The sequence below is a fragment of the Virgibacillus sp. MSJ-26 genome (genome assembly GCF_018918075.1).
Classification (GTDB): domain Bacteria; phylum Bacillota; class Bacilli; order Bacillales; family Amphibacillaceae; genus MSJ-26.
In genome coordinates this window covers 115,344-173,014 of record NZ_JAHLPW010000004.1, presented here as the reverse complement: position 1 = coordinate 173,014, position 57,671 = coordinate 115,344, and the positions used below count along the sequence as shown (strand labels likewise).

Here is a 57,671-nt window from a genome sequence, read left to right as displayed (position 1 = left end):
GCGGATTAGCCAGCTTTTTATCGATTGTGAATGATCCACTTCACTTTTATTCCATTATGCCGGATGAAATGTCTGCTGGCATTGATCCGGAGCGCCTCGGGGAAGGGCATGATGTGATTGATTCTTCGTTAATGTCAGCTGAAATAATGACCAATAATATTCAAGTGGCTATATTAGCATTTGCCAGTGGGATTACGTTTGGATTACTAACAGTTTATGTTCTTGTCTATAATGGATTAATAGTCGGCGGTATCGCTGCGGTTTATTGGCATGCTGGAATGAGTTATGAATTTTGGGCTTACATTGTGCCACACGGAATGATTGAGCTTACAGCCATTTTTATAGCAGGTGGTGCGGGACTTTTAATGGGCTACAAATTATTCGTTCCCGGTTCGTTCTCGCGGGGATTTCAATTAAAGGAAAATGCAAAACGCTCGGTACAACTTTTTCTCGGAACGATTCCCTTATTCATTGTGGCCGGTGTGATTGAAGGATTTATTACGCCATCTCAGCTTTCACTCGAAGTGAAGTATATAGTGGCGGGGGTAACAGTCCTCGCGCTGGTATTATATATGATAAGTGGAAAATTATTATTGGATAAAAGAGATACAGTTGAAAGTTAGGAGGGGAAAGATATGACACAAGATCAAATACAAATAAAAACACCTGAATTCGTTTCCCTTCAATTCAGACTTGCCGGTCTGGGATCAAGAGCCGCGGCCATGATTATTGATCAAATTCTTTTGACCATTGTAAATATGGGTTTAATTTTCGGATTAGTATTTATGATGGAATCGAATTTATTAATGGTGGGCGATAGTGCAGGATGGTTTGCTGCGATTTGGCTGTTAGCTCTATTTGCAATAAACTTTGGGTATTTTTTGGTCAGTGAGTACTTTTTCAATGGAAAAACGATTGGTAAGAACATTATCGGCATTCGTGTGATTCAAGAAAACGGTCACAGTATTACTATTCTGTCAGCAATCATTAGGAACTTGCTCCGGGTGATTGACATGTTACCCGCAAGTTATTTTCTTGGTATGTTGTTAGTGTTTTTAAATTCTAAACATAAGCGACTCGGAGATATGGCTGCAGGAACGATTGTTATCCATGAAGGGAAAGCGAAAAGGCAAAAGAAGTCGCCACTGGTAAAAGAAATTGAGCGACGTCAATTGGATATGGACAGCATTCATCTCGACGAATGGACTATGAACTCATTTGGTAAAAAAGAATACGATTTATTAAAGACTTATAGCTATAAACTTTTGGAAATGCCAGAAGACCGCCAGAGCCAGCTCACAAGAGAAATGGCTGCTATTTTATTTCCGAAAGTTGGCCTTAGCATAGGGACGAGATCAGAACGAGAATTAGAGAATATATTATTGATCCTATATTTAAAAATGAAAGACGAGTGGGAATTTGATCTGTAGAGTATGAAAAGTTATCACTTAAATCCAAACAATGGTTTACTTTTTAAACATTGTTTGGATTTTTGTTTTTTATACGCGTAATTCATACATAAATAAAGTATAAAGTATAAAGTAAAGTATTAAAATAAGAATTATAAAGAGTTCGCGATTCAACAACAATTAACTGATTAGCACAAATTTAACTGCTTATCGCTTCTTAAAAGATAGGCAGTTTTTCTGTTTATTATTTACAATTAAATGGGATTTTTCATTATTATTTTGCAATAAAAACTATTTTATAAACCCTTGAAATTTGGATTTTAGAGGCGCATACTAGAGTAATCCACTAAAAAATGGACATATATATACCTAAAGCCCTTAAACAACATGAAATTGACAGAAAAGAGGTAATTTAATGGAGACGGATAAAGAATCAATTATAAAAACGATTCCCCAGAAGGGATTTTTTGGCCATCCAAAAGGCCTTGCAACGTTATTCTCGATTGAGTTCTGGGAACGATTTTCCTATTATGGTATGCGTGCCGTGCTTTTATATTATATCTATTATGAGACGACAAAAGGTGGTTTAGGACTTGATAAAGCTACGGCCACGTCAATTATGTCAATCTACGGATCGCTTGTCTATATGTCTACGATTGCTGGAGGATGGCTTGCTGATAGAATTCTCGGAAGTCGTTCAACGATTATTATGGGCGGTGTGCTCATCGCACTTGGTCACGTAGCACTATCATTCCCTGGAAGTGTGCCAGCACTTTTCATATCCATGGCCTTGATTATTCTCGGCTCAGGTATATTAAAACCGAATTTATCAAGTATTGTTGGAGATTTATATACGAAAGAAGATTACCGGCGTGACGCTGGTTTTAGTATCTTTTATACTGGAGCAAACGCGGGAGCCTTGATTGCACCTTTAGTTGTCGGAACAATTGGACAAACTTATAATTTTCATTTGGGATTTTCCATTGCCGCCATTGGAATGTTTATCGGACTAATCTGGTATATCATTACTTCTAAAAAAACTTTGGGACAAGCTGGACGATACGTGCCGAATCCAATTGGTAAAGAAGAAAAGACTAAAATTATTAAAGGCTTTAGCATTGGCGCCATTATCCTAGCTGTTATATTAGTTTATTCTATTGCAACCGGACTCCTTACCATTAACAGGTTTACTTTTGTCGTTAGTATTCTAGGTATTGTCATCCCAACGATTTACTTCCTTGTTATGTATAACAGTAAGAAAACGACGAAAGTGGAAAAGTCACGACTTCTTGCATATATTCCTTTATTCATTACAGCAATTGCCTTTTGGTCTATTCAAGAGCAAGGATCAACCATTTTTGCTCGGATTGCTGATGAACAGACGCAATTGAGTATTGGATCTTTTGCTATTAAGTCAAGCTGGTTCCAGTCAATTAACCCATTTTATATTGTGTTTTTAGCGCCATTATTTGCTGTCATGTGGACGAAATGGGGAAAAAAACAGCCAAGCACACCGGTAAAGTTTTCAATCGGTGTTATCCTAGCAGGTGCATCCTTCTTACTAATGGTTATACCATTTAGTGCATCAGGTGGATCCGCAATCAGTCCAATATGGCTTGTATTTAGCTTCTTACTTGTAACATTAGGTGAATTATTCTTATCACCAGTTGGAGCATCAGCTACGACGAAATTAGCTCCAGCAGCTTTTGCATCACAGACGATGAGTGTTTGGTATCTATCAAACGCATCAGCACAAGCCATTAACGCACAACTTGTAAAGCTTTATAGTGTTGATACACAAATCATCTATTTTACGGTGATTGGGATTGTATCAATCGGCATTGGTATTTTACTTTTATTCTTATCTAAAAAAATCCATGGCTTGATGCGTGGAATAGATTAATCATATTTGCTGGTATTTTGAATGGCGTGTTGTTGTTCAAAATACCAGCTTTTTGCTATCTTAAGGTTAATCTTTTATACTGCAATTAGAATACTATCATCCTTGGAAGGGAAGAGGTTTTATGACATTTGAAGATGTGTTACCAAAGTTAAAAGCAGGAAAAAAAGTGATCCGTTCAGGTTGGGGTGGAGCAGAGTTGTATGTGAAACTTGTTGATGAAAGTACGCATGATGGTGAAACTCTGAATCCTTATTTTCTAATTAATGTTCGAGGTGAAGGATATACGATGTTCACGCCAACTGTATGTGATATTTTAGCTGAAGATTGGAAAGTTGTTGAGTAATAATCTTGGAGGATGACACGATGCTGTTTGAAGAATATAAAGGAAAAACTGTTTTCATTACAGGCGGAGCTTCAGGAATTGGACAGGCACAGGCCGAGGCTTTTTTGAAAAACGGTGCGAATGTTTTTGCACTGGATATAAACGAAGAGGGTTTGTGGACTTTGAAGAAGCGGTATGGCCCCCGTTTTACATACTTCATTGGTAGTGTATCGTCTGGCATCGAAATCGAAACAGCAGTTCAGAAGGCGCTGTCGCATTTTAACCAAATTGATATTTTGGTAAACACGGCAGGGGTTCTCGACGGTTATAAAAAAACTTTAGAAACCGATGAGAAACTTTGGGACCATATAATTAACACGAATTTAAAAGGTGTCTTTCTCGTTACGAACGCTGTACTCCCCCATATGTTAGCCCAAAGGTCAGGTGTCATTGTGAATATGGCATCGATTGCTGGGTTAGTTGCTGGAGGAGGCGGAGCGGCATATACGGCAGCTAAACATGGGATTATTGGTTATACAAAACAGCTTGATTTGGATTATTCGAGAGAAGGGATTCGTGCTAATGCTATTGCTCCAGGCGCTATAAAAACACCGATGAATAAAAAGGATTTTGTAGGTGACGGAGATATGGCGAAATGGGTGGCAAGTGAAACCCCGGCAGGTCGCTGGGCAGAACCGGCTGAAGTTGCTGATTTGACATGTTTCATTGCGAGTGAATCAGCGAGTTACATTCATGGTGCTGTCATTCCTATTGACGGTGGCTGGACAATCAAGTAATGGTGATTTTAAAGTAATTTTTATCAGCAGTCGTACGTCAATTTATGTTACAATTAGTGAGCTAGCAAACAAGCTTGCACTACGGAACTTAATCTTCTTTAGCCGTAGTTATTACTAAAATAGCTTTAATGCTATTTTACAAAGGAGAATCACTAATTGAATAACACAAATGTACACTCGCAATCGTCACGAGTGAATGCTTCCGAGCTGATGAAAACAGCACTTGTGGCTGCCTTATACGTTGTCGTCACAGTCGTATTAGCGGGTTTTGGAGCCATGCCGATCCGGCTGTCGGAAGTGTTTAATTACTTAGCTTTATATCATAAAAGATATGTTGCTGCTGTAACGCTTGGTGTTGTTTTCGCCAACTTTTTATCACCGACTTGGGTGCTTGATGTGCCTATTGGTGGAACAGCGACACTATTGGTATTACTACTTTGCCGCGCCGTCACAAAACATATAAAAAGCGATAAGTTAAAATTAGCAGTGACTGCAATTATTTTTTCGCTTTCTATGTTTACCGTAGCGGGTCAGTTTGCAATTCTTCTCAATATGCCATTCTTTGAAACATGGTTAGTTACGGGACTTGGTGAATTAGCATCTATGACAGTTGGTGGGATTATTATCTACTTCATTAGTAAGAGAATTGATTTAACGAAGTAAGAGACACATTATAAACATAGACTAGTCAAGGGTTTTATTTATACCAAGACTAGTCTGTTTTTTAAACAATCACATTACCAACCGATTCTCTATCTGGCGTTGCAGCATTCACCATTAAGAAAATAGCTGATAAAATATGCATAATCATTCCCACAAATGGAATCCATCCAATACAAGAAGTAACAATACCTAAAACGCTTCCTATGCTTGCGCCGTTATCTCTTTTTGTCAGAACTAAAGTAATGATATGTAATATTAACATTGCTAATAATGGCGTCCATGCAAAAGAAAGAATAATTGATGCTCCAATAATTGGGATACCTAAAATGGCTTCGAATGCCCCAGTAACCCATTTTAAAATTCGTGATACTGACATTCACTTCACCCCCGTTCAAAAAGTTAGAAAACTTAAATATATACTACCATTATATAAGGGCAAGGTCTATAATATTTTTAGAAAGCAGTTAACGTGAAAATACGAATGATACTAAATACAAAAACCAGACCTAAATTCATGGACTGGTTTTTGAGCTGCTCCATTTGGTTAAGTTCCTAAAAGTTTAGTTGTCTGTATCCTCTTCCTCAACAGCATCTCGCTTGAACTTCTTACTGAAAACTATCGATAAAATGATAATCAAAGCAGCTGCACCGGCGGTTGTAAAGTATATTGGTTCATAAGCGTTGTGTGCCGCTTCGTTAAATGCTTCTTTTAATGCATTTTGTACATCTTCGGAAGGAATTTGGGCTATACTTGCTTGAATATCACTATAGCTTCCACCGCTAACTTTCTCCATTTCTCCTTGAGGGATGTTACTTGGATCAACCCCATGTGCTTGCAATTTTTCAGGTATGATTTCTCCTAGATTACTAAAGCCGCGCTGAATAAAAGTTCCATATACTGTTGGTGCAATTGTCAGTCCTATTTGACGTGCAACTGATAAGGTACCGAGTGCTGAACCTTTTTGCGTGCCAGCTGCATTAGACGTCAGCACAGTTAATGGCGCACCCAACACAAATCCAAAACCAATCCCTGCGATAACTGAGAAAATGAGAAACAATGATTTTGAATCAACGAAAAGCCCGAGTCCACCAAAACCAATAATCGCAATGATACCTGATGCAATTAATGTTTTAACAGGGCCTTGCTTATCGACAAAATAACCGCCTCCCCCTGCGCCAATGCCAGAAGCAAGAGCGAGTGGTGTCATCCAATAACCCGATTTAGCAGCGGGAATTCCAAGAATTTGTTCTGCAAAGGAAGGGATGAAAATGACGGCACCAATAAATGTCCCAGATAAAAAGGCCATAATCATGGTGACTGAATAGGTTGGTTTGCTAAGCAAGCTGTATGGAAGAATCGTGTCTACTTGACCTGCCTCGTTTCTTTTTTCCACAAAAATTAAACCTGCGAAAATGATGATGCCAAGAATAAGTAAACCCAGGACACTAAAGTTAAATAGACTATCAAGTAAATTACCTGAACCTAAGTTGTTGACAGCAAACATAACACTTAAAATAGAAAAAGATAAGAGTGATATACCAAGAAAGTCTATTTTTTCCATAACGGCATCTTTTGTTTCTTGTAAGTAGAAGAAACCTCCAATGACAAGTAAGATACCGATAGGGACGTTAATTAAAAAGAGCCAATGCCAAGTCCCTGTTACGTCCATTAAGAAACTTCCGATGTTTGGCCCGATAACAGAAGCAATACCGTTCATCCCACCAAGCAAACCGAGCATGCTTCCTTGTTTATCTTTAGTAAATGTACTGATGACGTGAGAACTTGCAATTATAAAAATACCCCCGCCACCAAAGGATTGAATTAGTCTAGATGCTAGAAAAAACGTGAAATTGGGACTTAGAGCGACACCAAGTGACCCAATCGTAAATATAGCAATTTCAATTAAGAATAATTTTTTTCGCCCATAGCGATCGGATAGTTTTCCGACAATAGGTGTTGTAATTGCTAAGCCGAGTGTGTATAAAGTAATTCCCCATGTTCCAGCTGTTGCTGATACATCGAATGAGGAGTTAATAGTCGTTAATGCGGCACTGATAATTCCATTATCCAAGGCTGCCATAAATACACCAATTAATAAAATGATAAAACCAGTATTTACTTTAGAAGCCTTTTTGTTTTTTTCCATTATAAGCATCTCCTAGCGTGATCATGAACAAAAACCTCTCTGATTATTCTCATCATACTTGAAAAATAACCGATGAGCGAAAAATACACCTTAAAAATGAACAGAGTATGAATATAAAATAACAGTTTTCCATAGAAGGATTCAGGATCGATATCTGGAGATAAACAGTAACCGCAATAAAAATAATAATTTCATTCTTTAACTTTATATAAAACACTAGATGCATTTGGTGTTTTTTGTTTCTTGCTTAAGCTGTGCCTGATGCTAGACGGTGCCCCGCGCTTTTGTTCATTGGTAGAAATTTTGTCATAGATTCCCATTTTGATGTCATTCGGGTTATACTATAACTAGAATCCGTATTTGTATGCCACCCCCTTTTTCAACACAGCAAGGGCTTAAGGAGATAGGGATTTGGCAACCCTGTCATTATAGATGATTAACTGGATCATCGTTGTTACTCACCACTATGGATTTAAAAATATGGTGAGAAAGGTGTGAGTCAATACTTTGGAATCAGTAACTGTGAAACATTTAGTCAATCAATTCTCCCTAGAAGTACTCGCAGGGGAAAGTCAGCTTCATCGTCCCATTACAAAAGCGCGAACACATCGACCGGGACTGGAGTTTATCGGTTTTTTTGATTTCTTTCCGATGGAACATGTTCAAGTTCTAGGAAAAAAAGAAATCACGTACCTTCATCAATTAAGTCATGATGAGCGAAACGTTCGAATCGGTAATGTTGTCAAATATCATCCACCGTGTTTCATTGTGACTTCCGATCAAGAAGGGCTTATGTATTTAAAGAGATATTGCTTACAAGAAGGTATCCCACTCTTACGTACGCCTGAACCAACTGCTCAATTTATTGAAAAGTATGATGCTTATATGGCAAAAGTACTTGCACCTGAAATTGCTATTCATGGCGTTTGTGTAAATGTTTTTGGAATGGGAATTCTCATACGCGGTAAATCAGGCGTTGGAAAAAGCGAAATTGCTCATACTCTAATTGGTCGGGGACATCGTTTAGTTGCCGATGATATTGTTGTTTTAAAGAAGTTAGGTCCTGATACGATACTCGGCACCCATAATGGAAAGAACAAAGAATTTCTTGCCCTACGCAGTATAGGACTATTAAATGTAGTGCGGCTTTATGGAAGAAAAGCTTTTCAAGAAGAAACCCGAATAGGGCTTGATATTGAACTTACCAAGTGGGATAAAGATGCCTTATATAATGAGCTAGAAGTCGAATCGCTCTATAAAGAATATATGAATGTATCTGTTCCACATATTGAAATTCAACTAAAACCAAGTCGTGACGTCGTGGGGCTCATTGAAGCAGCGGCCAATAACTGGTACTTAAGAGAACAAGGATATAGCGCAGCAGAGGAATTTATGAAACGAATCGAAAATGATAATGAGTAAAATACTATAATTTAGTTGAGGACTAATTCATAAGTTGAGGTAAAGAAAGTTATAGTACATGATTCATTTGCTATATAAAAAAAGGAATGTCATTTGTGTTATGTCATTCGTATATTCGGCTGTATTTAATGAAAAAGGCTATCTAAATGCACCATGACTAAATTTAAAAACTTTAACCTAGGAGGATAAAAATGAATGCTCAAAACATCATGAAAACACCCGTCATCAAAGTTGAAGAAAACGAGACTGTTCGGGCTGTCGTGAAAAAATTTATCGAAAACGGAATTAGTGGCTTACCTATCGTTAATGAAACAAATCAAATTATCGCCTACATAAGTGACGGCGATATCATGCGTTACATCGGAAAGCATAAGGATTATGTATATGAATCGTTTTTCTTTATTGGTCTTATTAAAGGTGATCACGATAAGTATGATGAGCGAGCTGAAAAGGTACTTGATTTAAACGTAATGGCCATCGCAAAAAGGAAAGTCGTTAAAACCGAATGGGATACAGAGATTGAAGACATTGCAGCAATTCTAGGGGAAAGACAAATCAAAAAGTTACCAGTTGAGAAGAATGGTGAACTTGTCGGGATTATCAGTCGTGGTGATGTCATTAGACATTCGTTTGAAATGCTATTGTAAAGAATGACTAAAAACTAATCAATCTAGGCAGCTTTTATATTATCCTTGTAGGAAAAGTAAAAGCTGCTTTTTTTCACAGTATGATAGGTATTCGTGTGATAACATCAGGAAATCGTTATTTTTTAATCCTTTTCAATAGACATCTTTAAACAAGTTGTAGGGAATATAATGATATTGGTCAAAGAAACGAACGCCCCGTGAATATTATTTTGTATTATCCATTGCCTGAATTTAAAAAAATACCTCAAAAAGAAAACTAACTCCGTTCAAATTAATCAATAAAATTAAAAACCCAGGCGACCATGGTAAATACGGAAAGTTCCTTTTGTTCCGTTGGAAATGAATGAACTAGATGAATGCCTATTTCAGCAACTGTTCTAGTGCAAAGTGTTCCTTTATCTAGTCAAACGCATAGAATAAGTATCATCATTTGATAAGGGGATGATTACCATGGCACTTTTTATTAACACTGGTGAGCATCCAGGTGTTTTTGAAAGTGAAATAGATATTGTTGGCAAAAATCAGAGTTTTTACCGAAAAGACCATGTATCAGAGCTGGTAAAGGAACAAAGGCAAGTCAATGAGACATTGCTTAAATCTTTGAGAAAACTCACCCTCCTACAAAGCCAGCAATCAACCGAACAGCAGCAACAACGAAAGGAAACAGAACAACAACTCGAAGAACTTAATAATCAAAATCGTAAGCAGAAACTATTTGAAAAAACTATTTTAGACAGCCTCAATGATTTAGTAGCTCGTCATGATGAGATTGAGACGACCTTCAAACAAGAGGGATTAGCTAAACAAGAGATTTTCGAGCAGTTATCTATCCTCAGTGAATCGAACCAAGATACAATTGATTATCTTGGGCAATACGAGTCGTTTAACGGTAAGTTATCAGACCAACTAAATTATATGTTACAGTTACAAACGAATGTCGAACGGCGAATAGGCGAGCAGGATGATGAGCAATATAGACTAAATGAACGATTAGAAAATCAAGAGGCACTAACTGAAAAAACAATCCGACAGCTCGATCACTTAAGAGCGAGTTTATTCGAAAGAACAAATTATCTTGTGGAAAAGGTTGAAGAAAGCTTTCAATTAACATCTTCATATATTTATGAGTTGTTAAAAGGGTCGAATCAACCATTTACTTTCTTCGTATCGGAAGAAAAAAGTGAAGACAAGAAAAAGTAAGGGCATAATGAAACCTTTCCTAAGTTTGAATCGTAATAGTTAAAAGAAGGAGAAAACACGCCCAGGGTTTTCTGAGCGTGTTTAGATTTTTGAAGGGATGTTCTAATGTTCTTGTAACTGACTTATTTCAACATCAAATTCTTCATCAGGTTCTTCTAGATGAAAAACACGAGCCGTTTCATTTTGCTCGTTGATACGTTGAATATAGATGGCTTTTCCATTGTAAGTGACACGTTCCGTTTGAGGAGATTGTGAAATCTCTTCAGCTCGCTGAATATTCAAGGGGCTCCCTCCATGTTAATTTAATGGACCTTCTTCATTTAGTCTGTTTAAATCAACTGATTGCTCGTGTTCCATGTTATCTAGTGGAAAAACAGTTGCTGTTTTTTCATGCGAATTAACATCTTGAAGATAGACAGGGATGCCGTGAAAGTGAATATTAACTAAATAAGGCAAGTCAATGATTTCTTTGGCTCGGTTAACTTCCATCTTCAATCCTCTCCCTTCATACTTTATTTTTTGCCGTATGAGTTTAAATATGTGGGGTATATTTTGCCTAAGAGGTGGAAGTGCTTCAAAAATATTAATTAATTAAAAATTCAGGTGGGAATGTTAAGATGAATTTAATTGATGTACAACCTTATTATAAGGTTCAACGGGAAGTGTCCAGTATTGACCAGAAAGATATTGAGTTAGAGCGCCATATGTATTTATATTCTGATAAAGTTGTGACTGAGCACCGTGAATTTTCGATAACTGAAATTATGGATATGTCTTATCGTCAATTTGGTAAGGCTGGTGGGCTTCTTTATTTGCATACTTTGCGAGGTGTCTTCTCGTATAATGTCAAAGTCTCTCCCCAGACTTTCATCGATTCATATAAAGAATACATTGGAAAATGGTGACTGTATGTTTCCTTATGAATACATTTGGGAATAACTATAAAGTATCATTGTTATCTTTTCTAAGCCGTCAGAGGAGGAACATTCAGTGATTATTGCAATCATCGCTTTATTAATCACATCCTTTTTCTTTTCAGGGAGCGAAACGGCTTTAACAGCTGTTAATAAAATGAGAGTCCAAACAAAAGCGGAGAACGAAGACGATAAAAAGTCCAAACAACTCTTAAATTTATTATCTGATCCAGAAGAGTTCATTACAACAATCTTAATTGGTAATAATATATCGAATATACTACTGCCGACGTTAGTTACGATTGTGGCCATGGACTATAATATTAACGTAGGAATAGCGTCAGCGATATTAACGCTAACTATTATTATCTTTGGAGAAGTTATTCCAAAGTCCATCGCAGCTGCATTTTCTGAGCGTATTGCTTATCTTGTTTCTCCTGTTATACGTTTTATTGTTTTTCTTTTGAAGCCGTTGACAAGTTTGCTCAATTTATTAACAGGCCTGATTATAAAAGTTCTTTCTAAAGGCCAAATGAAAAGCGTTACAGTTTCAAAAGAAGATTTTAAAACGATGGTTGATATAGCCGGTAAAGAAGGGACCTTTAAAAAAGAAGAGTCCCATCGAATTAAAGGGGTACTTGATTTTTACAATCTAAATGTCAATGATGCAATGAAGACACCTCGTGTTGATATTGTGGCATTACCCCGTACAGCTAATTATCAAGAAGTTAGAGAAATCATCACCCATAACCCTTTTACGCGTTACCCAATATATGAAGATGATTTAGATAATATTATCGGAGTGTTTCATTCAAAATTTTTTATTTCGTGGTCAACACAGCCTGAAAAGAAACTTGAAACCTTTAGTGACATGGATCCGTTATTAATATATGAGCTCCAATCCATCGAATCAGTTTTTCGTGAAATGATGTTAGCAAAAAAACATCTCGCCATTGTGTTGGACGAGTATGGTGGAACGGAAGGGATTTTAACTTTGGAAGATATCATTGAAGCGATGATAGGTCTTGAAATTGAAGATGAGAACGACCCGGTTGGGGATGCACTGGTTGAAAAGCTTACTCCAAATGAAATTATTTGTAATGGGAAAATACCTCTCCATCGATTGAACTCTATTTTTCAGACAAATATTTCTGAAGAAGAAGATATTTTGATTGGCTACTTGCTTAAGGAATTTGATTATTTCCCTCATGAAGGAGAAACGATTGAGCGGGGAAAATTACGATTCACGGTATTATCAACAGGAAATCGAACGATTAAGAGGGTTCAAATTCTTAAAGAGGAGCTGGAGGATTGAAATGTCACCAAATCTATTCTCGGTTTCGCAGCTTACATATATTTTTTTCGTTTGAATCCAACAATGGAAACAAAAATCAAGTGTCATGGCTAGCTAACGTTCCCAAATATATTTTTTGCTTTGACAACTTTGTGACAAAGTGAACTTTGAAGTTGACTTGTGACACGCTGTCATTTATTCTATAAATAGATGTTGTGACAAGGTGTCACTTTAGGGGGATAAAGCTATTGCCTAAACAGACATTTTTTAACTTACCCGAAGATAAAAAGGATAATTTGCTTTATGCCGTAGAGAAAGAATTCTCTCGAGTTCCATTTTATGAAGCATCCATTTCAAATATAGTAAAGACAGCTGCAATTCCAAGAGGAAGCTTTTATCAATATTTTGAGGATAAAGAAGATGCCTATTTCTACTTGTTAAATAAACAAGTTGAAATGAAGCAAAACCAGTTTTTAAAGTGTCTGAAGATGCATGATGGGAATTTATTTGAGGCTGTCATCCATATTTTCGAATTATCAATTGAGGGAAACCCTAATGATCAAGGACTTTTGTTTTTGAAGAATGCATTTTTGAATATGACTCATGAAATTGAAGAAAAACTTAATCGGATTTTCAACATTGAAGGAAGCAATGCTAAAATTGAAGAGATTGACACCTTGATTGATAAAGAATATTTAAACATCAGTAATAATGTTGAGTTACATCATTTGATGCAATTAATATCAATGGTCATTTTTCGGAATTTAATTGAAAAATATGCTCAAAACTTAACTTATGAGCAGGCTATTGAAAACTTCAAAATTCAAATTAACTTACTTAAAAATGGATTGGGGAAAGATACAAACGTGAAAGAATAAGTCCCTAACCTTGATATCTCATGAGGCAGTTTTTAACTGTTTATGTACAACAAAGACTTTCTTAAGCATTTTTTAATATGAATTTTACTAAGAAAGGGAGTTTGTTAAATGAACGTAACTATTTATGGTACACCTTGTAAATCGATGCAAAAGGCTAAAAAGTGGTTTGATAAACATGAAATTTCTTATACAGAAAGAAATATAAGAGATATCCCAATGACTGTAGAAGAACTTAGGGGTGTATTACGACTAACCTTAGATGGTACAGATGAGATTATTTCAACCAGATCAAATATATACAAACAACTCAATTTAGATTTTGACACACTACCTCTACAAGAACTTCTTACCTTAATTCAAAAGCACCCAGGGTTATTAAGAAATCCGATCATTATTGACGATCGTCGAATTCAAGTTGGTTATAATGAAGATGATATTCGTCAGTTCTTACCTAGAAAAGCTCGTGAACTCGAATGGTTAAAATTAAGAATGAAACAGCTCTATGTTGCTGAAGATTACCAATAAAAGTGGATGAAACCCATTCAATCTTTGAACTGGTATAAACATTTATTCATCACCAATCTATTTCCTGCATACGTTATATAAACCGCGATATGGATGGAGGGAATAGATTGGATATCATTAGTAAGGTCAAAAAACATCGTGAAGAAGAGGAGCAATTAAGGTGGGAAGGAACCTTCGCGGAATATTTGGAAATAGTCAAAGAAAGACCTGAAGTGGCGCAAACAGCCCACTCACGAATTTATAATATGATAAAAGCCTCTGGTTTCACAGAAAAAGATGGTCAAAAGATGTACCATTTTTTTGGTGAGGAAATCTTTGGTCTTGAGGATGCGATTGAAAAACTCGTTGAGGAATATTTTCACCCTGCAGCGAAGCGACTTGACGTCAGAAAACGCATCCTTTTATTAATGGGACCGGTAAGTGGTGGAAAGTCGACGATTGTTACCATGCTGAAGCGCGGCCTTGAACAATACAGCCGTACTGATGAAGGAGCGGTTTATGCGATTAAAGGATGCCCGATGCATGAGGATCCGCTCCATTTAATCCCACCTCATTTACGAGAAGAGTTTTTTGAAGAATATGGAATTCGAATTGAAGGAAACTTATCCCCTCTAAATGCTATGCGTCTTGAAAAAGAGTACGATGGAAAAATTGAAGACGTCAAAGTAGAACGTATTTTTCTTTCGGAGGATAAGCGAGTCGGTGTCGGTACATTTAGCCCGTCAGATCCTAAATCACAGGATATTGCGGACTTAACGGGCAGTATTGATTTTTCAACGATTGCTGAATACGGGTCAGAGTCTGATCCAAGGGCCTACCGATTTGATGGAGAATTGAATAAAGCTAATCGCGGAATCATGGAATTTCAGGAAATGTTAAAGTGTGATGAGAAGTTCCTCTGGTTACTCCTATCGTTGACGCAAGAAGGGAATTTTAAGGCGGGACGATTTGCCTTGATTTCTGCTGATGAACTCATTATTGCCCATTCCAACGAAGCAGAGTACCGCTCGTTTATTGCAGATCAAAAGAATGAAGCTCTTCACTCTCGAATTATCGTGATGCCTGTACCTTATAATTTAAAGGTGACTCAAGAAGAACGGATTTATGAAAAAATGATTCAAGAAAGTGATATGGCGCATGTTCATATTGCTCCGCATGCTTTAAAAGTAGCTGCCATTTTCACTATTTTGACTCGCCTGAAGGAATCTAAAAAGGTCGACCTTCTGAAAAAAATGCGACTTTATAATGATGAAAGCGTGGAAGGGTTTAGCCAAGTAGATGTCAATTCATTAAGAAATGAGTTCACGGATGAAGGCATGGGAGGAATTGATCCTCGTTATGTTATTAATCGGATTTCATCAGCAATTATTCGAAAAGAAGTTCCTTCGATTAATGCACTCGATGTCCTTCGTTCATTAAAAGATGGGCTTGATCAGCATCCGTCAATTTCAAAAGAAGATAAAGAAAAGTATCTGAATTATATTTCGGTGGCAAGAAAAGAGTACGATGACATTGCCAAAAAAGAAGTGCAGAAGGCTTTTGTTTATTCTTATGAAGAGTCAGCAAGAACTTTAATGGATAATTATTTAGATAATGTTGAAGCGTTTTGTAATAAGACGAAATTAAAAGATCCGCTCACAGACGAAGATGTCAATCCTGATGAACGGTTAATGCGTTCTATTGAAGAACAAATAGGCATTTCTGAAAATGCAAAAAAAGCCTTTCGAGAAGAGATTCTCATCCGTATATCTGCTTATGCCCGTAAAGGGAAACGATTTAATTACGAATCGCATGAACGTCTGCGCGAAGCAATTCAGAAAAAATTATTTGCGGATTTAAAGGATGTTGTCAAAATTACGACCACGTCCCAAACCCCAGATGAATCTCAACTTAAGAAAATAAATGAAGTCATTGCTAGATTAGTTGATGAGTATGGTTATAGTTCAGTATCAGCAAATGAACTTTTGCGTTATGTCGGAAGCCTGCTAAGTCGTTAAATAAAATAATGACAAGATCTTATCTTAATGAGATCTTGTCATTTTTGTAATCTTTTATTTATATACTTTTAGGAAAATACACACAATAAAGAGGTGAGTGTCGCATAGGATAAAGAAAGATTGTTCGAGGTTTTTACGAATTTGACTTGCCTAAATTGTAAAAACATCAGCAACTTTAATTATATTCACTATAATTCAGGAGGGATAGTATGAGTGATGTTGATCGTAACTTTGTTATTTCTCAGGAAAATTGGACCCTCCACCGGAAAGGTTACCAAGACCAACAACGTCATATGGATAAGATAACAGAGTCAATAAAAGATAATTTACCTGACATCATTAGTGAGGAAAATATTATCATGTCAAATGGAGAAGATGTTATTAAAATTCCCATTCGCTCCCTCGATGAATATAAAATTCGTTTTAATCATGAAGATAATCAATACGTTGGAAGCGGTGATGGAGACAGTCAAGTAGGTGATGTTGTCGCCAAAGATGGAAATAAAAAAGGGGAAAAGGGTGCAGGCTCTGGTGAAGGAGCGGGAGATGCCCCTGGAGAAGATTATTATGAAGCCGAGGTGTCTTTAGCGGAGTTAGAAGAAATACTTTTTGAAGAGCTCGAGTTACCAGACCTCACGCATAAGGAAACCCCCGACTTGGTAACGGAAGATATTGAATTTAATGATTTACGTAAAAAGGGATTAATGGGTAACATCGATAAAAAACGGACTATATTAACTGCTCTAAAAAGAAATGCACGCGTTGGAGAACCTAAAATTTCCCCTATTCATAACGATGATTTACGTTTTAAAGTATGGAATGAGGTAGAAAGGCATGAATCAAGTGCTGTTGTTTTAGCCATGATGGATACAAGCGGATCCATGGGCAGGATGCAAAAGTATTTGGCACGAAGTTTCTTTTTCTGGATGACGCGCTTTCTTAGATCAAAATATGAAAGAGTAGAGATTGAATTTATCGCTCATCATACCCAAGCAAAAGTAGTGTCAGAAGAAGATTTTTTTTATAAAGGTGAAAGTGGTGGGACAATTTGTTCTTCAGCCTATTTAAAAGCACTTGAATTAATTGATACAAAATATCCACCATCAAAATACAATATATATCCATTTCATTTATCAGATGGCGATAACTTTTCCACAGATAACGAACGTTCTCTTGAGTTAATTTACGAACTCTTGAAGGTCTCCAATATGTTTGGCTATGGAGAAGTAAATATTTTTAATCGCTTATCAACCCTGATGAGTGCCTTTAAGTCAATCAACCATCCCAGCTTTCATTCCTATATTATACGAGAAAACCGAGATATCTATAGTGCATTAAAAAGCTTTTTCAGTAAAGAAAGAGAAATGGTTTAAATTATATTGTTTGTCACAATCAGAAATAATATGTAATTGTATGAAACAATCGAGACAGCGTTTCTCTCGATTAAAGTTAGTCTAAGTTGACGAAAAATGACCGAGACAACTTTTCAAATCATTTCTGATACAATAAAAAACCATATCCCCATGGGGTATGGTTTTTTATTGTACAATCTCAAGCTTATATATTCCTCGCTTTGTACTAATAATAAATTCAGTGCCATCAAATTCATATAAAGCATCATTTTCTAATGGAATGTCGTATTGATCCTCAGGAAGAGGTCTTGCTTTATTTTGGGCTGTCATCACATGCCCTACTCCGTTTAAATGCATCGTATATTTAGATTGATAATCATCGATGGTGTCATGGTTTTTATTATAAGAAATACTGTCTAAGTCAATTACTGTTTTATCTAAATCATCGATTTCATGTTTTGTAACTTTAACATATTGGCCTGTCCATTGATTTAATAACTCATTCAATTCATCAATTGTTAAAAATAATTTATCCATTGCTCTCTCCTTGATTGCTGTTTTATTATCTGGAAGTAAAAATAAAAGGATAAAATTTCATTTAAAATAGGAAAAACAATGTTCATTTATACTTTTCTGGTCTATGATTGTAGTATGTGTAAATTTGCAGAGATTAAAGTAAAATGAAGCAAGTAAATATTGTTAATAAGGCAGAATAATCTAAAGGATGGTTTAGATGTCAGAGGAAACAATAACAAGACTCGAATTAAATGGTAAAGAAATTATATTAATAGGTACCGCCCATGTGTCAAAACATAGTGCCGAACAAGTGAAAGAAGTCATAGAAGCAGAGCAACCTGACTCAGTATGTATTGAGCTTGATGAACAACGGTTCAAGTCTATTCGTGAAGGCAATAAGTGGAAGGAAATGGATATATTTCAGGTTATTAAAGATAAAAAGGCAACCTTACTTCTTATGAATCTCGCTATTTCGTCATTCCAAAATCGAATGGCTAAGCAATTTGATATTAGTCCTGGTCAAGAGATGATTCAAGGAATTGAATCTGCAGAAGAAACGGGTGCTGAACTTGTACTAGCCGATCGTGATATTCAAATTACTTTTTCAAGGATTTGGGGTGGGATTGGTTTAAAAGGGAAGGCTCTCTTACTTACTCAAGTCATAGCTAGTATTTTTTCAAAGGAAACCATTTCAGAAGAAGACTTGGAAAAAATGAAAACACAAGACACCATCAATGCCATGTTGCATGAATTCACAGAGGAATTTCCACGTTTGAAAAAGCCGTTAATTGATGAGCGCGATCAGTATTTAGCCCAAAAAATAAAAAATGCCCCAGGTGAAAAAATTGTCGCTGTTCTAGGAGCTGCGCATGTCCCGGGAATTACTCAGGAAATTAAAAAAGAACATAATTTGAAAAAATTAGCACAAAGACCACCTAAATCTAAAGCTCCTAAAATTATTGGTTGGTCGATTCCGATTATTATCTTGGGAATTATCGCCTACACATTTTTAGCAAATCCTGCTGCTGGATGGCAACAAACGGTAAGTTGGATTTTATGGAATGGCTCATTTTCGGCCCTAGGCGCATTAGCTGCTTTTGCACATCCATTAGCAATTGTGACAGCTTTTGTTGCAGCGCCAATTACATCGCTTAATCCATTAATTGCTGCTGGTTGGTTTGCAGGTTTCGTTCAAGCTTATATTAAACGACCTCATGTAAGTGACTTTGAAAATTTAACCGAAGATGTATTTCATATAAAAGGATTTTGGAATAATAAAGTGACCCGTGTCCTCCTGGTTATTGTGCTCGCCAATATTGGTAGCTCGATCGGAACATTTGTTGGAGGAGCCGATGTTATTCGAGTATTTTTAGAGAATTTATAACAAGATTGGGATATATAAACCAAAATAAAAGCCGAACAATGGATTTATATCAAATATCCTTGTTCGGTAATTTTATGCTATCTATTAACATAATGAAGGAAAAACATGGAGACTCTTGAAAAAGAAAACCACTTTTTCTGCGTGTGATGTATTGCTGTCGAAGTATTTACCTGTCCAGCAGAAGGATTAGCAGCGCCTGCGGAAAGCGAAATGCTTTTCCAAAGCAACAGCGTAAAGATATTCGTATTTAAAATATACTTCTCATGCCATTTTCTAACCTATAATCCACATAGCAAAGACTAATAGCAGTCCGAAAACCCAATGATGCTTAGCCGCTCTGGCCATTCCTTTAATTTCTTCACTACGTTGCGCATTTTTTCGGTAGGACAAAATCAACCGACCAGCTAGCGGTGTTGCCAAAAATACTATTAATGCAGAATAAGGTAAAATATGATAAATAATTAATAAAAAGACAGTTATATATGCTAATGAAAGTAAGGTTGCTAGTAAATAAACCGCGCGGGTTCGACCTAATAAATTAGCAAGTGTCGTTCTAAAGCCGATATCTTTTTTTAAATCTCTTATATTATTCGTTAAAGTCATAGAAGCAATCAAAAGAGCAAAAGGAAGTGAGAGTATTAATATTTGCCAGTTGATGTTATTTCCTTGAACGATAAAGGCGAGTGTTGTAATGACTGGCCCTAAAAATAAAAATGCTGTCGTTTCACCTAATCCAATCGAAGAAAATGAATGTTCGCCTGCTGAATACTTTATCCCTGCTAATATACCGAGAATTCCTGTAGTGATCACCCATGCAGTACTTCCGCTATTCGCAAAAGCAAGCCAAAGACCAATGATGATTGATAGAGTAATCATCGTTCCGGCTAGTATAGGAAGTGTTTTGTGAGCAGGACCATGACCATTAGGAGCATCATGAGCGAGCACCCATTTATCGTTGTCTTGCCCATATTTAAAATCATAATAATCATTTAGCACGTTAGTTGATGATTGAATGAATAGTGCAGCCATCAATATAGCCAAAAAGATATCAAGTCGTATTGTCCCACTCTTAGCAGCAAATGCGGTACCGACAAGAACAGGGCTAAGTGTTCCCGTCAATGTCAAGGGACGAAACAGCTGAATCCAAGAGCCCTTATAAACATAGTGCTCAGAAACTAGGTCAATCTGTGAGTTGAGAATTTCTTTAGCCATTTAAAAAACCTCCTTTAAAAAGTTAACATTTTTAGCCAAGAAGCCTCCATCTTCAAGTGTGAGAAGGGCAATAGCTTAGGCGGTAAGGTGGAGATGAATTGGCTTTCGGTCAAGTACTTCTTTAGATGCGCTAATTGACTGAACGTATCTTACCATATATAAGCAATGTTCTCGGAAACGAGAAGCTCCTACTTCAAATTTCGTATGAAATTAAGTGGTGAGTGGTTCACAGCATAACCATTAAAGCAATAAGGATTATAAAACCAATTGCTTCAACACCTTCAATAACCACGATTTTTAGCATCGACTGATTTAAAGGATGTTTATCTCCATTTGCGGCCAATTTCCAAATCCAGCGTTCTTCTTCTGAGAAAACTTTCATTGATTGTTTGTAACCGAATGTGATGCCCCAAAGCAAAGTAAATGTTGCTACAATAAAGGCCGTTGCCCAAATATGACCATAAGTTGTCTGCCAAATATCATCCCATGTTTTAATTGGACCACCAACTGTGCCAAGTAGAGTTCCTGTCGCAATGACACCAGTCCCGGCGAGAGTGAAAAGCCAATGCGTCCATTTCATTAGAGCGTGAAAAAATTCCCGTTGAACTTTATACGTCAGTGTTCTAGCTGCAGGAAAGACGCCCCAGCCAACAAATAAAACACCCCCGACCCAGATAATGGCTAATAATATATGCACCATTAACAAAATTTGTCTTACTTCCCAGGGCATGTTTCTCAGTCCTTTCTATAGGTAATTAATTATTGTTTTTCTGATGGGAGTTTGATCAATTCATATCTTTTTTTATCGAATGATTTGTAAATACCGCTTCCACCTAGACCTTCGTTAATCATTCGATCAATCTCTAAGTATTCCTCGCGGGTTTTATCATAAGTCTCGCTCATCTTTACTCCCTCCCTTTAATTCCATTATCCTCTAATTATTATTATGATTCTTTGACGTACATCAAATTTTTTAAAAACAGGATGAGACCTCTGAACGACTTTAGCCAATCAATCATCATTTGGTGTGTCGCTTCATAAACTATATAAATTCAAACTGGAGGGATAGCTGTGTCTGAAATAAAAAAGCTACACCGAGCTATTGATGAAATCACAGAAATAGCGGATGGCTTTGGGCTTGATTATTATCCGATGCGTTATGAAATTTGCCCTGCTGAAATAATATATACTTTTGGAGCATACGGCATGCCGACACGATTTAGTCACTGGAGTTTTGGGAAACAGTTCCATAAGATGAAACTCCATTATGATCTTGGTTTAAGTCAAATTTATGAATTAGTTATTAATTCAAATCCCTGCTATGCCTTCTTACTTGATACAAATAGCTTGATTCAAAATAAACTTATTGTGGCTCATGTTTTGGCTCACTCAGATTTCTTTAAAAACAACGCTCATTTTTCACATACACGGCGTGATATGGTTGAAAGTATGACGGCTACAGCTGAACGGATTAGTAATTATGAAATGATTCATGGCAAAGAAAAGGTAGAAAAGTTTTTGGATGCGATATTGGCCATTCAAGAACATATTGATCCATCTATTATGCGAACAGAATTATCTTTTAATAAGGAAGAAGAGAATGAGGAGACAACTACAAAGCAATTAACAGCGTATGATGACTTATGGGCACTTGATAAAAAAGTAGTAAAGGATGAGGACAGGACAGTCGCTAAAGAAAAGTTTCCGATACATTCAGAAAAAGATCTTTTGCTGTTCATTGAAAACTATAGCCACGAACTTGAGGATTGGCAATGTGATATCTTAACCATGATGCGTGAGGAAATGCTTTATTTTTGGCCACAACTTGAAACGAAAATAATGAATGAAGGCTGGGCAAGTTATTGGCATCAACGCATTATACGGGAGATGAATCTCACCTCGGGGGAAACGATTGAATTTGCTAAATTAAATGCAAATGTGATTCAACCTTCAAAAACTCAAATTAACCCTTATTACTTGGGAGTGAAACTATTTGAATCGATTGAAAGACAGTACGATTATCCGTCAGACGAAATGAAGAAATTTGGTGTCAAGCCGAACTCTGGAAGGAAAAAGATATTTGAAGTTAGGGAAATGGATTCGGATCAATCGTTCATTAGAAATTACTTGACGAAAGACTTGGTTCAAGAGGAAGATTTATATCTATTCCAGAAACAAGGGGATGAGTATAAAATATCTTCTAAGGAGTTTGAGGAAGTAAGGGATCAGCTTATCTCTTCCAGAATTAACGGGGGCTTTCCTTATATTGCTGTAGAAAACGGAGATTACTTAAAAAATGGTGAATTATATTTAAAACATTATTACGAAGAAGTAGAACTAGATATTAAATATTTAGAAAAAGTTCTGCCTTATATTTATCAACTATGGGGTCGAGCAGTTCACATGGAAACTCAGATTGATAATAAACCTGTCTTGTATACATTTGATGGCTCAAAAGTCTATTATCGCATTTTATGATAAAAACTAATATACTATTGAAATTTCAACTTTCACATCAATAGAATAAGTTCAAATAGTGAACGAGACCTGAGCTTATAATTCGTCTAATCATCTTCATGCTAATCAGATGGGGCTTTTTATAAAAAATCGAACTATGGTTCTCCGCTGAACGAACAAGATAGCTGTTTATACACAAAATTCATAAACTGCGATTTAGTGAAGATTGTTTGTGTGGTTATTTTAATTCTAGCAAAATGAGTGCGTCCACCTCGTTCCGGAGCCGCATAGCCCGAGACGGAGCCGCATAGCTCGGGATGAAGCCGCATAGTCCGGGATGAAGACATCTATTCCGCAGTTTATGTCAAATGTGCAGTATTGAGAATTCAGTTTTCTCAAGGGTAGTTTATCAAAAGAACAACAGGTGTTGTGTATTTTTTTCCCTTCTCCATGGTCCCCAGGGTTGTATGTTAAATTAATTATGCAAAATTTATGTTTAAATGTTGAAAATATTATGGACATTATAGGTGTATATTTATAAAAAAAGTGTTAGAATTTAAGTATAGAAGACGAGGTAGGGGTGCTTGATATGAAACTCTGGTTTAGAAAAATAGCTGTTGTAGTAATTACAATTATGACGCTTGGAATTTATGTTCCACCCATTCATTTAAATACAGAACTAGACGAAAACAAAGGTGCTACCGAGTCTAGTTCCAATATTAATGAAGAGGTTCAACCTGTCGTTGATAGAGTTCATAAGACACCGGATACTAGTCTAACAACCACTCTTCCTAGGCTAACAGAACAGGAGGAAATGGTTCATTTACTTACTGAAAAAGCGAGGGAACAAACCATTAGTAAGCTCGGACCAAGAATTATTAAACAAGTGGATCACGAATTTAACGAAACCATCTTACCGAACATTGAGAGAGTCCTGCAGACAGTTTTAACTGAAAATGATCAAGATGAACTACCATATTACGGGATTACTGAACATCCTGCAGGTGGGATGGGCGAGAAAATTTTCCATGTTTATGATATGAGGACACATAAAGACTTAGCCAGATTTCATGTTCGAAGGGATAATCGTCCACAAGAGGGGTATTGGTTTAATTTTCATTATCATTTAAGCAAAGATAACTTTGAAGAACATCATGAGATTGGTGAAATTTATTGGGATAAAAACGTTCCCCCTAAATGGATGGCTTGACTCAGCATATAATCTAGACAGAAAGTGAGCTCGTTTAAGCTAACACTTTCTGTTTTTTTAATCGTTTAGCGTACTATAACATTAAAATTTCTGTGGATAATTTTATACTGAAATTGGCCACGTTCAGCGCAAGCGCCCAGCAACTACCAAGCTTCGAATACCTTCCTACGATAAGTCGAACTCGAATCGCTCCGCTCTTCGGTTCTCCTTTATCTCGTCAGGTCTTCTCCAGCTTGTACGTTCCTAACCGGTCGCTTGAGTTTTTGGATGTGTAACAAGTGGGGGTGCTTCTGAATATTGTAAGGGAGAATTGAATTTTATATTCGGAGGTGAGTCAATGGCGACAATAAAACCCCCAATGTTGCAACTTGGTGATACGATTGGTATCGTGACTCTTGGAAGTCCACTTGAAGCAAGTATTATTAATGAGCGGATTCAAACACTTAGGGATCACTTTGGCTTTCAAGTTGTCCTTGGTGAAAATGTGTATTCTCAAACAGGTTTTCTTGCAGGATCGGATGAGCAGCGTGCTGCTGATTTAATGCAAATGTTTGCAAGTGAAAACGTAAAAATGATTTTGCCAACAAGAGGCGGTGTTGGCGTTTCTGGAATTCTACCTTTTTTAGATTACTCATTTATAGAAGAACACCCTAAAATTATATCTGGATATAGTGATATAACGGTGTTATTGAATACACTTGCTCAGAAGGCTAATTTAATTACATTTCAGAGCTTATTATTGCTTAACTTTAGAAATAATACGCCTTCTTATAATTACAATCAATTTTTTGAGGCCACTTCTACAATTACTTCTCCACGGCAAATTGTTAATCCTTCTGGAATAGAGCAGATAAGTAAAGTGCGAGGTCATGCCGTTGGTCCCATTGTTGGAGGGAATATCACTTCACTCGTTGATACGTTGGGAACTCCTTATGAAATTGATACAACAGATAGAATTTTACTGTTGGAAGACACGAATGAACCCGCAAATACAATTTACAGGTATTTAAGTGCATTAAAACTAGCAGGTAAGTTTGACGATTGTGCAGGTGTCGTCATGGGTCAGTGTACGAACTGTCCAGTCGCATACGGTACATCATATGAAGATGTAATTGATGAATTAATTGTACCTTTAGGTAAGCCGTTGATGACAAATGTTACAACTGCTCATGGAACTTATAAAGCGGCCATACCCATTGGGGCTACCGTGTCTTTAGATACAACGAATGATACGTTAACTGTGCTTGAATCTACCGTTCGTCCCAGTTAATTATTATCACACATCGTTTCATGTTAAAATAGTTTATAGAGGTAGTACTGCACCAATTACTTTTAGGGGTGACTGGTATGAAAGTGAATGTAAATAATAATGACCTTGAGTTAATAACAGGGGATATTACTAAACAAACTACAGAGGCAATCGTTAACGCGGCTAATGGCTCTCTTCTTGGTGGTGGGGGAGTGGATGGAGCGATTCATCAAGCAGCTGGTGAAGAGCTCCTTGAAGAGTGCAAGCAAATTCGTTCAAGTGAACTGAATGATGATTATTTATCGGTAGGCCAAGCTGTTATCACAAAAGGGTATCAGCTACCTGTGAAGTATGTTATCCATACAGTTGGTCCTATATGGGGAAGTCATCATAATAAAGAAGGCCAGCTACTCGCTAATTGCTATAAAAACTCGTTGCAACTTGCACATCAATATGACTTACGAAGCATTTCATTCCCTTCTATTTCAACAGGTGTGTACCATTTTCCAGTTGATCAAGCAGCAAATATTGCTATGGAAACTATTATAAATTTCTTAGAAAACCAATCATTTGGAAAGGTAATTATGACACTCTTTTCCGAAGCAGATTATAACGCTTATAAACATGCATTAAATAATTTAAGAAAGGTTGAATAAAATGAAGTACATAGGCTTTGCAGGAACATATACAAGAGAGACAAGTAAAGGAATTTATCGTTTTACCTTAGATACTGAAAAACAGACTTTAAGTACTGTTGAAGTAGCTTCAAGAATCGGAAGTCCAACGTATTTAGCTTTGAGTGAAGATAAACGTCACTTATATTCTGTTGCACAGGATGGGAATCTAGGTGGGGTTGCTGCTTATGAAATTAACCCTGAAACAGGGGAACTACGCTATCTTAATCGTAAACTAAATGCAGGAGCGCCTCCATGCCATCTACACGCACAAGGGGATTCACTATTAACTGGAAATTATCATAAAGGAACAGTTGAATTGCTTGAGTTTAATGAAAATGGGGGCATTCAACCAGCCACATCAGCAATTGAGCACGAAGGAAGTGGGCCACACGAACGTCAAGAAAAGCCACATGTTCATTATACAGCTCATACACCTGATGGGAAGTATGTGATTGCTGCAGACTTAGGCATGGATGAACTAGTGACTTACCGTATCAAAAAAGGCCAATTAGAAAAAGTGACGACATTGGAAGTTGAGCCAGGAAGCGGTCCAAGACATATTGCCTTCCATCCTGATGGAAAAACTGCCTATCTAATGACGGAGCTTAGTTCTGAAGTGATTGTACTGGATTATCATGCCGATGAGGGCTCTTTTGCAGAGAAGCAAACAATAAAAGCTATTCCAGCAGATTTCACTGAAACAAATGATGCAAGTGCTATATATGTTTCCTCAGATGGTAGATTTCTTTACACAGGTAACCGCGGCCATAATAGTATTACTCTATTTAGTATAGATCAAAAAAGTAAGAAGCTAACACTCGTAGAACATACACCTACAGGTGGTGAGTGGCCACGTGACTTTGCACTTGATCCGAGTGAGAAATTTATTGTAGCATCCAATCAACATTCAGGTAATCTTGTCCTCTTTTCCCGAGACGAGAAAACAGGCAAGCTAACGAAGCTAGAGTCCGAAGTTGATGTACCTGAAGTTGTTTGTGTAACATTTCTACCCGGTAACTAATCGAATCTTCTGCTGAATATTTATAATCAAAGTCCATGATAGTTATTTTAGAAACCGTCATGGACTTTTTATAAATAAGTAAATCCTCCCGCAACTATATTTGACGATGACTCCAATTTTTTATTGTGGATTTTAATTGTTCATAATTCCGTTTAAACTGTTTTATTCGATGTCCATTTGCCCCTGAAGGATGGGGGAACCCTGATAAATGGGTGAAAGAGTACATATTTTCAACTTCTCTTATGACCTGTTCTGCTACTTTTCCTAAAGGTATTATGAGAATAGATTCCTTCATATAGGTTAGTTCTTTTAAAAAAATGTTATCAATATAATACTTTAGCATTTCAGATTGGTGGATAGCTGGTACATGGCCTGTATAGTTTTTACCCTTATAAAAAACAGGATATCTAATAATAGAAGTTGTATGTAATCTGAAACGGTGTGAGGTGAAAAGTCGGCCTGTAGTTGGAATGTCTAAAGCATCAGCAAGTCCACATTGATCTAACATGGATACTAAATTAGTGCGCATTTGTCCGGAAAAACTTGCTGCTAGTTTAGCTTGCTTTAGAATTTGTTCTTCAGTTTCATTTGAATAAAGAGAATCAATCACTTTGGTGTAAGCTGTCTTCATTTGTTTCCAACCCGGTGTAATGCCGACAATTAACACTTGGGCATCTGGATTAATATATTCATTATGAGGTGCATAATACATTGTTAGATTGTTTTCTTTTTCTAACAAAAATGAATGAGTCAAAAGGTCACTTTTTTCTAGTGAATCTTGCCAGGTTAATTGCTTTAAAGCAGGTAAAAACTCTAGAAACTTTGCTTGAAATAACACGTAGGTCTTCCCCCCCCCCAATTTTTTATAATCCAGTGAATACTTCCTACTCTTTTATACCCTCATTTCCTTTTCTGCTATCCAGAATATCTTTAATTATTTCTATGTGAAAAGCTGCCCAAGCTCTTTCTTTAAAATGAAAAACCGTACTGATCGTTAAAGCAATGAGATAAACAAGTATAAATATTGCCCAAATCATTCCGCCATTATCAAATAACACGTGTTGAATTTTCTCTGAAAATAAAAATAAAAGCCATGGAACTGCGGTAACAAAAATAGGTATGATTCCCATTCCGCTTTGTTCTTTAATCATACGATAGTAGACCAGTTGAAGGGTCTCACTAGCGAATGTTTCATAGAAGGCTTTTATTCTTGCAGTTTCTTGGAGATCTTTGTTTTGTTTAACATCAGTTTGATTGCGTAATTTCAGGTAAACTTTATGAGCATCTCCTCGAAAAGAAAACATGGGCATCCCTCGTTAGTAATTTTTATATATAGTATTTACTGTAGCCGCTTCATCTTATTCACAAAACGTCATAGTAGTTATACCAGAAAAGAATATTATTTAACCTTCATATGATTAATTAGTAGCTAACTTGACATTTACAGAATATTTATTATATAGTATATTCAACAATGTTGAATATAAATAAACTTAAGTGAATATGATGTATTAAATCTTTAAGTAATTATTAATAAAACTACCTATTGTTGAAAGCGCATACAATAGGGATAGATAACAATTATCATATCATGAAATTTAAAAATAACGAATGGAGGGTTATGATGAGTCGTTGGCCAGAATACGTTCAAATTAAGGAAGTAGGACCACGAGATGGTTTGCAAAATGAAAAGAAACGTGTCTCAACAGGAGATAAAGTAAATTGGATTAATATGTTATCAGCTTCAGGCGTAAAAGAAATTGAGTATTCATCTTTTGTTCATCCGAAGTGGGTACCGCAACTTTCAGATGCTCACGAGGTCGGACGCAAAATAAAACGAAAGTCTGATGTCACGTACTCTGCTCTTGTTCCGAATATGAAAGGTTTAGAGTTGGCATTTGAGGCAGGCATCGACGGAGCGTCCGTGTTTATGTCAGCGAGTGAAACCCATAATAAAAAGAACATTAATAAAACCATATCAGAGACTTATCCAGTTTTAAGTGAAGTGATTCAAGAAGCTAAGCAGGCTGGAAAGCATGTCACTGGCTATGTTTCAACGGTATTTGATTGTCCTTATGAAGGAATAGTAACACCCGAAGAAGTTTTAAAAGTATGTGATAAACTTCTTGAATATGGTGTTGACGATTTATCCCTTGGAGATACGATTGGAACTGCTGTACCTTCACAAGTTGGAGATTTACTTGAAGTTATTTTGAAACATATTCCACAAAATAAAATAATTATGCATTATCATGATACGAAAGGTATGGCTATTGCTAATATTATGGAATCTATGGAACATGGGATCACTCGATTTGATAGCTCAATTGGCGGGCTCGGTGGGTGTCCATACGCACCAGGTGCAGCAGGAAATGTAGCTACAAACGATGTTCTTTATCTTTTGCATGGCTTAGGAATAAAAACGGGTATTGATGAGAAAAAACTTCAAGAAGCAGCTTTTTACATCCAAAATAAATTGGGAAAGACACTGCCTAGCAAGTCACTTGCCTACGCTGCAGCACAAGACTAGATCGTGCAGTGGGTGAGATTAAAGAAACATGTCTCGGCTAGGAATAAAGATGTAAATAAGGCCACGATTCTTTTTAAAACGCAACCGATGTTGTTAAAAAGGATTGTGGCTTTTTCTCATAGGTAAGGTTACACCTATCAAATCAAGGGAATAGTTGCTATATAGAAGTAAAGGAGGAAGTAAATTGGATTACGTTATTATTGGGGGCGTTGCGGCCGGGATGAGTGCAGCCATGGAAATCGTTCGAACAGATCAACATGCCAATATTACGGTTCTCGAACGAGGGGAGCACTACTCATATGGGCAATGTGGCTTGCCCTATGTTATTAGTGGAACAGTTCCATCTCTCGATGATGTGATTGCCCGTAGCGTAAAAACTTTTCGGGAAAAGTACGGAATTGATGCTCGAATCAATACGAAGGTAACTGATATTAACACAGATGAGCAGTCAGTGAGTGGGATAGACACTGATAATAAACATAAATACCAAATTAATTATGATCGCTTACTGATTGCAAGTGGCTCGAGTCCTATTTTCCCTAATTGGGAAGGGAGTCATTTAAAAGGCATTCACACACTTAAAACATTGACAGATACGAAAGATATTTTAAATGATTTAGATGAAAATGTGCAAAAGGTGACTGTTGTAGGCGGAGGATATATTGGTTTAGAAGCAGCAGAAAATTTTGTTGCACTTGGAAAAGAAGTTACTCTTATCCAAAGAGGATCTCAGCTTGCTAATATATTTGACCGTGATATGGCGGAACTTATTCATGAAGAGGCAAAAAATAAAGGAATACATCTTGTTTTAAATGAAGCAGTCAAAGGATTTGACGGAAAAAATCGGGTTGAGTCTGTTGAGACAGATAATCAATCTTATAACACCGATTTTGTCTTGGTCGGTATAGGAATTCAACCAAATACTGAATTTCTTAATAGTAGCGGTATACATTTAAATGACAGAGGGGCAATCTACGTTAACCCATATCAAGAAACAAATATAAAAAACATTTATGCAGCGGGTGATTGTGCTACGAATTACCATCGTATTAAGCAAATAAATGATTATATACCACTTGGCACAACGGCAAATAAACAAGGGAGAATTGCGGGAGCTAATATGGCTGGACAAGCACTTACATTTAAAGGAATCGTTGGATCATCGATTATTAAGTTCTTCAATTTAACTCTTGGCCGAACAGGGGTGTCCGAATCAGAAGCAAAGTCATTAAATATACCCTATAAAGTTCAGACTTCAACCGCTGGCACAAACGCTAGCTATTATCCTGGTAGTGAAACGATAACCATTAAGTTGTTATATCACGAAAGGACGAGTCAGGTACTTGGTGGTCAAATCATTGGAAAAGCCGGAGTCGATAAACGAATCGATGTATTAGCGACCGCTTTATACAATAAAATGACCATCCATCAACTAGTCGATTTAGACTTAGCTTACTCTCCCCCCTATAATGGCGCCTGGGATCCACTTCAGCAAATGGCTCGAAAATCATATAACTAATAATTAAAAGCTGTCTATGAGTATTTCATAAACAGCTTTTTTCGTAAATGAGTAGCAGGTAAATACGTTTTAATATAGATGATATTAACATATTTCTTCTAAAGAAATCGTATAATTTAAAGGGTTAAAGTATTTTAGGAAGTGGTGATTGTGTGAGTGAATCAAGGGATGAAGAAGAACAGTATGACTCCATTGATTTAAGTCTTCAACTCGCTTTATTATCATCCGTCTTAAATGGTGTTGCAAGTGCTGTTGAAGTAATAGCTAGTCTTGAAGCTATTAATGAAAACCAACGAGCTCAAAATGAGAATGACCAAAATCAAACGGAATTAAATGAACGTTTAAAGGTAATGGAAGAAGCAAAAATAGAAAGTATTAATAAAAGAATAGAAGAGTTTTTGAATTAATCAACAAACACATGGTTTAGGTCTGGAATAAAACGTCTTAGTTAACCTTCAGAAAACAATTAAGGTTTAAAATCCCCTCGTATGTGGAAAGATGATGACCAATTAACATACAAATCTATTACAGCATAATTATAAATGTTGTAATGGTAACTATTGGAGGAAAACTAAATTGAAAAGAATGATGGTGTTTATAAGTACAGCTATTTTAACCCTAACTCTTGTGGCATGCGGAGGAAATGATGGAGGAAATACAACATCAGACGAGCCGAATGATGAAAATATGACAGAGAAGTCTAACCAAGAAAATGATGATACAAATGCAACAGATGATGAGAGTGAAAATAGCGAGACTGATTTAAACGACATGAAAGCAAAGATGGACGAACTCGATTATTCGGACTTTGAACTGGGAGTGGACTATGGCCCAGATCAAGAATACGAAGCAGAAATTGAACAAAAAGAAGGAAATGTCAAAGCTGATTTAGAAGATGAGATTAACGGTGAAGACTTAAATGGCCAAGAAGCCTTCGATAAGATCTATCCCTTAGTTGAGCAACTGACAATTTCTAAAGATACGGAAAAAGAAGACGCGATAGCAGAAGTATTAAAGGTCTTTGACTTGGACGATGATTATAGAAAAATAGAACTGGAAATTACCTTTTCTGATGGTGTGAAAATGGAGTTTGAGGATAGGAAATAATCGCATGTATTAAAGCCAGACTTTCATGGAGAGTTTGGCTTTTTACTGTCGAGCTTGGGGAGGAAGCATTAAATTGGAGAAATGTACTAATACAAGATTACATTGTAATACTACATACATCGTGATACTATGTATGTGAGGTGACAAAAATGGATCGTGAAATTAGAAAAGGTAGCATTGATATTCTATTGCTCAACCTATTAAGCCAACAGGATATGTATGGTTATGAGATGGCTAAGCTATTAAAAGAAAAGAGTAATCAACTCTATAGTATGGGGGAGGGTACACTATACCCTGCATTAAAAAGAATGGAAAAAAAAGGATGGATTTATTCATACTGGCAAGAAACAGATAGTGGAAGGAGGAAATATTATCAACTGCAAGAAGATGGAAAAATGATTCTCGAGAAAAAACTAAAGGAATGGAATCGGGTTAACGATCTTATTATTCAAACGACAGGTGACTTGAAATGAATAAAGTAAATAAATACGTTAACCAAGCCTTGGAACAAATTCAGAGCCCGACTGAGGAGCGAGAAGATATTCGTGAAGAACTTCTTAGCCATATTTACGAAGCCAAAAAACATTTTATGACGGAAGGGTTTTCAGAGAAAAAGGCCGAAGATAAGGCTTTAGAAGACTTTGGGAAAGCAAACAATATCGGAAAAGATCTACAAGAGGCCATGTATCCCTTTCAGCGAAGCTTTCTTTATATCATCGGTATTGCGATGATTGTGTATGGCGTTCTATTTTATCTTAATGCTACATTTAATCTTCAAGAAATTATTCCAAGTTGGCTGGCTATCCAGTTTGCGTTCGGTGGGGCTGTTACGTTATGTGCAATAAACATTTCCTTCGTGGGACGTCACTTTTATGTACTTCACTTGGTTATGTTTCTTACGCTAATGTGGAACGGTTTTAATTTTATGGTGGTTGAACCGTTACCGGCTTATGGGAACAACGTTTTTTTCTGGATTTATTTAGCAATCACCATTTTAATTGGTATCATATTTATATTTACAAACTCCTATTACTCTACGGATATTCCTAAGCATAAAGCAAAGAATGGTAAAACGGCTATTATTATTAGTTATTTTCTCAATTTAATACTTGGTATGATGCTGATTACCTTCAGTCTATTTCTAACCTGGGTCATACTGATATTTGGTGGATTTACTTGGCCACTGGTTATTCCATTAATTCCTGTTGTAGTTTGGTTAATTTTTTATAAATTACAGATGCGGTTAATTGCTAAAAAACCTATCATATCTATTTTCACTGGTTTACTTGTTGCCGTATTGCCACTCGGCGTTATCTACTTACTATTTTCTCTATGAATTGGGGTGATTTTATGACATTAAAATTTAAGAACATCATATTTATCAGTGGACTAACTTTATTATTTTTAATTTTATGGGGGATAAGTTTATTGGCTGATACACCACAGGGATATAGTGGCTTAGGAGCAACTACTGACCTCTCTCCAGATGACCAAGTGATAGCCTTCTCTTATTATCATGATGGAGATGCCTCGTTATACACGGTTCCAGTTACAGGAGGTAGGGCTGAGCTTTTGGCTGAACCTGAGGAGGGGACTTCATATATAAATCCTGTTTTCTCACCAGATGGCAAAAATATAGCGTTTATCAAACAGTGGGATGAGAATGAAGAACCGTTTGGAGAGTTGATGATGATCAATATAGAAAATGAGAGTATTGATGAGCTAACGAGTGAAGGAAATCATGTCACTGATGCAGCTTTCGCACCAAACGGAAAAGAGCTTTACTTGTTGCAATCCTCAGTGTATGAAAATTATTCACCTATTGCGTCAGAGCACCCACATGGGTTTGATATTTTTCACCTTGATTTAAAGACCAACCAAATAGAGCAACTAACAAATGAAGATGCTTATGAAATGTCTGACATTGCTGTTACACCGGACGGGGAGCAGATTATGTATCATAGTTATCGAGATGATGATATATTAGCCTTTTATTCATTAGAGAGTGAGATGGAAAATGCATTTGTACCAAAAGGTGCTGACTTAAAAGAGTCAATTATTTCATCGCCTGCTTTAGCGGATGACGGTGAACGAGTAGTTTTTTCAGGTGTTGCAGGTGAAGATGGCAATTACATTTATGAAGGCTTTATCGTTGATCTTAATACAAAGGAGGCAAAAAAAGTTACTTCTTTTAATGAACATGTGACAAGTCCGGTCTTCTTTAATCATCAAAACAAACTTCTTGTTACGGTTGATGAGAATTTTGCAGGTGCCGAGCCTGCTAATGGTTATTGGATTATTGATTTAGACAAGGAAGATAGCCGTCAGTGGGTAGAAATAAAAATGTCTGAAAAGGAATCGTAGGCAACTAGCTATCATGTCCTCGTTCCTCTTGACTAAAACTCTTGCGTTCCCCTATGATAAAAGCACTTGTGCTATATAGGGAGCGAATTAAATGGATTTACAACATATTGGAAAAAAGATTAAGCAAGTTCGATTAAGACAGCAAAAAACTCAGCAACAAATTGCCGATGAATGCGGCATTTCAAAAAGCTTATTATCAAAGATAGAGAATGGACAGACTTCCTCTGCAGTAGCCACATTATCTAGAATCAGCGATGCGCTCGGGATCCCATTATCATGGGTACTCGATGATCATCCGGAAACCGATATCGTGCTCTTACCTAAAGATAAACGCCAATATAAAATAGGTAATGAACATATGGGATATTCCTATGAGTTGCTTGCGAATCGGTCAAAGTTTTCTCATATTGAACCAACGATTGTGTATGTCACTCCCAAAGACGCCAATCTACGCCATGAGCCTTACACCCATAAACAAGAAGAGTTTATTTACATACTAGAGGGGAAAATTCATTTATTATACGACGGACAAAAAACATACATGGAAAAGGGAGACACAGCCTATTTTAGAGGGACAAAGCCACATTTATTCGTTCCGATAGATAACGAAGGAGCTAAAATTTTAACCGTTTTTATAGATAACGAGGAATAAATTATCTATTACACTAGTGCCAAAGGAGGGTGTTTCTTGATCGCCAAAAGACGTTGGCCATGGGTCGCTCAACAAAGTTGGCAAGATATCTTGTTTATTCATACACCGGTAACATATGAAAAGTTAAGAAAGCTTGTGCCCCGCCCTTTTGAACCAGATACCTATGACGGGAAGGGGTGGATTAGCCTTGTTCTATTTGAAGCAGCCGATAGTCGTCTAAGGTATATGCCTAAGTTTTTGTCGTATCCATCATTTAATCAAATGAACGTCAGATCTTATGTTAAATTTGGAGATGAGCCCGGCGTTTATTTCTTCTCCATTAATACCAATAGATTACTCGTAACCTTAGGTGGAGACTTAGCCTCATTGCCTTTTTCAAAAGCAAATATTGTAAGTTATCAAGAAAAAGATATGATTTACTTTTCAGCTAATCGATTGGCGGGACGTAAAGCAAACTCTTTTAAAGTGGCATATCGCCCGAGGCTACAACAATTCACACCAGAATCAAATTCGTTATCATATTTTTTAACTGAACGTTATTGTATCTGGACGATTAGAGGACAAACGATACTCAAAGCTCCAATTATTCATTCCCATTGGAATTTGCAGAAGGCTGATATTAAGATTATAGAAAATAAGAACACTCCTTTCCATTTTTCCGAAAACCCCCTTGCTCATTATGCTAGATTTAAACATACGCATATCCATCCTTTTGAAACGTTTGGAAAAGTGTCAAAGTAACGATCTCTTTTAATGTTAACTTCCTGTATAATTGAGTTATAGCTTGATTTAAGGAAGTGATTAAAATGAGATTACCTTACAAGATACTTTTTATAGGAATTATTGCGCTTTTGATGACAGCCTGTTCTGCAAATGATGATGAACCTACACAGAAGGGTGAGCCGCTTGAAAAAGGGAGTATCGCTGAAGAAGCCTATCAAGTAGTCGAAGAAAATAATGATGCTGCTAATAATAAAGATATAGATATGTTTGTGAATACATATGTTGAAAAGATGCAGGATACAGCACGCAAGCAAGTTGATAAAGCATTCGAGGAAACTAACTTCCAACATGAACTATCTTCGCCGAAAGTTATTGAAGAGTCAGAGGGTTATGTTGCCTTAAGTGTAATTCAAACCACAATCGATTTAACTGGAGAAAATGAAGAAATTGTCGATGTGGTTGAACATGAACTGATTAAAGAAAATGGCAAGTTTAAAATAGAATTATCCCGACCGGGAGAGTGAAGAAGGAGCAGCTTAGCATACGAGCCGCTCCTTCTTTTTAATAGTAAGGTGAAATCATTAAATAAACAATAACACCTGTTAAACTAACATAAAGCCAGATTGGCATTGTCCAGCGTGCTATTTTCCTGTGCTTATTCACCTGGTTAGTCAGTCCCCATACAAATGAAAACAACGCCAAAGCCACAACGATTGGCGCTAGAGAGATATGGGTGATTAATATAAAATAATAGATTGTCTTTATTATGCCCTCTCCGCCAAATGATGTGCTTGGCGCAAGTGCATGGTAAGTTAAATATGAAACAAGAAATAGGGCAGTCGAGGTAAAAGCTGCAAAGATAAAGTTACGATGCATTTTAATGTTTTTTCGTAATATGAAAAGGAGTACTGCGATTAAAAAGATGAATGTGAATGAATTAAGAATTGCATTTAGTCGTGGCAAGAGTGAAATATCAAATGGAATGTCACGATCTTGTTTAGGTATGAAAAATAATACAGCAATAATAACATTAACGACAACAGTTAACGTAATAATGATTGGGGTGTAATTGCGTTCGTTAGGAATATTTTCTTTTTGCATACTATATGTAACCTCACTTCTCAATTGTTTTATCTTACAATGGTAACATATTTTATTAAAACGACACGTTATGCAGTAGCGCTTTTATCCAACTGAATCAACAGCCTTGTTGAGGTCTATTAGAGCGAAGACAGATGAACGACAACTTTTAAGAAAATCACTGCATTTGTGGTCTTCATCGCCTTGATGAACGACAATTTTTGAGAAAACCACTGCATTTGTGGTCTTCACCGCCTTGATGAACGACAACTTTTAAGAAAATCACCGCATTTGTGGTCTTCATTAACTTTATGAAGGACAACTTTTGAGCAAATCACTGCATTTGTGGTCTTCATCACCTTCAAGATCGACAACTTTAGGGACTTACTCTGCTTTCACCTCTCTAAAATTCTTCAAATATATCCCCCCTTGTAAAAGCAAATTTTCAATCAATTTACATCAATTGTTACTCATGATATATTGTCATATGTACCAATCATCCTACAACTTTTCGGAGGGTTAAAATGCTCAGAAAAACGAGTCGTGTTAGCTTAGTTGAACAAGTATCGAGTCAAATTGAAAAGTTAATAGAAAGTGGACAATGGTGTGTGGGGGACCGCCTACCGCCAGAGATGGAACTAATGAAGGAATTTGATGTTAGTAGAAATACTTTAAGAGAAGCGATTCAAGCCTTAGTTCATGCTGGTTTACTAGAAACTAAACAAGGGAGTGGCACCATCGTTAAATCAAAGAGTTCCCTTGAAGCTGCTCTTCATCGACAAGTTGAGAAATCAAGTGTGATGGAAACTTTAGAAGTGAGACTTGCTCTGGAGAGAGAAGCGGCACAACTTGCTGCTGAAAGACGGACTGAAGAAGATTTAACACAATTAGAACAAGCGATTAAGGCTTGCAAATCAGCCGCTGCAACTAGTAATCTAGAAGACTTTCTAAAAGCCGATATACAGTTTCACCAAACACTTGTGAAGTCTGCCCATAATCAAATGCTATATGAGTTGTATGATTATATAACAGACCCACTTGTTTCCTCAATTAGAAATTTAATGATATCAGATGCTCATTTTGATTACGAAAAGGAAATACATAGTGAGCTATTTGAATCGATTAAACAACAAAATGTACAGCATGCAACTGAGCATGTGAACCACTATATAAAAGAATTTAGAGAAAAAATTACCCAGATTCAGGAGGATTAGTTTTGCAAAAGAATACATCAGTAGATCAGACAAAAATGAGTTCGTTAAATAAATGGCTGTTAATTTTAGGGGTTATATTAATCGCCGCTAATTTGAGAGCACCCTTGACATCGATTGGTTCGTTAATTTCATATATTCGAACAGATTTAGAACTCAGTCACGCGCTTGCAGGAACAATCACAACATTACCATTGATAGCTTTTGCAATTTTATCCCCGTTTGCGCCGAAAATAGCCCATAAAATAAGTATGGAAAAAACAATCTTCTTATCATTAAGTGTACTTGCTGTAGGTATCGTCTTAAGGTCTTTATTTGGAACGGCATCACTTTTCGTTGGTACGGCTCTGATCGGAGTGGGAATTGCATTTGGAAATGTGTTGTTGCCAGGATTTATTAAAATGAAATTTCCTTTAAAAGTCGGTATTATGACAGGGATTTATGGTGTATTTATGAATGTCTTTGCCGCGCTCGCTTCGGGGTTAAGTGTGCCGATTTCTTCGATTGGACAACTTGGCTGGAAAGGATCGCTTGCATTTTGGAGTCTCCCTGCTTTTATTGGTATCGCCGTCTGGTTGCCTCAACTTAGAAAAGGGAAAAAGCAAGATGAAATTGATTCAGAGGATCAAAATCCAGGGGAAAAAACAGCGCTTTGGCGTTCACCGCTTGCATGGGCCATTACGTTATTTATGGGATTACAGTCACTTATATTTTATACAGTTATTACTTGGTTACCAGAAATCCTACAAAGTATTGGTTACAGTTCAAGTGCATCGGGATGGCTGTTGTTTTTGATGCAGTTTGCTATTATTCCAGTGACATTTATTATCCCTGTTATCGCTGAACGCATGGATAACCAATCGTTATTAAGTGGGTTAACTGGAATACTTTTCATTCTAGGATTAGCTGGTGTTTTATATGGTAATCATACACTTATACCTATTTCAGTAATCTTAATTGGTGTTGCCGGTGGATGTGCATTTAGCTTGTCGATGATGTTTTTCAGTATGAGGACAACGAGTGCGATTCAAGCTTCAGAAATGTCAGGTATGGCACAGTCCTTTGGCTATTTACTTGCCGCGATTGGTCCAGTTTTATTTGGAGCATTACATGATCTTACAGAAAGCTGGGCAGCCCCACTTATCATGCTTATAGGTGTATCAGTCGTTATATTGCTTGCAGGATTTGAAGCGGGCAAGAAGAAAGTCATTAATGAAACTCTTGAGGAAGAGCCAGAAACTTTAAGTGTATAATCGAATGAAAAGTGCTTAATAGATGTATGTCTCTCACTTTGGAAGTTTTCCTATTGATGGCTGCTCTCACGATGTGAAATTATATTGTTGATTTTTCGCATCGTGACGAGTGCCCTTACGATGTGTAAATCATGTTATTAGATTTTTCATATCGTGACGAGTGCCCTTACGATGTGTAAACCATGTTATTGGACTTTTCGTATCGTGACGAGTGCTCTCACGATGTGTAAATCATATTGTTGACTTTTTCGTATCGTGATGAGCGCCCTTATGATGTGTAAATCTTGTTGTTGGACTTTTCGTATCGTGATAAAAACTCTGTCAAACAAAGGTAATTCCGCGAAACACCACTCTGTTATATAATCACCAATTGAAAATATTTCCCTTGCTTGCTAATTTTTATGTTAAAATAATGGATAATTATAATTTTTCTAACACAACACAGAGGGGGATTTCTAAAATGATGAAAGCAGTACAGTTCAAAAAGTATGGTGGTCCAGATGTTTTAGGACTGATTGATATGGATGTTCCTCAAGTTGGTGAAAAAGAAGTTTTGATAGATGTGAAAGCAATAGGGGTTAATTATGCAGATACAGCGCGACGAGAAGGGCAGTATGTCGTACCCACGCCATTACCTTTTGTGCCTGGTGCTGAAATAGCAGGTGTCGTCACGGAAGTTGGAAAAAACGTTCGCGGTGTAGAAAAAGGTAAACGGGTTGTAACACTAATTGAGCAAGGTGGTTATGCTGAATATGCTGTGGCGCCAGCTAAAGGTTTGATTCCTATTCCAGATGGCGTTGAATTTGAGGAGGCTGTTGCACTCCCTTTACAGGGGCTGACTGCCTATCATACGCTGAAAACGATGGGACGCCTTGCACAAGGAGATACTGTCTTAATTCATGCTGCAGCTGGTGGTGTAGGCTTGCTGGCTGTACAGCTTGCTAAGTTATTTGGGGCCGGAAAAGTGATTGCTACGGCAAGCAATGAAGAAAAGTTATTACTCGCTCAGGGTATGGGTGCAGATCACCTTATCAACTATACAGAAGAGGGCTGGGAAAAAAAGATCCTAGATATCACCGATGGCCAAGGTGTGGATGTTGCCCTGGAAATGGTTGGTGGTGAAGTTTTTCATAAGACGCTCGATTGCCTGGCGACATTTGGAAGACTTGTCATCTATGGTGCTGCAAGTGGCGAGCAAGCACAATTTTACCCATCAAGTTTGATGAAAAAGAATCAATCAGTTATCGGTTTTTTCTTACCACAAATCATGCAAAGACCTGAATTGTTGGAAAGTAGTTTGGAAGAATTATTGGGTTATGTGAGTTTTGGCGAGTTAGAGTTAAAAATTTGGGGCGCCTATCCACTAACAGACGCAACACTTGTTCATCAATTATTACAAGGGCGAGAGACGACCGGAAAGGTGATTTTAACCCCTTAATAGTAGCACCAAATATTCGCTGTTTAACCGTTAATTTGTGATAAAATATAATTATTAGGATTTAAATGAAATAAAAAGTGAGGAAATGCTCATGCAACCTAAAGTGATTGGTAAAACAAAAAACGTGTACGAATTGACTGACGGAAATTATTTGCTGAAATTTAAGGATGATGTCACTGGTGAAGATGGCCAGTTCGACCCTGGAGCTAATACGGTCGGTTTAACGGTAGAAGGTGCCGGCCTTGCAGGATTAAGACTATCAACATTCTTTTTTGAGCTATTACATAAACAAGGTATTCCAACACATTTCATCTCAAGTCAGTTGGATGAGGGGACGATGAAAGTTATCCCTGTTAAGCCATTTGGTGACGGGCTTGAAGTTATTTGCCGTTATCGTGCTGTTGGTAGCTTTTTAAAGAGATATGGTAAATATGCTGAAGAAGGTCAGCCTCTTGATGCATTTGTTGAAGTGACGTTGAAAGATGATAAGCGCAACGATCCTCCAATCAATCAGGATGCTCTCAGAATGCTTGGTATATTAACACGAGATGAATATAGAATTTTAAAGGAATTAACCATCAGGATTTCTAATCTAGTAAAGGATGAATTGGCTAAACGTGAGATTGAGCTCTATGATATAAAACTTGAATTTGGACGAAATAAAGAAGACCAGGTTCTCTTGATTGATGAGATTTCCGGCGGGAATATGCGCGCCTATAAAAATGGTGAGTATGTTAGTCCGATTGAATTGCAAAAGTTAGTAGCACCATAAGAGATTCACCTTATAAAAAAGTAACCCGAACAAATGGAATATTATTGTTCGGGTTTTGTGTATATAGCCCTCCCTTAGCTGTCTATCCTTGGATTATTTTCACGTAAAACGTTCTTTCTCTAGGACCGTCAAATTCACAAAAATACACGCTTTGCCATGTGCCAAGAATGAGTTTTCCATTTGAGATGATTAGTGTTTCGCTAGCTCCGACAACTGAGGATTTCATATGGCCATCTGAATTTCCTTCAAAATGCACATATTCTGCTTTATTAGGAAATGTTTGATTAAGGCCAAGTTTTAAATCAGTTTTAACATCGGGATCAGCATTTTCATTAATTGTAATCGCACCAGTTGTATGGGGACAATAAACAGTTAGAATACCCTCTTTCACACCACTTTCAAATAAAGCTTGCTCCAAGTAATTGTCTAAGTTCGTAAATGATTGCTTTTCATGGGTGGATAGATTGAATTGATATAATGTTTTTGTCAATGCTCTCACTACCTTCATGGATTGAATTTATTTATATGGTAACATATTTTGTAAAGGTGATTATTTTCCCCACTATGCTTTTCTCCCTTTTAACCATACATCTTTAATTAAGTGTGAAAATAACCGGATAAAGACAAACACCCAAGCAAAAATAGCGATAAAAACCATAAAGTTTGGAATCACTTTCAAAAATGGAAGTGATAAAGCTTCTGATAATTGATATGTACTCGTTGTATACATCGCAAGCGGAAACACCATTCCCCATAACTGCGGATCATAAGTTAAAGGATAATGATTATATAAATAACGCCAAATCATTAAAATAAATAATAGTGGTATCCACCATGTACCTGTAATCCAGAAAAATAATGTGAACCCTTTTAGGAAAGGGGTGATTTCATTTAGTAAAGAGAAACTTTCAGCGTGCATGATAAGAGTGGCACCGGCTAACGTTGTAATTGCGACTGCACCCATATTAATCCAGTAAGGTGGTGTTAATGTTTCGTATTTAAAGTCAAGAAAGGTAAAGCGATAAAAAATAAGAGTGATAATATTTAAATAAAGCATACAGCCTAAAAAATACATGCAAAGTGTAAAAAAAAGGACGACTTCTACCCCTAAATAAAGATAAGGTGATAATAACGTCCCTAATATAGAAACTGATTGGGTAGCGACAGCAGCAATAAGCCAAGCCCCATTTATCCCTTCAGCGAATGTAGGCTTATTTTTTCGAATCGTGACAGCAGTGAAAAATGTATACATAATGAGCACCCACAAAATAATAGCAAGAAACCAAAGATACCTCGCAACTTCATACTGTCCAGCGACAATAATCAATTGGCTACCAAACACACAAGTACCTGCCACAAGTGTGAAAAAGCCTGGTCCGTTAGCATGACTCGTTATATCTGCAAGGACCTCTGGAAAAAACTTAATCATTCTTAAAATGGTTAGAATCCATAATATAATATAAGCGAATATATTTATAAATAACAAAGTTTTAGATATAGCTTCCATTCCAATTAAATGGGTTCCAATCGATAGGGCGCCTGTGGCCATCACAAGAGCGAAATATCCTGAAAATAGACTTTTAATTTTTTCAATAATAATAGAACTCATCATAAAACTCCTAATTTGGACATTAAAAATATATGGTTTTTCAAATGCCTTTGGGAATTATTAGTATGCCAAAAAACCCTCATGTTATAAATTACACTTGTTTGATTTTTATATCAATGACAAATATCACATCCGGTATAAAATGTTTTTTTCCTGGTTGTGTGAGATGAAAACAGGAATTAGAACACTACGGATATTCAAATTTTTACGTGAGTCTCAACGCGTTAGAAGACAAGAAACGTTTTATGACTTTATAAACCTTTATAAACAGAAAAAAAGCGGAAGGCCCGCTTTTTAGTTTAGATATCATAATTCTTATCTTGATTAATCCTCACTTTTGTTATCTATGGTTCCTTTGTAATACTGTTTTTGCATTTGGTTATTGGTCTCAGAAAGAGCCTCTTCAGTTTCTGTTCTTTTTTGCTCTTTTGTTGGTTTATAATTGTGTTCCGCTATATTTTTACTGTCTTCTATATCAACTTTCTTTTCATCCTGTTTTTGATCACTCATAAAATTCCTCCTAAAAAATATAATATATTTTCACCTATAGAGATGATATACCCGGAAAATTGATGAATTAGTCTTCATAAATGCTAAAATGGATGTAATAAGTTTTAGTAAACTTTCAGGAGGTGGTAAGTCATGAAAGTATCACTGTTTATAACGTGTTTTTGTGATCTATTAGCAGCAGATGTCGGTAAAAATACAGTTGAGTTATTGGAACATGTGGGGTGTGAGGTTGACTTTCCAGAACAGCAAACATGTTGTGGACAACCAGCTTTTAATAGTGGCTATTTACAAGAATCAAAAAAAGCAATGAAACAAATGATGAAGGCATTTCAATATTCTAAATATGTGGTAGGACCATCTGGTTCTTGCGTGGGCATGTTGAAGGAATATCCTAAAATATTTAAAGACGATCCAGTTTGGCGAGATGCAGCACAAGACTTAGCTGATAAATCGTATGAAATCACTCAGTTTTTAGTTGATGTTCTCGGCATTACAGATGTAGGTTCAACTTTTAAAGGGAAAGTCACTTACCATCCATCATGTCATATGACAAGAATTCTAGGGGTCAGAGAAGCACCTATGAAACTATTAAGAAACGTAAAAGGAATCGAATTAATTGAACTTCCGGTTAAGGAAGATTGTTGTGGTTTTGGAGGAACATTTGCAGTCAAAGAGGAAGCTCTATCGACAGCGATGGTTGAAGAAAAATCTCGACATGTCACGGAAACAGGTGCCCAGTACTTAGTTGGTGGAGATATGGCGTGTCTTGCTAATATTGGCGGGAGAATGTCTCGAGAAGGTAAACATGTGAAAATCGCCCATATTACTGAAATTTTAAATCATCACTAAAAAGGAAAGGAGAGTTGTCAGTCAATGAGTATAAAATTAGGAGATACCCCTTATGTTGAGCGAGTTCAAGAAGGACTTCATAATGATTTTATGCGTCAAGCTGTTGCATCAGCCCAAGGGAGATTTCGAAGTGGAAAGCGGAAAAGGGCTGAGGAACTCGGGAACTGGGAAGAGTGGCGCTCATTAGGTGAAGAAATTCGAACACATACTTTAGAAAACATTGACTATTACTTGCAGCAGCTAAGCGATCAAGTTGCTGAGCGTGGCGGAAATGTTTATTTTGCCGAAATACCTGAAGAAGCAAATAACTATATTCGAAATGTAGTTAAAAAGAAAAATGGCAAAAAGGTAGCCAAAACAAAATCAATGGTGACTGAGGAACTTGGCCTTAATGAAGCTTTAAAAAAAGATGACATCGACATTGTTGAAACAGATCTTGGTGAGTGGATACTTCAGCTTGATGAAGACCCTCCTTCACATATAGTCACCCCAGCCATTCATAAGGACAAGGAAAGTATTAAAAGAACATTTACTGAAAAACGGGGATATCAAAAGTCTGATGACCCTGAAGAACTTGCTGCATTCGCAAGAGAACAATTGAGACAAGAATTTTTATCTGCAGATGTCGGTATTACTGGATGTAATTTTGCTGTCGCTGAATCGGGAGCCATCACACTTGTTACAAATGAAGGTAATGCTGAGATGGTGACTGCTCTTCCAGATACTCAAATAACTGTTATGGGAATGGAGCGGCTTGTTCCCACTTGGGAAGAAATGGAGGTCTTGGTCAGTTTACTTACAAGATCAGCTGTAGGCCAAAATCTTACAAGCTATATTACAGCAATCACTGGGCCAAGACTTGAAGATGAAATTGATGGACCGGATGACTATCATTTAGTCATTGTCGATAATGGCAGATCCAATATTTTGGGAACTGAATTCCAATCCGCACTTCATTGTATTCGTTGTGCTGCATGTATTAATGTATGCCCAGTGTATCGTCAGGTTGGCGGACATGCTTACGGTTCAATATATCCCGGTCCAATTGGCGCGGTAATCACTCCGCTACTTGATGGGTATGAAGACCATAAAGAACTTCCTTACGCTTCATCATTATGCGGAGCTTGTACTGAAGCATGCCCGGTGAAAATACCGTTACATGAACAACTCATCCGTCATCGTGAAATTATTGTAGAAAGAGAGGATTTAGGTTCGTCCTCTGAAAAGATTGCTATGCAAGGGTATGCACAGTGGGCTTCGAACCCTGCAGCATATAAATTAAGTTCTAAAATGGCGCGTACGGCACTGAAACCATGGACTAAAGGAGAAAAGGTCACCAATGGGCCAGGACCATTAAAAGGCTGGACAGATACGAGAGACTTTCCCGCTCCAAGCAAACAATCATTTCGTGCTTGGTTTAAAGATAGACAAAAGGGAGGCGAAGTATAATGGCCATAAAAAATCGTGAATCCTTTTTAAATAATCTAGCGGCAAATCTAGGACGCCCACGCCGTAAGCAAGGTGTAGAACGACCAACTTGGAGTTTTAACCCTCAGCAAGAAGTGTTGAAAGGATTCACTCAAGATGATTTGGTGGACGTTCTGGAAAAACAATGTGACGTTATTCATACAACTTTTAAAAAGACAGATTTAGCTGGTTTGAACGATACTTTGAAAGAAACAATTGAAAACTACGGAAATTCAATTATTGCTTCTAATGACTCACGAAACGAAGAGTATGGCATAGGCGATTTACTTAGCGTGATGAAACAAAACAATCCTGATATGGAAGTTCATTTTTGGGATTCTAGTAAAGATAAAGAGAATCAAACGTTTGCGGAACGAGCAGATATAGGGTTGACATTTAGCGATATTACTTTGGCTGAGTCTGCAACGGTGACGTTATTTAATGATAAAGACAATGGACGGTCTATCAGTTTATTACCAAAAACATATATTGCTATTATTCCTAAAAGCACTGTTGTTCCGAGAATAACGCAAGCAACGGAGAAAATCCATAAGGCAAATCAGCGTGGGGAAAAGACACCTTCATTTGTGAGCTTTATCTCAGGGCCAAGTAATAGTGCGGATATTGAGATGAATCTTATCGTCGGAGTTCATGGACCGACAATGGCAACATATATATTAGTAGATGATATGTAAGTTTAAACAGCAAAATATAAGCGATACTTTAATACGTTCGATTTTACATTAACTAAAATACTTATGTCCCAGTCTCGCGATGTATTTAATAAATTAAAGTATCGTATTAGTAGAAATACTTCCTAGATGTCCTAGACCTATACGAGTGGGAGCCTTTATAATAGAGTTACAATTTTCTTTAAATAACAAGTCCACTAGATAGGTTTTTCGAGTAGATAGACAAGGCTTCATGAGAGGAGAATTGAAATGCTTGATGAAGATATACAGAAAAGACTTGAAGCAATTGTAGGACGTGAGAATGTCGAGACGAGTAATGCTAGCTTACTAGCTTACTCTTATGATTCTACTCCACAATTTCAAGCCATGCCAGATGCAGCGGTAGCGCCGCGGAACACGAAGGAAGTTGCTGCCATTGTAAAGTTATGTAATGAATATAAAATTCCCATTGTCCCCCGTGGTTCAGGAACAAATTTATGTGCGGGAACCACTCCGCTTGAAGGAGGAATTGTACTTCTATTTCGTCATATGAATCAAATTCTGGAGATTGATGAAGAAAACTTAACGATGACCGTTCAACCTGGCGTTTACACACAAGATATTTTCAGAGCAGCTGAAGAGGTGGGACTGTTTTATCCACCTGATCCAGGATCCATGCACATTTCACAAATCGGTGGGAATATTAGTGAAAACTCAGGCGGCCTTCGTGGACTGAAATATGGGGTAACTAGAGATTATGTTTTAGGACTCGAGATTGTCCTGCCGAATGGAGAAGTCATTCGGACAGGAGGAAAGCTTGCTAAAGATGTGGCAGGGTATGACTTAACTAGGCTATATGTTGGAGCAGAAGGGACGCTTGGTGTCATTACTTCAGCTATTCTTAAGCTTATTCCTCAACCGGAAACAAAGAAAACAATGCTCGCTCTTTATCATGATCTCGAAGCGGCTGCTGAGACTGTTTCAGCTATTATTGCTAATCGAATCATTCCAGCTACCTTGGAATTTTTAGACCAAGCAACAGTTAAAGTAGTCGAGGATTTTGCACAAATTGGTTTACCTCTCGATGCTAAAGCCGTCTTACTTATCGAACAAGATGGGCCTGAAGAAGTTGTTGAAAGAGATATGGAAAAAATAGAGCAATTGTGCAGAGATAATCAAGCGTTTGATGTGTCTGTTGCCGAAACACTTGCCGAAGCCGAAGCCTTAACGGAAGCACGACGTTCAGCTCTCTCAGCTTTATCTCGCTTGAAACCGACAACAATTTTAGAAGATGCCACCGTCCCTCGTTCAGAAATTGCCAAAATGGTGAAAGCGATTAATGAAATTGCCAAAAAATATGACATTACCATTTGCACCTTTGGCCATGCAGGAGACGGGAATCTTCACCCCACATGTTTAACAGATGTACGAAATAAAGATGAGATCGCACGGATTGAAGACGCTCTAGAAGAAATCTTCATGAAAGCCGTTGAACTTGGCGGAACCATTACAGGTGAACATGGTGTGGGTGTGATGAAATTACCTTATCTTCATCTCAAAGTAGGTGAAGCAGGAATTGAAGCAATGCGAAATATTAAAAAAGCACTTGACCCTAACTACATTATGAATCCAGGTAAAATGTTCGCTAAATCAGAAAGGGAGAGGGTGGTGATTTCTAAATGATGGATATTAAAGAAAAGGAACGTATTCAACACGATTTTAAAGAAAAAATGGATTATGATGAATTGATGAATTGCACCAGGTGTGGCTTTTGCTTACCGAGTTGTCCAACTTACATTGAAACAGGCGATGAAGTACATTCCCCACGCGGTCGTATTGCAATAATGAAAGGTCTAGTTGATGGTTTGATTGAACCGACAGAAGAAGTTAAAAATTCAATTGATATGTGTCTCGGCTGCCGTGCTTGTGAACCTGTCTGTCCTTCAGGGGTACAGTTTGGCCATCTATTAGAACAGGCTCGTGATGCTATTTATCAAACCAATAAACAATCGCTTCCCGAAAAGGTAGCCAGAAAAGCTGCTTTTCAAGGGTTATTTCCACATCATAACCGAATGGTTAATTCCGTTGGTTTACTTGGATTCTACCAAAGGTCAGGATTGCAGAAAGTGGCACGTGCAACTGGATTAATGAAACTTTTCCCAGAAAATTTGCGAACAATGGAGAGAGTACTCCCAGATGTACCCAAACGTAAACAGATGAAAGACCGTCCAAGTCATTTTGAACCATTAGCAAGTAAGAAAAAGAACGTAGCCTTCTTTTCTGGTTGTTTAATGGATACGATGTTTATGTCAACAAATGATGCAACAACAAAACTTCTTCAATATGCAGGCTGTGAAATTGTCGTCCCAGAAACACAAGGGTGTTGTGGTGCTTTGCAAGGTCATAGTGGAGAGCTAAGCCAAGCTAAAGAAATGGCAAAGAAAAACATTAAAGCCTTTGAAGATGCAGGCGTTGACTATATTATCACGAATGCTGGTGGGTGTGGTGCTTTCTTAGTCGATTATGGTCATCTACTCAGAGATGAACCAGAATGGAAAGACCGCGCAGCAGCATTTGGTAACAAAATTAAAGATGTAACAAGTGTTTTAGTTGAGTTAGGTTTTCATAAACTTCCATTAAAATTAGATGATCAAATAGTCACATATCAGGATTCCTGCCACTTGAAAAACGGGCAAAAAACATTTATGGAACCACGTCAACTACTTGAATCCATTGACGGTGCGGAATATATTGAGATGAAAGATGCTACTCGTTGCTGTGGGTCAGCGGGAATCTATAATATTGTTGAATCAGAAATGTCCATGCAAATTCTTGATTATAAAATGGAACAAGCGATTAAAACAAAGGCTAAAACGATTGTTACCGCTAATCCAGGCTGTCTACTCCAAATGAAACTCGGCATTGAACGAGAAGGTTTATCCAATATGATGAATGCTGTTCATATTGTTGACTTACTGCTTGAAGCATATGAAAATGCAAATGAGAAGGCAGCTCAATCTATAGGTTAAGGGGTATATAAAATACTGATCAAAAACGTTTGTTAAATAGCAAACGTTTTTGATTTTTTTCATTAGAAAACTAGAGCATTAAAGCTTATAAATGATGATTAATGAAGTTGAAAGTATAGCTCAATTGGACATAGTTCTCGTAAAACTCTCCTTCCAGGTCCAATAGGAGTGCTCAATTGGACATCTTTCTCGAACCCTCCATCCATGTATCCAATAGACTATCTTGATTGCATGCACTTACTAACGATGTTGTATCGGCCATCCATTGCTTTAACGATTGGTTAAATATAACTTATTATAGTTGACGAAGTTGCTTTATTTCTTCCTAACGTACAAAATATAATATATGAACTTGTATTATGAAGTGGAAAGTGGGATGAGACGCATTGAATAAAAATGATATAAGAAATATGCACATACCTCCTTTAGATAAAAAAGTAGGAAAAGAGGTTTCTGATTATCTCGATACGTTAACAAAACCAAAGGGGAGTTTAGGAAGACTTGAAGAATTGGCAATCGAATTAGCTGAAATGACAGGTCAACGTTTTCCTGTCATTACGCCGCCTGGTGCGATTATATTTGCTGCAGATCATGGCATAACAACAGAAGGGATTTCAGCCTTTCCAAAAGAGGTGACAACACAGATGACCCTGAATTTTCTTGAGGGTGGTGCTGCGATGAATGTCTTTTGCCGACACATTAACGCTAAAATGGCTGTTGTCGATGTCGGTGTAGCTGAAGACATCTCACATGATCAACTCATTTCACGGAAAATTCGCCGTGGAACACATAATTTCCTTCATGAACACGCAATGACAGAAACAGAAGTTCATGAATGCTTATCCATTGGTTGTGAAGAAACTGACAAAATGATCGCAAGTGGAGCAAAGACATTAATTGTAGGTGAAGTGGGAATTGGGAATACAACATCAGCAAGCGCCCTACTAGCCTCCATGCTAGGCATTTCTGTTCAAGAAATTACTGGTCCTGGAACAGGATTAAACCCAGAGAGAGTCATACATAAACAACAAATTATTGAACAAGCAATTAAGGCTCGACAGCCAAATCGCGATGATGCAATTGATATACTTAAGAAGGTAGGTGGATTTGAAATTACCGCCATGGTAGGAGCCATGTCAACTGCTGCGAAAAAACGGATTCCGATTATTGTTGATGGATTTATTTGCACAGTTGCCGCGCTGCTTGCCACTAAGATCAGCAGCGGTGCATCTGACTATATGATTGCAGGTCACCACTCAAAGGAACCTGGCCATCAAAAGGCTCTGGAGCAGCTTGGGAAAAAGCCAATTTTAGATATGCAAATGAGACTAGGTGAAGGAACTGGTGCTGCTGTTGCATTTCCGGTTATTGAAGCCGCAACGAAAGTGCTTAAAGAAATGGCTACATTTTCTGAAGCTGGTGTGTCTGAAAAAGATAAAGGGCCACTGTAGTATTATGGATAGGAAAAATGTGAAAAAGGAAGGGCAATATTTGCGCTTCCTTTCCGTTTTTCATGGGAAGTTTTCATATTAGTCAAAGTAACGACATTGATAGGGTTCACTTTTTCGTAGGTCGCTCCTTTTTAAATTAGCTTAGGTGTAGTATAATTGCAACAATTGTTGGAATATTTAAATGAAAAAACAGTTGACTTGGAGGTATGAAAATGGATTATGATGCAATTGTTGTGGGTGCTGGTTTGGCGGGTCTCGTAGTGACAACAGAAATAGCTGCTAGGGGAAAGAAAGTTCTGTTACTAGATCAGGAACCGGAAGCATCACTTGGGGGACAAGCTTGGTGGTCGTTTGGTGGCTTATTTCTAGTCGATTCACCTGAACAAAGGCGTATGGGTATTAAAGATTCTAAGGAATTAGCTTGGCAAGATTGGATGGGTACGGCAAGTTTTGACCGTTTAGCCGATGAAGATTATTGGGGAAGAAAGTGGGCAGAAGCTTATGTTAATTTTGCCGCCGAGGAGAAACGCTATTGGTTAACTGAAATGGGGGTCCGCTTTTTCCCAGTAGTTGGTTGGGCAGAACGTGGTGGTTATCTTGCTGATGGGCATGGAAATTCAGTACCACGCTTTCATATTGTTTGGGGGACAGGCCCTGGTATTGTTAAGCCTTTTGAACAGCGGCTAAGAGAGCAAATAAAGCAGGGACTTGTTGATTATTTCCCGCGCCATAGGGTGGACAGGTTAGAAGTCCATAATGAAAAAATTACAGGTGTCAGTGGATCCACTTTGATAGGCTCGAACGCACACCGAGGTGAAACAAGTTCAAAGGAAATAACGGGAAACTTTAAGTATCATGCGGAATCTGTCGTGGTGTCGAGTGGCGGAATAGGGGCTAATTTTGAAATGATTCGTGAAAATTGGCCGAGTTGGCTAGGTATCCCACCAAAGAAGATGATTTCTGGCGTTCCAGCACATGTCGATGGCAGAATGCTTTCCATTACAGAACAGGCAGGAGGACGCATTGTAAACCGAGATCGAATGTGGCATTATACGGAAGGGATCAAAAACTGGAATCCCGTTTGGCCAAAACATGGTATCCGTATTTTGCCTGGCCCATCTTCATTATGGTTTGACGCGGAAGGAAATCGTTTTGGAACTCCTAACTTTCCAGGATTTGATACACTTGGAACCTTAGAAACGATTCAGAAGACGGGCTATGATTATTCATGGTTTATATTAACACAGAAAATAATCGAACGAGAATTTGCCTTGTCAGGTTCAGAACAAAACCCTGACTTAACAGGAAAAAGTATTAAAAAAGTACTCAGTCGAATCCTACCCGGGGCACCAGGACCTGTACAAGCTTTCATGGATAAAGGAGAAGATTTTGTAGTGGCTGACAATATCGACAATCTTGTGATAGGGATGAATAGATTAATAGGAAAAAAGTTGCTCAATGCTAGTAAAATCGAACAACAAATTAAAGCACGTGACCGAGAAGTAATAAATTCCTTCTCTAAGGATCTTCAAGTAACTGCCATTCAAGGTGCTCGTCATTATTTAGGTGATAAGTTGATTAGAGCAGCTGTCCCTCATAAAATTTTAGACCCTAAGAACGGCCCACTTATTGCAGTACGTTTAAACATTATTAGTCGGAAAACGCTCGGTGGCCTCCAAATGGATTTATCTGGTCGTGTATTAAATTCTGAGAGCGAACCTATTCCAGGTCTCTATGCAGCTGGGGAAGTTTCAGGTTTTGGTGGCGGTGGAGCCCATGGTTATCGTTCACTGGAAGGCACTTTTCTAGGAGGATGCCTTTTTACTGGAAGAGTGGTGGGACGAACAGTAGCGAAAATATAATTAATGAAAGACTAGAAGTGATTGGTTGTGAGAAGAGTGAGTAATTAAATAAGATGTTATTAGTAAGTAATAATAAAAATAGTGCCTAAAAATCGTTGGACGTAACGTGGTGACCTTGAAAACCATGCATTCCTAAGAAAATGAACACACAACTGACTTTCTATATGACATTTGTCATATAGGCTACTTGACGTTTATGTCTTTTACCTGAGAAAATTTCCCTTTAGTATAGAAAATAATAATGATGAAAACTAGGGGGAAACAATGAGTAAACAAAAACAAGCTCAATTAAGAAAAAGTGTCCAACCTTTCGCAAAACCTGACACAGTCGCGAGTATCAAGCAGCTTTTTAATACTATCCTTCCTTTTGTTATTCTGTGGTTCTTAGCTTATAAAAGTTTGGCAGTATCAATTTGGTTAACAATTCCTCTACTTATTCTAGCTTCAGGGTTTGTGATTCGCATCTTTATCATCTTTCATGATTGTACGCATGGTTCTTTTTTCAGAAATGGTAAAGCTAATCGGATCGTCGGTACAGTGACAGGAATTATCACGTTATTTGCTTTTGAAAAGTGGAAACGCAATCACTCTATTCACCATGCAACGAGCAGCAACCTGGATAAACGTGGAACTGGTGACGTGTGGGTTATGACAGTAAATGAATACATAGATGCCTCCTTCTGGGGGAAATTAGCTTACCGTTTATATCGAAATCCAATCGTTTTGTTTGGTTTCGGCCCACTATATTTGTATTTAATTTCAAATCGATTTAACCGAAAAGGAGCAAGAAAGAGAGAGCGGATGAATACTTATATAATTAATATTTCGCTTATTGTCCTTTATAGCTCACTCATCTGGTTGATTGGTTGGCAAGCTTTTTTGATTATTCAGCTGCCCATCCTATTTATTGCTGGTAGTCTTGGGATTTGGTTATTTTATGTTCAGCACCAGTTTGAGGATTCATACTTTGAAAATGAAGACGAGTGGAGTTTTGTAAAAGCAGCGGTCGACGGCAGTTCTTATTATAAGTTACCTAAAGTTCTTCAATGGCTAACAGGTAGTATCGGCTTTCACCATGTTCATCACTTAAGTCCGAGAGTTCCTAATTACAAATTGGAAGAGGCACATGAGAAAACACCACCACTCCAACAGGCGACAACAATTACTCTTCGTTCTAGCTTAACAGCAATTCGCTTTCGTTTATATGATGAAAATAGCAAAACGTTTGTGAGCTTTAAAGAGGTTAAAGGTCTCATTAAAAAGAAAAAGGACAAAGTTGAGTATTCATTTAAAGCACCTCGTTCAAGTGTTCAAGAGAAATAGATCAGCATAATTACAAGACCTTCCTAATTTGGAGGGTCTTTATTATCTTTGTAGAAAATAAAATGGAGAATGTGGTTTCTAGGGGAACTTCTATCGGATAAAATTTCACTAGAACTTGGAATACCAATCGATAGAACGTTAAAAATGCCAAACTAGTTCATTCTTGCTCCAGAAGAGCGCCTTATTTTTAAATATCGGCGGTTGCTCACCGTTTTTTGTTATACTTAGAATACGTTAAGTTAAAAGGGAGAAGTTCGTGTGCAAAAGCAAAGATGGTATCATATTGTTCCTAGAAATACAGGATTAAGTATTTATGCATGGATTATTTTTTGTATTCTACCTTTCTATTTTGTCTTTAAAAATTCTTCACCAACCGGAATTATATTCGGACTTGTGATGATCTTACTGTTTTTTGCAGTTTACCGTTTATCTTTTCTCTCAAAGGGATGGACAGTTTATATATCGGTTGGTATAGAAATGACAATAAGTATGATAATGACGATGTTTTTAGGATATGTCTATTTCTCACTTTTCCTAGCCTTTTATATCGGTAATATAGAACGTAAAGCATCGTTTATCACACTCTATGTGATTCATCTGCTCACTACTTTAGGCGCAGTTGGCATCGGATTTTTCACACAAACGGATATTTTTCTATCACAACTGCCATTTATTATTATTAGCATTTTAGGTGTTATTCTTCTGCCTTTTACTCTATATAATATAAATAAACAAGAAAGACTCGAGAGTCAGTTGAAAGATGCCAATAAAAAAATCTCTCAATTAATGGTTCTTGAAGAAAGACAGCGTATCGCTCGGGATTTGCATGATACGCTGGGACAGAAGCTTTCGTTAATTGGACTTAAGAGTGATTTGGCTGGAAAGTTAATCTATGCTGATCAGAATACAGCGAAAAGTGAAATAGAAGACATTCACCAAACAGCACGCATCGCCTTAAAAGAGGTACGTGACATGGTATCCGATATGAAGGAAGCTCGACTTGATGATGAAATACTTCGTGTGAAGCAAATTTTACACGCTGCACAAATGACATGCCATATTGATGGAGAGCCGAAACTTAAAGATACCCCGTTACTCATAGAGAGCGTGCTAACAATGTGTCTAAAGGAAGCTGTGACAAATGTTGTCAAGCATAGCCAAGCGACATCTTGCCATATTACAATTAAACAACTACCTAAGGAATGGTTACTTAAAATAAAAGATAATGGAATTGGGTTAGGAAAAGGTAGTTATAAATTAAAAGAAAATGGGATTCAGGGAATGAGAGAACGGCTTGAATTTGTTAATGGAAACCTTGACATCCAGGCATCACAAGGTTTGCAAGTTACAATCCGAATTCCTAATGTGATTAAAGAAGTCGAAGGGCAGGCGTATATATGATTCGTATTGTTATCGCAGAGGATCAGCAAATGTTACTTGGAGCTTTAGCTTCTTTACTTAATTTAGAAAAAGATATGGAAGTCGTCGGTAAGGCCAAAAATGGCGAGGAGGCGTTAAAGCTTGTTGGTCAACATAAACCGGATATTTGTATGATGGATATAGAAATGCCTATGGTTAGTGGTCTTGATGCGGCAGAACAACTTAAAGACCAACCTTGCAAAGTCATTGTGTTAACAACCTTCGCACGACCGGGTTACTTTCAGCGTGCTCGTGAGGCGAATGTTAGTGGCTATTTATTAAAAGATAGCCCAAGTGAAGAGTTAGCAGATTCCATCCGGAGTATTATGGCGGGCAGGCGGATATATGCTCCTGAATTAGTTGATATGGCGTTTGACCGAGGGAGTCCGTTGACGGAACGCGAGGAGCAGGTTATTCATCTCATAGCCGGGGGGAAGAACACAAAGGAAATAGCTGAATTACTCTATATTACAACAGGGACGGTCCGCAATTATGTTTCAGTTATTTTAGATAAGCTTGAAGTGAGTAACCGTGTCGAAGCAGTTTCCCGTTATGAACAAAAAGGTTGGTTGAGAAAATAGTTTATCTAATATCTTCATATCAGAACCTAAAATAAGAGCCGCTGTCAGAAATCTCTTTACAGCGGCTTTAAATTTGATTGGATAAGTGCATCATCTTGTTTCGGTATCTTCGTTTTAATGCCGCTTGCTCAACCATAAGACACCAGACTTTGCCAGACGAGGCAGAAGCCCTGTAAATGGTTGGGCCATCATATTACCGAACCCATCTGACTTACCTAACGATCCTAGTGTTCCTTTAAGTTTGATAGGTTTCGGCTCTCTTGGTTCATTCCCACGTAAAACAGCATGGAGAACACCTGCAATTTGCTCTCCTTGAATACCTGCTAGCTGGGCACTTGGAGAGAATTCAGATGAGGCGCAATCACCTAATGCGTAGATATTTGGCTGTTCAGGAACTTGATAATAATCATTAACGACTACTTTCCCTTGATTGTCTTTTTTGAATGGTAATTCTCGAACCAAATAATGGGGTTGAACACCAGCTGTCCAAATAGTGACGTCATTCATGTAACACACGCCGTTATTACACACGCCATCTTTTTCAACATATTCAACATTTGCATGGTGAAGGACTTCTACATCATTTTTCAAAAACCAGTCGGCGACATGCGCTTGAATCCTTGGATTAAAGGCTCTTAGCACAGACGCTCCCCGATCGAGTAATCTAATATTCAAATCCGGTCGACTTTCTCTAATTTCAGAAGCTACTTCAATTCCGCTTAATCCAGCACCAACAATGGTAACTTTCCCATAAGCATGCAGATTTCCTACAGCTACACCGGCAAGACGAGCTTTAGAGAATGATTGAACACTCTCGGTGAATTGTTCTGCTCCTTCAATATTGTGGTAATTATCTTCACAACCTAAACCAATAATCAGGTAATCATAAGAAATGATATCACTGACATTATGAAAGGATATCTTTTGATGTTTCACATCAATTTCACTTACTCTGGCAAACATATAATTAACGCGATCATCATCTGGATATTGAACACGGACATCTTTCTCGGCGGATGTTCCAGCAGCAATGGTGTAAAATTCCGTTTTAAGTG

At 37.4% G+C, this 57,671-nt stretch carries 60 protein-coding genes (2 of these 60 cut by a window edge); 45 read left to right on the top strand and 15 right to left on the bottom strand.

The window, feature by feature from the left end:
- From KQI49_RS04730 to KQI49_RS04705, 6 genes are all read left to right on the top strand, one after another.
- Window positions 1-623, top strand: partial view of a stage II sporulation protein M gene (locus KQI49_RS04730; RefSeq protein ID WP_216487207.1) — the 3' portion only. The gene continues 349 nt to the left of window position 1, outside the view; the window shows 623 of its 972 coding nt (coding positions 350-972); its start codon lies off the left edge, out of view; the stop codon is at window positions 621-623.
- Between the two features lie 12 nt (window positions 624-635).
- On the top strand, window positions 636-1,430 hold the full coding sequence (locus KQI49_RS04725) for an RDD family protein (protein ID WP_216487206.1): 795 nt from the start codon (window positions 636-638) through the stop codon (window positions 1,428-1,430).
- Between the two features lie 394 nt (window positions 1,431-1,824).
- The gene (locus tag KQI49_RS04720) at window positions 1,825-3,312 is read left to right on the top strand and encodes a peptide MFS transporter (RefSeq protein ID WP_216487205.1); all 1,488 of its coding nucleotides are present in this window, start codon (window positions 1,825-1,827) and stop codon (window positions 3,310-3,312) included.
- A gap of 121 nt (window positions 3,313-3,433) precedes the next feature.
- Window positions 3,434-3,655, top strand: coding sequence for a DUF2829 domain-containing protein (locus tag KQI49_RS04715; RefSeq protein WP_216487204.1), 222 nt, complete (start codon window positions 3,434-3,436; stop codon window positions 3,653-3,655).
- Window positions 3,656-3,675: 20 nt separating this feature from the next.
- Window positions 3,676-4,431 carry a 3-oxoacyl-ACP reductase gene (locus tag KQI49_RS04710; RefSeq protein ID WP_216487203.1) on the top strand — a complete coding sequence of 252 codons (756 nt, stop codon included), beginning with the start codon at window positions 3,676-3,678 and terminating at the stop codon, window positions 4,429-4,431.
- Between the two features lie 156 nt (window positions 4,432-4,587).
- Window positions 4,588-5,094 (top strand): QueT transporter family protein, encoded by a 507-nt coding sequence (locus tag KQI49_RS04705; RefSeq protein ID WP_305852314.1) that lies wholly within the window; start codon window positions 4,588-4,590, stop codon window positions 5,092-5,094.
- A 61-nt stretch (window positions 5,095-5,155) separates the two neighbouring features.
- Here the strand turns inward: KQI49_RS04705 and KQI49_RS04700 are convergent, their stop codons facing one another.
- A complete protein-coding gene (locus KQI49_RS04700) occupies window positions 5,156-5,470 on the bottom strand; it encodes a hypothetical protein (RefSeq protein WP_216487202.1) in 315 nt (104 codons plus the stop codon).
- 184 nt (window positions 5,471-5,654) lie between these two features.
- A complete protein-coding gene (locus KQI49_RS04695; protein WP_483887803.1) occupies window positions 5,655-7,244 on the bottom strand; it encodes an MFS transporter in 1,590 nt (529 codons plus the stop codon).
- Window positions 7,245-7,748: 504 nt separating this feature from the next.
- Between KQI49_RS04695 and hprK the strand changes: the two genes are divergently transcribed.
- The 3 genes from hprK to KQI49_RS04680 all read left to right on the top strand — a co-directional run bounded on the left by hprK (window position 7,749) and on the right by KQI49_RS04680 (window position 10,510).
- A complete protein-coding gene (hprK, locus tag KQI49_RS04690; protein WP_216487200.1) occupies window positions 7,749-8,663 on the top strand; it encodes an HPr(Ser) kinase/phosphatase in 915 nt (304 codons plus the stop codon).
- A 191-nt stretch (window positions 8,664-8,854) separates the two neighbouring features.
- Window positions 8,855-9,310 carry a CBS domain-containing protein gene (locus tag KQI49_RS04685; RefSeq protein WP_216487199.1) on the top strand — a complete coding sequence of 152 codons (456 nt, stop codon included), beginning with the start codon at window positions 8,855-8,857 and terminating at the stop codon, window positions 9,308-9,310.
- Window positions 9,311-9,760: 450 nt separating this feature from the next.
- Complete coding sequence (locus tag KQI49_RS04680; protein ID WP_216487198.1) at window positions 9,761-10,510, top strand: hypothetical protein; 750 nt, start codon at window positions 9,761-9,763, stop codon at window positions 10,508-10,510.
- 102 nt (window positions 10,511-10,612) lie between these two features.
- Here the strand turns inward: KQI49_RS04680 and KQI49_RS04675 are convergent, their stop codons facing one another.
- Complete coding sequence (locus tag KQI49_RS04675; RefSeq protein ID WP_216487197.1) at window positions 10,613-10,792, bottom strand: H-type small acid-soluble spore protein; 180 nt, start codon at window positions 10,790-10,792, stop codon at window positions 10,613-10,615.
- A gap of 15 nt (window positions 10,793-10,807) precedes the next feature.
- On the bottom strand, window positions 10,808-10,999 hold the full coding sequence (locus tag KQI49_RS04670) for an H-type small acid-soluble spore protein (RefSeq protein ID WP_216487196.1): 192 nt from the start codon (window positions 10,997-10,999) through the stop codon (window positions 10,808-10,810).
- Between the two features lie 128 nt (window positions 11,000-11,127).
- Between KQI49_RS04670 and KQI49_RS04665 the strand changes: the two genes are divergently transcribed.
- The 6 genes from KQI49_RS04665 to yhbH all read left to right on the top strand — a co-directional run bounded on the left by KQI49_RS04665 (window position 11,128) and on the right by yhbH (window position 17,491).
- Entirely contained in the window at window positions 11,128-11,415 is a 288-nt protein-coding gene (locus KQI49_RS04665) for a hypothetical protein (RefSeq protein WP_216487195.1), read from the top strand.
- An 85-nt stretch (window positions 11,416-11,500) separates the two neighbouring features.
- Window positions 11,501-12,739, top strand: coding sequence for a hemolysin family protein (locus tag KQI49_RS04660; RefSeq protein WP_216487194.1), 1,239 nt, complete (start codon window positions 11,501-11,503; stop codon window positions 12,737-12,739).
- Between the two features lie 227 nt (window positions 12,740-12,966).
- Entirely contained in the window at window positions 12,967-13,596 is a 630-nt protein-coding gene (locus KQI49_RS04655) for a TetR/AcrR family transcriptional regulator (RefSeq protein ID WP_216487193.1), read from the top strand.
- A gap of 108 nt (window positions 13,597-13,704) precedes the next feature.
- The gene (gene spx, locus KQI49_RS04650) at window positions 13,705-14,121 is read left to right on the top strand and encodes a transcriptional regulator Spx (RefSeq protein ID WP_216487192.1); all 417 of its coding nucleotides are present in this window, start codon (window positions 13,705-13,707) and stop codon (window positions 14,119-14,121) included.
- A gap of 107 nt (window positions 14,122-14,228) precedes the next feature.
- Window positions 14,229-16,118, top strand: a complete 1,890-nt coding sequence (locus KQI49_RS04645; protein WP_216487191.1) for a PrkA family serine protein kinase — start codon at window positions 14,229-14,231, stop codon at window positions 16,116-16,118.
- 209 nt (window positions 16,119-16,327) lie between these two features.
- On the top strand, window positions 16,328-17,491 hold the full coding sequence (gene yhbH / locus KQI49_RS04640; protein WP_216487190.1) for a sporulation protein YhbH: 1,164 nt from the start codon (window positions 16,328-16,330) through the stop codon (window positions 17,489-17,491).
- Window positions 17,492-17,656: 165 nt separating this feature from the next.
- On the opposite strand, the gene ymzB is transcribed toward yhbH, so the two are convergent.
- On the bottom strand, window positions 17,657-18,007 hold the full coding sequence (ymzB, locus tag KQI49_RS04635; protein WP_216487189.1) for a protein YmzB: 351 nt from the start codon (window positions 18,005-18,007) through the stop codon (window positions 17,657-17,659).
- 196 nt (window positions 18,008-18,203) lie between these two features.
- Here ymzB and KQI49_RS04630 point away from each other — a divergent pair, with 196 nt between their 5' ends.
- Window positions 18,204-19,370 (top strand): TraB/GumN family protein, encoded by a 1,167-nt coding sequence (locus KQI49_RS04630; protein WP_216487188.1) that lies wholly within the window; start codon window positions 18,204-18,206, stop codon window positions 19,368-19,370.
- 273 nt (window positions 19,371-19,643) lie between these two features.
- Here KQI49_RS04630 and KQI49_RS04625 read toward each other — a convergent pair whose 3' ends face one another.
- The 3 genes from KQI49_RS04625 to KQI49_RS04615 all read right to left on the bottom strand — a co-directional run bounded on the left by KQI49_RS04625 (window position 19,644) and on the right by KQI49_RS04615 (window position 21,485).
- Entirely contained in the window at window positions 19,644-20,582 is a 939-nt protein-coding gene (locus KQI49_RS04625; RefSeq protein WP_216487187.1) for a prenyltransferase, read from the bottom strand.
- Window positions 20,583-20,808: 226 nt separating this feature from the next.
- Window positions 20,809-21,312, bottom strand: a complete 504-nt coding sequence (locus tag KQI49_RS04620; protein ID WP_216487186.1) for a hypothetical protein — start codon at window positions 21,310-21,312, stop codon at window positions 20,809-20,811.
- Between the two features lie 29 nt (window positions 21,313-21,341).
- The gene (locus KQI49_RS04615) at window positions 21,342-21,485 is read right to left on the bottom strand and encodes a hypothetical protein (protein WP_216487185.1); all 144 of its coding nucleotides are present in this window, start codon (window positions 21,483-21,485) and stop codon (window positions 21,342-21,344) included.
- A 162-nt stretch (window positions 21,486-21,647) separates the two neighbouring features.
- Between KQI49_RS04615 and KQI49_RS04610 the strand changes: the two genes are divergently transcribed.
- From KQI49_RS04610 to KQI49_RS04590, 5 genes are all read left to right on the top strand, one after another.
- Window positions 21,648-23,060 carry a SpoVR family protein gene (locus tag KQI49_RS04610; RefSeq protein WP_216487356.1) on the top strand — a complete coding sequence of 471 codons (1,413 nt, stop codon included), beginning with the start codon at window positions 21,648-21,650 and terminating at the stop codon, window positions 23,058-23,060.
- Window positions 23,061-23,628: 568 nt separating this feature from the next.
- Window positions 23,629-24,249, top strand: a complete 621-nt coding sequence (locus KQI49_RS04605; RefSeq protein WP_216487184.1) for a YpjP family protein — start codon at window positions 23,629-23,631, stop codon at window positions 24,247-24,249.
- A gap of 337 nt (window positions 24,250-24,586) precedes the next feature.
- Window positions 24,587-25,519, top strand: a complete 933-nt coding sequence (locus tag KQI49_RS04600; RefSeq protein ID WP_216487183.1) for a S66 peptidase family protein — start codon at window positions 24,587-24,589, stop codon at window positions 25,517-25,519.
- Between the two features lie 77 nt (window positions 25,520-25,596).
- Window positions 25,597-26,154: an O-acetyl-ADP-ribose deacetylase gene (locus KQI49_RS04595; protein ID WP_216487182.1), complete on the top strand. Its 558-nt coding sequence runs from the start codon at window positions 25,597-25,599 to the stop codon at window positions 26,152-26,154.
- 1 nt (window position 26,155) lies between these two features.
- Window positions 26,156-27,196, top strand: coding sequence for a lactonase family protein (locus tag KQI49_RS04590; RefSeq protein ID WP_216487181.1), 1,041 nt, complete (start codon window positions 26,156-26,158; stop codon window positions 27,194-27,196).
- Between the two features lie 94 nt (window positions 27,197-27,290).
- On the opposite strand, the gene KQI49_RS04585 is transcribed toward KQI49_RS04590, so the two are convergent.
- Both KQI49_RS04585 and KQI49_RS04580 read right to left on the bottom strand, forming a co-directional pair.
- Window positions 27,291-28,034: a hypothetical protein gene (locus tag KQI49_RS04585; protein ID WP_216487180.1), complete on the bottom strand. Its 744-nt coding sequence runs from the start codon at window positions 28,032-28,034 to the stop codon at window positions 27,291-27,293.
- A 46-nt stretch (window positions 28,035-28,080) separates the two neighbouring features.
- Window positions 28,081-28,500 carry a hypothetical protein gene (locus KQI49_RS04580; RefSeq protein ID WP_216487179.1) on the bottom strand — a complete coding sequence of 140 codons (420 nt, stop codon included), beginning with the start codon at window positions 28,498-28,500 and terminating at the stop codon, window positions 28,081-28,083.
- A gap of 320 nt (window positions 28,501-28,820) precedes the next feature.
- Between KQI49_RS04580 and KQI49_RS04575 the strand changes: the two genes are divergently transcribed.
- The 10 genes from KQI49_RS04575 (at window position 28,821) to KQI49_RS04530 (ending at window position 36,615) form a co-directional block, all read left to right on the top strand.
- Window positions 28,821-29,726: a hydroxymethylglutaryl-CoA lyase gene (locus KQI49_RS04575; protein WP_216487178.1), complete on the top strand. Its 906-nt coding sequence runs from the start codon at window positions 28,821-28,823 to the stop codon at window positions 29,724-29,726.
- A 184-nt stretch (window positions 29,727-29,910) separates the two neighbouring features.
- Window positions 29,911-31,245, top strand: a complete 1,335-nt coding sequence (locus tag KQI49_RS04570) for a CoA-disulfide reductase (RefSeq protein WP_216487177.1) — start codon at window positions 29,911-29,913, stop codon at window positions 31,243-31,245.
- 152 nt (window positions 31,246-31,397) lie between these two features.
- On the top strand, window positions 31,398-31,652 hold the full coding sequence (locus KQI49_RS04565) for a hypothetical protein (RefSeq protein ID WP_216487176.1): 255 nt from the start codon (window positions 31,398-31,400) through the stop codon (window positions 31,650-31,652).
- 178 nt (window positions 31,653-31,830) lie between these two features.
- Window positions 31,831-32,352 (top strand): YusW family protein, encoded by a 522-nt coding sequence (locus tag KQI49_RS04560; protein ID WP_253286686.1) that lies wholly within the window; start codon window positions 31,831-31,833, stop codon window positions 32,350-32,352.
- A 149-nt stretch (window positions 32,353-32,501) separates the two neighbouring features.
- A complete protein-coding gene (locus tag KQI49_RS04555; protein ID WP_216487174.1) occupies window positions 32,502-32,825 on the top strand; it encodes a PadR family transcriptional regulator in 324 nt (107 codons plus the stop codon).
- Window positions 32,822-33,688 (top strand): permease prefix domain 1-containing protein, encoded by an 867-nt coding sequence (locus KQI49_RS04550; protein ID WP_216487173.1) that lies wholly within the window; start codon window positions 32,822-32,824, stop codon window positions 33,686-33,688. Before KQI49_RS04555 ends, KQI49_RS04550 begins: the two co-directional genes overlap by 4 nt.
- A 14-nt stretch (window positions 33,689-33,702) precedes the next feature.
- Window positions 33,703-34,716 (top strand): TolB-like translocation protein, encoded by a 1,014-nt coding sequence (locus KQI49_RS04545; protein WP_216487172.1) that lies wholly within the window; start codon window positions 33,703-33,705, stop codon window positions 34,714-34,716.
- Window positions 34,717-34,807: 91 nt separating this feature from the next.
- Window positions 34,808-35,368 (top strand): helix-turn-helix domain-containing protein, encoded by a 561-nt coding sequence (locus tag KQI49_RS04540; RefSeq protein WP_216487171.1) that lies wholly within the window; start codon window positions 34,808-34,810, stop codon window positions 35,366-35,368.
- A 36-nt stretch (window positions 35,369-35,404) separates the two neighbouring features.
- On the top strand, window positions 35,405-36,109 hold the full coding sequence (locus KQI49_RS04535) for a YqjF family protein (protein WP_216487170.1): 705 nt from the start codon (window positions 35,405-35,407) through the stop codon (window positions 36,107-36,109).
- Between the two features lie 65 nt (window positions 36,110-36,174).
- Entirely contained in the window at window positions 36,175-36,615 is a 441-nt protein-coding gene (locus KQI49_RS04530) for a hypothetical protein (protein ID WP_216487169.1), read from the top strand.
- A 37-nt stretch (window positions 36,616-36,652) separates the two neighbouring features.
- Here KQI49_RS04530 and KQI49_RS04525 read toward each other — a convergent pair whose 3' ends face one another.
- Complete coding sequence (locus tag KQI49_RS04525; protein ID WP_216487168.1) at window positions 36,653-37,192, bottom strand: DUF420 domain-containing protein; 540 nt, start codon at window positions 37,190-37,192, stop codon at window positions 36,653-36,655.
- Window positions 37,193-37,695: 503 nt separating this feature from the next.
- On the opposite strand from KQI49_RS04525, the gene KQI49_RS04520 reads away from it, so the two are divergent.
- From KQI49_RS04520 to KQI49_RS04505, 4 genes are all read left to right on the top strand, one after another.
- On the top strand, window positions 37,696-38,385 hold the full coding sequence (locus tag KQI49_RS04520) for a FadR/GntR family transcriptional regulator (protein WP_216487167.1): 690 nt from the start codon (window positions 37,696-37,698) through the stop codon (window positions 38,383-38,385).
- 35 nt (window positions 38,386-38,420) lie between these two features.
- Entirely contained in the window at window positions 38,421-39,635 is a 1,215-nt protein-coding gene (locus KQI49_RS04515) for a CynX/NimT family MFS transporter (RefSeq protein ID WP_216487355.1), read from the top strand.
- A gap of 463 nt (window positions 39,636-40,098) precedes the next feature.
- Window positions 40,099-41,073 carry a quinone oxidoreductase family protein gene (locus KQI49_RS04510; RefSeq protein WP_216487354.1) on the top strand — a complete coding sequence of 325 codons (975 nt, stop codon included), beginning with the start codon at window positions 40,099-40,101 and terminating at the stop codon, window positions 41,071-41,073.
- Between the two features lie 91 nt (window positions 41,074-41,164).
- Window positions 41,165-41,845, top strand: coding sequence for a phosphoribosylaminoimidazolesuccinocarboxamide synthase (locus KQI49_RS04505; protein ID WP_216487166.1), 681 nt, complete (start codon window positions 41,165-41,167; stop codon window positions 41,843-41,845).
- An 82-nt stretch (window positions 41,846-41,927) separates the two neighbouring features.
- Here the strand turns inward: KQI49_RS04505 and KQI49_RS04500 are convergent, their stop codons facing one another.
- The 3 genes from KQI49_RS04500 to KQI49_RS04490 form a co-directional block, all read right to left on the bottom strand.
- Window positions 41,928-42,353: a secondary thiamine-phosphate synthase enzyme YjbQ gene (locus KQI49_RS04500; RefSeq protein ID WP_216487165.1), complete on the bottom strand. Its 426-nt coding sequence runs from the start codon at window positions 42,351-42,353 to the stop codon at window positions 41,928-41,930.
- 54 nt (window positions 42,354-42,407) lie between these two features.
- The gene (locus KQI49_RS04495; protein ID WP_216487164.1) at window positions 42,408-43,454 is read right to left on the bottom strand and encodes a tellurite resistance/C4-dicarboxylate transporter family protein; all 1,047 of its coding nucleotides are present in this window, start codon (window positions 43,452-43,454) and stop codon (window positions 42,408-42,410) included.
- A gap of 324 nt (window positions 43,455-43,778) precedes the next feature.
- Window positions 43,779-43,964, bottom strand: a complete 186-nt coding sequence (locus KQI49_RS04490) for a DUF4025 domain-containing protein (protein WP_216487163.1) — start codon at window positions 43,962-43,964, stop codon at window positions 43,779-43,781.
- 132 nt (window positions 43,965-44,096) lie between these two features.
- On the opposite strand from KQI49_RS04490, the gene KQI49_RS04485 reads away from it, so the two are divergent.
- From KQI49_RS04485 to KQI49_RS04440, 10 genes are all read left to right on the top strand, one after another.
- Window positions 44,097-44,813, top strand: coding sequence for a (Fe-S)-binding protein (locus KQI49_RS04485; RefSeq protein WP_216487162.1), 717 nt, complete (start codon window positions 44,097-44,099; stop codon window positions 44,811-44,813).
- Window positions 44,814-44,837: 24 nt separating this feature from the next.
- On the top strand, window positions 44,838-46,262 hold the full coding sequence (locus KQI49_RS04480; RefSeq protein ID WP_216487161.1) for a LutB/LldF family L-lactate oxidation iron-sulfur protein: 1,425 nt from the start codon (window positions 44,838-44,840) through the stop codon (window positions 46,260-46,262).
- A complete protein-coding gene (locus KQI49_RS04475) occupies window positions 46,262-46,975 on the top strand; it encodes a LutC/YkgG family protein (protein ID WP_216487160.1) in 714 nt (237 codons plus the stop codon). Before KQI49_RS04480 ends, KQI49_RS04475 begins: the two co-directional genes overlap by 1 nt.
- A gap of 246 nt (window positions 46,976-47,221) precedes the next feature.
- Window positions 47,222-48,634: a glycolate oxidase subunit GlcD gene (glcD, locus tag KQI49_RS04470; RefSeq protein ID WP_216487159.1), complete on the top strand. Its 1,413-nt coding sequence runs from the start codon at window positions 47,222-47,224 to the stop codon at window positions 48,632-48,634.
- A complete protein-coding gene (locus tag KQI49_RS04465) occupies window positions 48,631-49,980 on the top strand; it encodes a (Fe-S)-binding protein (protein ID WP_216487158.1) in 1,350 nt (449 codons plus the stop codon). The genes glcD and KQI49_RS04465 overlap by 4 nt, the downstream gene beginning before the upstream one ends.
- 410 nt (window positions 49,981-50,390) lie before the next feature.
- A complete protein-coding gene (gene cobT, locus KQI49_RS04460) occupies window positions 50,391-51,431 on the top strand; it encodes a nicotinate-nucleotide--dimethylbenzimidazole phosphoribosyltransferase (RefSeq protein ID WP_216487353.1) in 1,041 nt (346 codons plus the stop codon).
- Window positions 51,432-51,643: 212 nt separating this feature from the next.
- A complete protein-coding gene (locus tag KQI49_RS04455; RefSeq protein ID WP_216487157.1) occupies window positions 51,644-53,293 on the top strand; it encodes an FAD-binding dehydrogenase in 1,650 nt (549 codons plus the stop codon).
- Between the two features lie 264 nt (window positions 53,294-53,557).
- Window positions 53,558-54,616, top strand: a complete 1,059-nt coding sequence (gene desA / locus KQI49_RS04450; RefSeq protein WP_216487156.1) for a Delta(5) desaturase DesA — start codon at window positions 53,558-53,560, stop codon at window positions 54,614-54,616.
- 258 nt (window positions 54,617-54,874) lie between these two features.
- The gene (locus tag KQI49_RS04445; RefSeq protein WP_216487155.1) at window positions 54,875-56,017 is read left to right on the top strand and encodes a sensor histidine kinase; all 1,143 of its coding nucleotides are present in this window, start codon (window positions 54,875-54,877) and stop codon (window positions 56,015-56,017) included.
- Window positions 56,014-56,616: a response regulator transcription factor gene (locus KQI49_RS04440; RefSeq protein WP_216487154.1), complete on the top strand. Its 603-nt coding sequence runs from the start codon at window positions 56,014-56,016 to the stop codon at window positions 56,614-56,616. The genes KQI49_RS04445 and KQI49_RS04440 overlap by 4 nt, the downstream gene beginning before the upstream one ends.
- A 114-nt stretch (window positions 56,617-56,730) precedes the next feature.
- Here the strand turns inward: KQI49_RS04440 and KQI49_RS04435 are convergent, their stop codons facing one another.
- Window positions 56,731-57,671, bottom strand: the 3' portion of a protein-coding gene (locus tag KQI49_RS04435; RefSeq protein WP_216487153.1) for an NAD(P)/FAD-dependent oxidoreductase. Its footprint extends 121 nt past the window's final position; 941 of the gene's 1,062 nt are visible here — the last part of the coding sequence; its start codon lies beyond the right edge, outside the window; the stop codon is at window positions 56,731-56,733.

Coding starts and splice junctions, on each gene's coding strand:
- KQI49_RS04580 (WP_216487179.1), bottom strand. CDS start 28,500: ATGTTTTCTTTTCGAGGAGATGCTCATAAAGTTTACCTGAAATTACGC.
- KQI49_RS04555 (WP_216487174.1), top strand. CDS start 32,502: ATGGATCGTGAAATTAGAAAAGGTAGCATTGATATTCTATTGCTCAAC.
- KQI49_RS04680 (WP_216487198.1), top strand. CDS start 9,761: ATGGCACTTTTTATTAACACTGGTGAGCATCCAGGTGTTTTTGAAAGT.
- KQI49_RS04700 (WP_216487202.1), bottom strand. CDS start 5,470: ATGTCAGTATCACGAATTTTAAAATGGGTTACTGGGGCATTCGAAGCC.
- KQI49_RS04595 (WP_216487182.1), top strand. CDS start 25,597: ATGAAAGTGAATGTAAATAATAATGACCTTGAGTTAATAACAGGGGAT.
- KQI49_RS04525 (WP_216487168.1), bottom strand. CDS start 37,192: ATGCAAAAAGAAAATATTCCTAACGAACGCAATTACACCCCAATCATT.
- KQI49_RS04515 (WP_216487355.1), top strand. CDS start 38,421: ATGAGTTCGTTAAATAAATGGCTGTTAATTTTAGGGGTTATATTAATC.
- KQI49_RS04665 (WP_216487195.1), top strand. CDS start 11,128: ATGAATTTAATTGATGTACAACCTTATTATAAGGTTCAACGGGAAGTG.
- KQI49_RS04485 (WP_216487162.1), top strand. CDS start 44,097: ATGAAAGTATCACTGTTTATAACGTGTTTTTGTGATCTATTAGCAGCA.
- KQI49_RS04530 (WP_216487169.1), top strand. CDS start 36,175: ATGAGATTACCTTACAAGATACTTTTTATAGGAATTATTGCGCTTTTG.
- KQI49_RS04465 (WP_216487158.1), top strand. CDS start 48,631: ATGATGGATATTAAAGAAAAGGAACGTATTCAACACGATTTTAAAGAA.
- yhbH (WP_216487190.1), top strand. CDS start 16,328: ATGAGTGATGTTGATCGTAACTTTGTTATTTCTCAGGAAAATTGGACC.
- KQI49_RS04600 (WP_216487183.1), top strand. CDS start 24,587: ATGGCGACAATAAAACCCCCAATGTTGCAACTTGGTGATACGATTGGT.
- KQI49_RS04720 (WP_216487205.1), top strand. CDS start 1,825: ATGGAGACGGATAAAGAATCAATTATAAAAACGATTCCCCAGAAGGGA.
- glcD (WP_216487159.1), top strand. CDS start 47,222: ATGCTTGATGAAGATATACAGAAAAGACTTGAAGCAATTGTAGGACGT.
- KQI49_RS04620 (WP_216487186.1), bottom strand. CDS start 21,312: ATGCCCTGGGAAGTAAGACAAATTTTGTTAATGGTGCATATATTATTA.
- KQI49_RS04455 (WP_216487157.1), top strand. CDS start 51,644: ATGGATTATGATGCAATTGTTGTGGGTGCTGGTTTGGCGGGTCTCGTA.
- spx (WP_216487192.1), top strand. CDS start 13,705: ATGAACGTAACTATTTATGGTACACCTTGTAAATCGATGCAAAAGGCT.
- KQI49_RS04625 (WP_216487187.1), bottom strand. CDS start 20,582: ATGGCTAAAGAAATTCTCAACTCACAGATTGACCTAGTTTCTGAGCAC.
- KQI49_RS04545 (WP_216487172.1), top strand. CDS start 33,703: ATGACATTAAAATTTAAGAACATCATATTTATCAGTGGACTAACTTTA.
- KQI49_RS04670 (WP_216487196.1), bottom strand. CDS start 10,999: ATGGAAGTTAACCGAGCCAAAGAAATCATTGACTTGCCTTATTTAGTT.
- ymzB (WP_216487189.1), bottom strand. CDS start 18,007: ATGGATAAATTATTTTTAACAATTGATGAATTGAATGAGTTATTAAAT.
- KQI49_RS04540 (WP_216487171.1), top strand. CDS start 34,808: ATGGATTTACAACATATTGGAAAAAAGATTAAGCAAGTTCGATTAAGA.
- KQI49_RS04520 (WP_216487167.1), top strand. CDS start 37,696: ATGCTCAGAAAAACGAGTCGTGTTAGCTTAGTTGAACAAGTATCGAGT.
- KQI49_RS04725 (WP_216487206.1), top strand. CDS start 636: ATGACACAAGATCAAATACAAATAAAAACACCTGAATTCGTTTCCCTT.
- KQI49_RS04575 (WP_216487178.1), top strand. CDS start 28,821: ATGAGTCGTTGGCCAGAATACGTTCAAATTAAGGAAGTAGGACCACGA.
- desA (WP_216487156.1), top strand. CDS start 53,558: ATGAGTAAACAAAAACAAGCTCAATTAAGAAAAAGTGTCCAACCTTTC.
- cobT (WP_216487353.1), top strand. CDS start 50,391: ATGCACATACCTCCTTTAGATAAAAAAGTAGGAAAAGAGGTTTCTGAT.
- KQI49_RS04495 (WP_216487164.1), bottom strand. CDS start 43,454: ATGAGTTCTATTATTATTGAAAAAATTAAAAGTCTATTTTCAGGATAT.
- KQI49_RS04590 (WP_216487181.1), top strand. CDS start 26,156: ATGAAGTACATAGGCTTTGCAGGAACATATACAAGAGAGACAAGTAAA.
- KQI49_RS04510 (WP_216487354.1), top strand. CDS start 40,099: ATGAAAGCAGTACAGTTCAAAAAGTATGGTGGTCCAGATGTTTTAGGA.
- KQI49_RS04475 (WP_216487160.1), top strand. CDS start 46,262: ATGGCCATAAAAAATCGTGAATCCTTTTTAAATAATCTAGCGGCAAAT.
- KQI49_RS04560 (WP_253286686.1), top strand. CDS start 31,831: ATGATGGTGTTTATAAGTACAGCTATTTTAACCCTAACTCTTGTGGCA.
- KQI49_RS04480 (WP_216487161.1), top strand. CDS start 44,838: ATGAGTATAAAATTAGGAGATACCCCTTATGTTGAGCGAGTTCAAGAA.
- KQI49_RS04550 (WP_216487173.1), top strand. CDS start 32,822: ATGAATAAAGTAAATAAATACGTTAACCAAGCCTTGGAACAAATTCAG.
- KQI49_RS04630 (WP_216487188.1), top strand. CDS start 18,204: ATGTCAGAGGAAACAATAACAAGACTCGAATTAAATGGTAAAGAAATT.
- KQI49_RS04605 (WP_216487184.1), top strand. CDS start 23,629: ATGAAACTCTGGTTTAGAAAAATAGCTGTTGTAGTAATTACAATTATG.
- KQI49_RS04615 (WP_216487185.1), bottom strand. CDS start 21,485: ATGAGCGAGACTTATGATAAAACCCGCGAGGAATACTTAGAGATTGAT.
- KQI49_RS04710 (WP_216487203.1), top strand. CDS start 3,676: ATGCTGTTTGAAGAATATAAAGGAAAAACTGTTTTCATTACAGGCGGA.
- KQI49_RS04505 (WP_216487166.1), top strand. CDS start 41,165: ATGCAACCTAAAGTGATTGGTAAAACAAAAAACGTGTACGAATTGACT.
- KQI49_RS04715 (WP_216487204.1), top strand. CDS start 3,434: ATGACATTTGAAGATGTGTTACCAAAGTTAAAAGCAGGAAAAAAAGTG.
- KQI49_RS04490 (WP_216487163.1), bottom strand. CDS start 43,964: ATGAGTGATCAAAAACAGGATGAAAAGAAAGTTGATATAGAAGACAGT.
- KQI49_RS04440 (WP_216487154.1), top strand. CDS start 56,014: ATGATTCGTATTGTTATCGCAGAGGATCAGCAAATGTTACTTGGAGCT.
- KQI49_RS04500 (WP_216487165.1), bottom strand. CDS start 42,353: ATGAAGGTAGTGAGAGCATTGACAAAAACATTATATCAATTCAATCTA.
- KQI49_RS04685 (WP_216487199.1), top strand. CDS start 8,855: ATGAATGCTCAAAACATCATGAAAACACCCGTCATCAAAGTTGAAGAA.